Genomic DNA, 56110 nt, shown 5'->3' with positions numbered 1-56110 from the left:
CGCGGCCTTCGCCTCCGACGCCTTCCTGACCCAGCGCAACATGGTGAACATCTCCCGCCAGATGGTCACCAACGGCTTTCTCAGCCTGGGCATGCTGATGGTGATACGCACCGGTGGCATCGACCTGTCCGTCGGCTCGGTGCTGGCGCTGGCCGGCATGCTGGCGGTGGGCCTGCAGGCGCAGATGCCGTTTCCGCTGGCGATGGCGGTCGCCGTCGCGATGGGCGTGGTGGTGGGCTGGCTCAACGGCTGGCTGGTGGCGCGCTTCGACCTGCAGTCCTTCATCGTCACCCTGGCAATGATGGGCAGCCTGCGGGGCCTGACCTACGTCTATGCCGATACCCCCCGTTATCCGGAGGAGGCCGCCTTCCGCTCCCTGATCGGCGGCGCCTTCCTGGGGCCGGTGCCGGTCACCTTCATCGTCTTCGCCGCCGCGGTGCCGGTGGTCTGGTTCTACCTGAACCACACGGTGTCCGGCCGCGCCGCCTTTGCCATCGGCGTCAACAAGGAGGCGGTGCGCCTGGCCGGCGTCAATGTCCGCCGCCACCTGATCTTCGCCTATATCGCCTGTGCGGTGTTCGCGGCGATCGCCGGGGTGCTGCTCTCGTCGCGCCTGGGCATCGCGCAGCCCAGCGTGGGCATCGGCTACGAGCTCGACGCGATCGCCGCGGTGGTGATCGGCGGCGGCCTGCTGGGCGGCGGCGGCGGCACGGTGCTGGGGGTGCTGGGCGGCGTCCTGGCGCTCGCTGTCGTCGACAACGTGCTGAACCTGTTCAACGTCGATTCCTATTACCAGCAGCTCCTGAAGGGCCTGATCATCCTGGTGGCGGTGCTCGCCAGGCGGCGCAGGCTCTGACCGGAAAGGGCAGGGGCGGTTTCGCGAAGGCCGCGGGAAGAACCCGCGGCAGGACAGAAGGGAGAGGCAGAATGAGCATCGCATCCAAGGCGCGGCGCATGGCGACCGCGGCGGTCATGGCAGGCGGCATCGCCGTCGCCGGTCTGGCCATGCCGGCAGGACCGGCGGCGGCAGAAGAAGAGATCCGCATCGGCATGGTGAACCTGTCGCTGTGCTGCGCCTATTTCGTCGGCATGGACGCCGCCGTGAAGGCGGAGGCCGCGCATTATTCGAACGTCGAGATCCTGTCGACCGATGCCGGCGGCGACGTGGCGAAGCTGACGGCGGACGTGGAGGACCTGCTGAACCAGCAGGTCGACGCGATCATCGTCTCCGGCGGCTGGATCGAGGCGGCGCCGGCGGCGACCGACGCGATCACCCAGGCCGGCGTGCCGCTGGTGATGGTCGACCGGCTGCTGAAGCTGGCCGACTACACCAGCTGGGTCGGCCCCGACAACCGCGCCATCGGCGAGGGGATCGGCCGCTACATCGTCGAGCGCCTGGACGGCAAGGGCCGGGTGGCGGTGATCCGCGGCGGCCCGGCCGACAATTCCATCGGCTCCAACCGGACCGAGGGCATGACCTCGAAGCTGGAAGGCACCGGGGTCGAGGCGGTGATCGCACCGGGCTGGGCCGGCTGGAGCGCCGATGGCGGCTTCAAGCAGATGGAGGATCTGCTGGCCAAGGAGGAAAAGCTCGACGCGGTGTTCTGCGAGAACGATTCCATGTGCCTGGGCGCGCAGAAGGCGATCGCCGATGCCGGCCGTGCCGGCGAGATCTTCATCACCTCCGTCGACGGCGAGAAGGGCGCGCTGGCGGCGATCATGAAGGAGGGCGGCAATTACGGTGCCACCGGCCTGAACTCGTCGGACCAGATCGGCCGCGCCGGCTTCCACCGCACGATGGCGATCCTGGCCGGCGCGGTGCCGGAGAAGGACACCGTCCTGCCCTCGCCGATCATCACCGAAGAGAACGTGGTGAAGTTCTACGACGAGAAAAGCACGTTCTGAGCCGGGGCCGGGCGCCGCGGTCATGCCAGGCCTTGAGCCGCGGCTGTCCGGCTAAGCTTTTCGGCGGTGTGGAGCGAGCCACACCGCCGACTTCATGCATCACGCGCGGATTTGTTCCGCGCGTCCATGCTGCAGCCACTCGATGAGAGCCTGCCTTGATTGACCCTGGCGGCACCCTGGATCGCCGCGACGAGCGCGGCGGTGACGCTTGGGGGGATGTGGTCGAGACCTTGGAGCAGGGCGCGCCGCCCGCCATCCCCTAAAGCGCGATCCGCGTCTTCGTTTCCGCCACGTTCACGCCGCGGCGCCATTGCAGGATGTACTCCGTGGCCGGCCGGATGTCCGGTGCGGCGAGCCAGAGCCGCCACAGGTGGCGGCGGCGGGCCGGTTCCGGCCAGTCGGTGAAGCCGGTGCGGGTATGCAGCATCACCTCGTTGTTGAGGATCTGGATGTCGCCGGGGCGCAGCTCCATCGACAGGTGCTGCGCCTCCGCGATCTCCTCCGCCAGGCGCAGGCCCTCCGCCTGGGCCGAGGTCAGCGCCGGTGCGCCGGGCAGGGCATGGCCCTTTTCGATATGCTTTGGGCCGAAGGCAGTGCAGAGCAGCCCGTCCTTGAAGGCGAAGACCGGGCTTTCGTACCAGGGCTGCTGGGCGGGATCCGCCTCGCCATGCTTGGTCCAGCACAGCGGCTGCATCAGCGCCTCGACCAGGTCGGGGCGCAGGGAGAGCAGGGTGTTGTAGACCGCGACTGACGAGGCAACCTTCGACAGCCCGCCTTCCATCGCCGTGCGCAGGCAGAACAGGGCGACCAGCTCCGCCTGGTCGCAGTGATAGTCCATCGTCACCGCGGTCTGGTAGCCGCGCACGTTCGGGTCGTCGTAGCTCTTGCCGGTGTCGTGGACATGGCCGATCAGGTCGCCGTCCGGATTGTTGGAGATCGCCTTCCCCAGATGCCGGCCGATCCCCCAGAAGATCGCCGCGCATTCCGCCTCCGGCATGTCCTGGCCGTCAGGAGTGCCGACGGGCAGGCCGCGGATCAGGGCGAGGCCCGGCCCGTCCTTCAGCTCCCGCCGGATGCGGGCCAGCGGCAGGGCGAAGCGGCCGAGGTCGAAGCCGTCGCGGCCGATGCCGGTGAGGCGGGTGGGGTCGCCGCCCGCCACGTCGAGCGCCGCACGGCCGGCCGCGCGCAGGTCGGCGACCTCTCCGTCCGTCAGTTCGTGGATCCAGGAGCGGTCACCGCCCAGATCGGCGGCGGTCCAGTTGGCGGGATCGGCCACCGGCCGTCCCGGCCGCGCGGTCGTGCGGCTCTGCGGTGTGAACGCCATCTTCAGCCCCTTGCTCCGAGTTCGGGGGAGGATAGCAATGCGGGCCGAGGTACCGGAAGCGGGGGCGGGGAGGGGCTGGCATGCATCGCAAGCGGGACGGCGCGCCGGCCGGTCCTCCCATGCCGTCCCTCGTTCCCGCCTTGAGCGGGAAGCCGTTCCGATGGCGTGGCGGTCCGGTCAGATCGCCAGGTACTGCTGCCGCAGCTCCTCGTTGTCCAGCACCTCGCGGGCGGGGCCGTCGAAGACCACCTGGCCCATGTCCAGGATCGCCGCGCGGTCGGCCAGGTGCAGGGCGGCGATGGCGTTCTGCTCCACGATGATGGTGGTCAGGCCCAGGCCCTTGATCTCTTCCAGGATCTTCTCGATCTCCTGCACGATCACCGGGGCGAGGCCCTCATAGGGTTCGTCCAGCAGCAGCAGCTTCACCTCGCGGGCCAGCGCCCGTGCCACCGCCAGCATCTGCTGCTCGCCGCCGGAGAGGGTGACGCCTTCCTGCTTGCGGCGTTCCGCCAGGCGCGGGAAATGGTCGTAGATCCGCTCCAGTTCCCAGCCCTTGGGCTCCACGATCTGGGCGAGCTGCAGGTTCTCCTCCACCGTCAGGCCGGGGATGATGCGCCGGTCCTCCGGCACCAGGCCGACGCCGACCCGGGCGGCCTGGTAGGCCTCCATCCTGTGCAGGGCCTTGCCGTCCAGCCAGACCTCGCCATGGGTCAGGGCCGGGCTGTCGACCCGGGCGATGGCGCGCAGGGTGGAGGTCTTGCCCGCGCCGTTGCGGCCCAGCAGGGCCAGGATCTCGCCCTCGCGCACGTCGAAGCCGACCCCCTGCACGATGTAGCTCTCGCCGTAATAGGCGTGCAGGTCGCGGGCCGAGAAAAAGGCCGGGGCGGCCGCGGCGCCCGGCGCCGGCGCGGCGGCGGCACCCGCCTCGGCGGTGCGGGCAGGGCTTTCGGAACCGGGCATGTCGTCGATGGCCTTCATCATGTTCATAGATGCGCTCCGCCAAGATAGGCTTCCTGGACCCTCTCGTCGCCCTTGATCTCCGCGGGCGCGCCCTCGGCGATCACGGTGCCCTGGGCCAGGACGGAGATCCGGTGGGCGAGGGAGAACACGACATGCATGTCGTGCTCGATGACGATCTTGGTGATGCCGCGCTCGCCGATCCGCTTCAGCAGGTCGATGGTGGCGTTGGTGTCTGCGCGCGACATGCCGGCGGTGGGCTCGTCCAGCAGCAGCAGCCGCGGCTCCTGCACCAGGCACATGGCGAGCTCCAGCCGCCTTTTGTCGCCACGCGACAGGGTGCCGGCGGTCTCGTCCTTCTTCTCCGCCAGGCCGACCTCTTCCAGCAGATGCTCGGCCTTCTCCCGCACCGCGCGCTCGCCGTCGACCCGGATCCACGACTTCACCCGGAAGGCGCCGTCGCGCCGGGCGAAGGTCGGGATCATCACGTTTTCCAGCAGGGTCAGGTCGGCGAAGATCTCCGGTGTCTGGAACACCCTGGCGACGCCGGCCTGATTGATCTGGTGCGGCGCCAGGCCCAGCAGCGAGCCGCCGTCGAACATCACCGTGCCGGTGTCCGGCGTCAGGCGGCCGACGAAGCAGTTCAGCAGGGTCGATTTGCCGGCGCCGTTCGGGCCGATGATGGCGTGGACGGCACCTTCCTCCACTTCCAGGTTGACGTTGCGCAGCGCGGCCAGGCCGCCGAACTGCTTGTTGAGGTTCTGCACCTGCAGGATGCTCATCGTTCCCACCCCCTCACTGCGCGCCCTGGTGGCTGGCCGTGCCGGCCGCCTGCCGGCGCTGGCGGCGCCGGGCCGCGACCCGCCCCAGCCGCCGGAAGCCTTCCATCAGCCCGCCAGGCAGGAAGATCACGATCAGCATGAACAGCACGCCCAGGGTGAGGTGCCAGCCCTCGCCCACGAACAGGCTGAGGATGCCGACGACGACGCTCTCCACCCCGTCCGGCAGGAAGGCGAAGACCTGGTGCAGGACCTGGTCGTTGAAGGCGGAGAAGATGTTCTCGAAATACTTGATCAGCGCCGCGCCCAGCACCGGCCCCAGCAGTGTGCCGGCGCCGCCCAGGATGGTCATCAGCACCACCTCGCCCGACGCGGTCCACTGCATCCGCTCCGCGCCCGCCAGCGGGTCGGTGGCGGCCAGCATGGTGCCGGCCAGGCCGGCATACATGCCGGAGATGATGAAGGCGGTCAGGGCGTAGGGCCGGGCATGGACGCCGGTATAGTTGATCCGGTTCTGGTTCGACTTGATGCCTCGCAGCATCATGCCGAAGGGCGAGCGGGTGATCCGCAGCGCCAGGTAGAAGCCGATGATCAGGATCACGCCGCAGAAGTAGAAGCCGGGATAGCCGCTCATCTCCAGCCCGAACAGGTTGGTCGAGGGCAGGCCAACTTCCGGCACCACGCCGAACCAGCTGTCCAGGATCCGCGGATCCTGCGCGGTGAGCTGCAGCCCGGTCTCGCCGTTGGTGATCGGGGTGAGCACCGAATAGGCGAGGTTGTAGCACATCTGCGCGAAGGCCAGGGTCAGGATCGAGAAGTAGATGCCCGTCCGGCGCAGGCTGATGAAGCCGATGGCGGCGGCGAACAGGCCGGCGAACAGGATGCCGAAGGCGACCGCCGGCAGCACGTTCATGGTCAGCAGCTTGAAGCTCCAGACCGCGGTGTAGGAGCCGACGCCCAGGAAGGCGGCATGACCGAAGGAGAGGTAGCCGGTCAGGCCGAACAGGATGTTGAAGCCGATCGCGAAGATCCCGTAGATCGCGAACTTCTGCATCAGGTCCGGATAGGCGGCGCCGATCGGGTCGAGCCAGAGCGGCATCGCCAGCACCGCGACCGCGAAGCAGAGCATCAGGATCGCGTCGTTGCGGGGGCCGGGCTGCACCAGGCGGCGCGGGCCGGGGCTGGAGAGTTCCATGGAAGCGGCGCTCATCGGCTCAGCCCTCCATCACGCCGCGCCGGCCCAGCAGGCCGCGGGGGCGCACCAGCAGGATCACGACGGCGACAAGGTAGATGATGATCTGGTCGATGCCGGGGATGATCGCCTTCACCTCGTTCATCGAGGCGAAGGATTGCAGGATCCCCAGCAGGAAGCCGGCCAGCACCGCGCCGCCCAGCGAGCCCATGCCGCCGACCACGACGACGACGAAGGACAGGACCAGGAAGTCCATGCCGATATGGTAGTCGGGCGGCAGGATCGGCGTGTACATCACGCCGGCCAGGCCGGCGACCACGGCCGCCAGGCCGAAGACGATGGTGAAGCGGCGCTGGATGTTGATGCCCAGCAGGCCCACCGTCTCCCGATCGCGCATGCCGGCGCGGACCACCATGCCGAAGGTGGTGAACTGCAGGAAGGCGAAGACGCCGAACAGGACGAGGCCGGAGAACAGCAGGTAGACCAGCCGCCACCAGGGATAGATCACGTTGGCGCCCAGGCCGATCCAGCTGCCGATATCGGCGCTGCCGTCGACGATCTCCGGCGGCGGGGTCGGGATCGGGTTGGCGCCGAAGATCGCCTTGATGATCTCCTGCAGAACGATCGCCAGGCCGAAGGTGACCAGGATCTGTTCCGCATGCGGGCGGCGGTAGAAGAAGCGGATCAGGCCGCGCTCCATCGCCAGGCCGATCAGCAGCATGACCGGGATCGCCAGGATGATCGCCAGCGGCACCGAATAGTCGATGATCACCTTGCCGGTATCGCCCAGCCAGATCTCCAGGTAGGGGATCTCCTTGTAGGCGTCGAAGAAGGTGATGCTCTCGTCCTTCACCTTGGAGGAGAGGGTGAGCAGCTTCTGCATGGTGACGGCGCAGAAGGCGCCGAGCATGAACAGCGCGCCATGGGCGAAGTTGACGACGCCCAGGGTGCCGAAGATCAAGGTCAGGCCCAGGGCGATCAGCGCATAGGCGCCGCCCTTGTCCAGGCCGTTCAGCAGCTGCAGGACGAGCGCGTCCATCGGCTTTGGTCCCATTCCTTGGCAGATGCCGGTGCCGGCACCGCGGTTGCGGGCGCCGGCATGGCGGAAAAAAAAGGGGCCGGCCGCCGATCCGCCCTCTCGGGAAAGGCGGCCCGCTTGCGCGGGACCGGACGGCCGGCCAGACGTTGGCGGAGGAACGCCGACGCCCCAGACGGGCCCGGCCGAAGCCGGGCCCCGATACGCGGGTCCAGTCAGAAGACCCTGAAGCTACGCAGCCTGCCCGGTCAGCTGACGTTGTAGGGGCCGAGCGAGCCCGGGAAGGTGTCGACCGGATAGGTCACCTTGTCGCGCGGCACGATCTTCACGACCTCCAGCAGGTCGAACTGGCTGGTCGGGTTCTCCTTGCCGCGCACCACCAGCACGTCCTTGAAGCACTGATGATCCTCGGCCCGGTACAGGGTCGGGCCGTTGCCCATGCCGTCGAACTCGAAGCCTTCCAGCGCCTTGATCACCTCCGGCGGATAGAAGGTGCCGGCCTGCTCGCAGGCATTGGCGTAGAGCAGCGCCTGCACGTAGCAGGTTTGCGCCGCCTGGCTGGGCGGGAAGCCGTATTCCTGGCCGAAGGACTTCACGAAGGCCTGGCTGCCGGCATCGGTCAGCGACCAGTGCCAGTTGGTGGTGCCCAGGATGCCCTTCACGTTGTCGCCCGCGCCCTGCGCCATCAGGCGGGAATAGAGCGGCACCACGACCTCGAACTGCTTGCCGTTGACCTGCTTGTCGCGCAGCCCGAACGCCACGGCCTGGGTCAGGGAGTTGACCATGTCCTTGCCGTAGTGGTTCAGGATCAGCACGTCGGCGCCGGAATTCAGCACCGGCGTGATGTACTGCGAGAAGTCGCCGGCGCCGAGCGGCGTACGGACCGTGGCGGTGGTTTCCCAGCCGAGCGCCTCGGTGGCGTTCTTGATCGACTCCTCCTGGGTCCAGCCCCAGGTATAGTCGGCGGTCAGGTGATAGGCCTTGCGGTCCTTGCCGTATTCCTCCTGCAGCACCGGGGCGAGCGCCAGGCCCGACATATAGGCGTTGAAGAAGTGGCGGAAGCCGTAGCGGCGGCGGTCCTTGCCCGTGGTGTCGTTGGAATGGGTCAGGCCGCACATGAAGATGACGCCCATCTCCTGCGCCAGCGACTGCTGCGCGATCGCGGTGCCGGAGGACGAGCCGCCGGTGAACATGATCACGCCGTCCTTCTCGATCATCCGCTTCGCGGAGGCGCGGGCGGCGTCGGACTTGGTCTGGGTGTCGCCGGTCACGAAAGTGACCTTCTTGCCCAGCACGCCGTTCCCCTTCAGGGACTTCGGCGCCATGGTGTTGAGCATGCCGCCGTCGCCCTCGCCGTTGAGGTGCTTGACGGCCAGCTGGTAGGCGCGCAGCTCGTCCGCGCCCTCATCGGCATAGGCGCCGGTCTGCGGCACGTTGAAGCCGAACACGACATTGGCGGCATTGCCGGGATTGTTGCGGAATTCCTGCGCCCAGGCGCCGCGGTTGATCATCGGAACGGCCATCAGCCCGGCAGCTGCGGCGGCGCTCCCCTTCAGCAGGGTGCGGCGGGAAAATCCATTGCGGTTCATCTTTTTCCTCCCGGAAGTTGTCGGTCCTGCGCGCTGCGGCCGCCCCGGTTGCTCCGGATCTCCACCGGTCACACCGGCGCCGCAATTCTTACCTGACCGCCCCAGACTCGCCGCTCATGGTCAATTCAGCAATAAGATATTGAAAATAAACGGTAATTTTGTAAAAATGCGAGAATGGAGATTGAAAAACGTGTAAAATTTTGACCTTGCACCGCAACATGCATGACCGGTCGCGCCGGCGCGGCTGTCACCGGAAGGGCCGGCCGCGATGACCCGCACACCCATCGGCATGCGGGTGCGGGAGCGGCGCAAGAGCCTGCGCCTGACGCAGACGGCGCTGGCGGAACGGCTGGCGATCTCGGTCTCCTACCTGAACCTGATCGAGCACAACAAACGCAAGATCGGCGGGCGCCTGCTGCTGCGGCTCTGCGAGGAGCTGCAGGTCGATATGGAGTGGCTGGACGGCGCGGCCGAGCGCCGCCTGATCGGCGACCTGGAGGAGCTGGCGGCCGAACCGCTGCTGGCGCATCTGGCGCCGGACCCGGCCGCCGGGGCGGAACTGGTCGGCCGCTATCCGGACTGGTCGGCGGCACTGGTGGCCCTGCACCGCGCCTATCTGGAGCGCAACCAGACGGTGGCCGCCCTGTCCGACCGGCTGACCCAGGACCCGGCGCTGCGCGACGCCATGCACCGGATGCTGTCCACCATCGCCGCGATCCGCTCCTCGGCGGAGATCCTGGACAGCGTCGACGACCTGGAACCGGACCAGGCGCGCCGCTTCCACAGCATCATCGCGGAGGAAAGCGGGCGGCTTTCGGAAGTGGCCGGCGCCCTCACCCAGTTCCTGGAGCGGGCGCCGACGGAAACCCGGTCGATCACCCCGGTGGAGGAAGTCGACGACTTCATCATCCAGAACGACAATCGCTTTCCGCTGCTGGACGAAGCGGCGGAGGATCTGCGGCGCAGCCTGGGCGCGACCCTGCCGGCGATGGAGCCGGCGCTGGCGGAACGGCTGGAGGTGCGCGGCAAGGCGCGGCCGGCCCTGCCGGAGGGGGCGCCCGCCAGCGCGCGGCGCTTCGCCCTGGCGATGGCGGTGGCCGATGCCGAATGCGGCGAGGCGATCGCCGCGCAGCTGGCGGAGACCACCCTGCTGACCAGCGTGGCGGCGCGGCGGCGGGGCCTGCGGGCGCTGACCTCCTACCTGGCGGCGGCGCTGCTGTTCCCCTACGACGCCTTCCTGGAGGATGCGCAACGGCTGGCCTATGACATCGACCTGCTGCGGCGGAAGTACAATGCCTCCATCGAGCAGGTCTGCCACCGGCTGGTGACCCTGCGGCGGCCCGGCGCGGAGGGGGTGCCGTTCGGTTTCATGCGCGCCGACCCGGCGGGCTTCATCTCAAAGCGCTTCCCGCTGCCGCGCCTGCCGCTGCCGCGCTATGGCGGCGCCTGTCCGCTCTGGGCGGTCTATCGCGCCTTCCAGACGCCGGAGAGCTTCGTGCCGCAGCATGTCGCCTTTCCCGGCGGCGACCGCTTCCTGTTCGTGGCCCGTGCGGTGGCGAAGGCGGAGGGCAGCTTCGACCGGCCGCGGGGCCTGTTGTCGGTGATGCTGGCCTGCGACGCGGTCTATGCCGACCGCATCGTCTATGCGCGCGGCCTGGATATGAGCCAGCGAGCGCCAGCGCTGCCGGTCGGCACCTCCTGCCGGATCTGCACCCGGACCGACTGTGCGACCCGGCAGGAGGACCCGATCGTCAATCCGTGAGGGGCAGGTTCATCCGGAATGCCGGATCGCACCTGGCACCGGGTCGCCGGCCAGCGCAACCCTGTTGCGGCCGCCATGCTTGGCCGCGTAGAGCGCCGTGTCGGCCTGCTCCAGCGCCTCTTCCAGGGCCATGTCCGCCGGCAGCGGGCAGGCGCCGATGCTGGCGGAGACGGACATCTCGGTGCCGTCCTCCAGCAGGTAGGGGGTATCGATGACCGCCCGCCGCACCAGTTCCGCGGCTGCCATCAGGGAGCCGCCGCCGCCGAGGCTCATCAGCAGCACGAACTCGTCGCCGCCCCAGCGGGCCAGCAGGTCGCCGTCCTTCAGGCAGCCCGCCAGCCGCTGCGCGATCTCCACCAGCACCCGGTCGCCGGCCTGGTGGCCATGGCGGTCGTTCACCGGCTTGAAGAGGTCCAGGTCGACCAGGACGAGGCCCAGGTTGGCGCTTTCGGCCGCGGCCGCGGCGCGCCGCGGCGGGATCGCCTGCAGGAAGCCACGGCGGTTCTCCACCCCGGTCAGGGGATCGAGATGGGCGATCCGCTCCAGGGTCTCTGTGCGGGCGCGGACCATCGCCTCCAGGCGGTGGGTATTATCGCCAACGCTGCGCGCCATCTCGCCGAAGGCATGGGTGAGGCGGTCGATCTCGTCCTCGGCGGCCGAACTCGTCATGGGGGGGCGCATGTCGGAGAAGTCGCCGCTGCGCAGGCGCCCGGCCCAGACCTCCAGGGTGGCGAGGCGGTCGAGAACGCTGCGCTTGAACAGCAGGGTCGCCAGGACGGTGGCGGCGACCAGGATCAGCACCAGCAGGGCGGCGATCGGGCGGAACAGGCCGTCGTCGATGATCTCGTCGATGTCCATCAGGGTGATGTTGTACCAGCCGATCCGGTCCAGATAGCCGATGCCGGCCAGCACCCGGCGGCCGCCGATCTCCACGAAGCCGGCCTCCACAGTGTCGCCGTCGGCCGCCACCCGCGCCATCATCGCCGCCATGGAGTCGCGGTCCTGCGGTCTGTCCAGCAGGTTGAAGATCGTGTTCTTCGCCTCGATGTCCTTGGTCAGGCTGTGGAAATCGATCTGCGCGGCATCGCGGTGCGCCTGGATGGCGCCCGCATGGTCGACGAAGATGCTCTCGACACCCTTCTGTTCCGCGTCGACCACCTCCCGGATGAAGCTGGACAGGTCGATGCCGGTGCCCGCAATGCCCAGCGGCCGGCCGTCCGCACCCTGGATCTTGCAGTTCACCCAGACCTTCGTCACCGCCAGGTTGTCGTCATGGTCGACATTGAGCTGGCAATCCTCCGGCCCGGCGAGGGTCGTGAAGTACCAGCCGTCGCGGGGGTTCGCCGGGTCCACCGCGTAGCGGCGCTCCTGTCCGGCATAGCTCTGCGCGCTGTCGTTGAAATAGTAGTTGCCGGACGAATCGAGGATCACGAAGGCGGAGCCGTCCCGGAAGGCACGGCGGAAATGCTCCATCTCGGCCAGCCCGCGGGCGCGCACCTCGGGGTCCTCCTCGTTGCGGGCCCATTCCAGGATGGCCGGAGAGCGCGCCAGGGTCTTCGCCAGCGACGCCTCGCTGATCAGTGTCTCCAGCCCCCGGTAGCGGTCGAACAGGACCTGCTTCTCGGCGAACAGCCTGCCCAGGCGGATGGTCGTGGTATCGATGATGCGGTCGAAGGCCAGCCAGGCCGGCACCGAGATCGCCACGAAGATGGCCACCATCAGCACCGCCACCCGGGCCCGCAGACTGGTCCGGAACAGGCTGGCGAGGGCGCGCAGGCCGATCATCCCTGCCGGGTCTCCTGGTTGCGCATGCCGATGGCCATCTGTCGTCCCGGGCGGCCCGTTGCCGGCGACCGGCCCCACGCCGGGGCCCGCCAGCAACGGAGGGTTTTCGATCTGCAGAAAGTTGCTAGCAAGAAGTAGTTAGCGAAAAACTAACAAGCAAGAGCCATGCCGTGGGCGTGCCGCGGCACCCGGGCCCGACGCCAGGACGGACGTGAACCGCAGATGGATCCTCAAGCATGACAATCGCCGCCTTCGTCCTGCCGGTCTTCGGCGTGATCCTGGCGGGCTGGCTCGCAGGCGCCGTCGGCTATCTGCCACGCAGCCTGTCCGGCCCGCTGGTCCAGTTCGCCTACAATGTGGCGATGCCGGCGCTGATCTTCCTCGCCATCGCGCGGGAAAGCTTCGACCAGCTGCTCGACTGGGGCTTCATCGCCGCCTATGGCGGCGGCTCCCTGCTGGTATTCGCCGGTGTCGCGATCGCCGCCCGCCTGGTCGGCGGACGGGATGCCGGCGCGGCGGCCCTGCTCGGCGCGCTGGCGGCGATGACCAATACCGGCTTCGTGGCCCTGCCGATCCTGCAGGCGATGTACGGCGAAAAGGGCATCCTGCCGGCGGCGATCGCCAGCGTCTTCATCGCCGTGGTGCTGTTCCCGGTCTGCGTGATCCTGCTGGAGCGGGCGGCGCATGACGGGGCTGCGCGGCAACAGGGGACGGACGGGGCCGGGCTGCTGCGTCGGGTGCTGCTGAATCCGCTGATGGTCTCCACTGTCGCGGGTATCGCCTGGAGCCTGTCCGGCATCGCCCTGCCGGCCTGGCTGGCGGGCTTTACCGGGATCTTCGCCGCCGCCATGACCCCCTGTGCGCTGTTCGCCATCGGCCTCGGCCTGACCCTGGACGTCCTGCGCGGGGAATGGCGTCCGGCCGCCCTCCTGACGGTGATGAAGCTGGTGCTGACGCCGGTTCCGGTCCTGCTTCTGGCGCATCTGCTGGGGCTGGATGCCTTCCAGACCGTCGCGGCGGTGGTCTGCGCGGCGGTTCCGACGGCCAAGACGGCCTACATCCTGGCGGGGGAATACCGGCGCGAGGAGGGGCTGACCGGCGCCACCGTTTCCCTGTCCACCCTGGCGTCGGTGGGCAGCCTGCTGGCCTGGCTCTATCTTCTGACCTGAGGAATGGCGGCGGGCGGCGGTCAGGAGGTGGCGCCGACCATGCGCAGCACCATGCCGGCATAATGGTCCGCCAGGTCCTCCGGCGTCGTGCCGCCGCCGGGCCGGTACCAGCCGGCGACGGCGGTGCACATGGTGACGACGGCCAGGGTCAGTTCGGCCGCCGGCTCGGTGCTGCGGAAACGGCCCTCGCGCAGCCCGTCCTCGATCGCGGTCCGGAAGTACCGGCTGATCCGGTCCCGCATCTCGATCACCCGCGGACGGTCCTGGGGATGCAGGCTGCGCAGTTCGCTGTTGCCGACGAAGGATTCGCTCTGGGCGCGCGCATGCAGCAGCACATGGGCGCGCACCAGCGCCGCCAGCCGGGCGTCGGGCGCCGGCCCGGCTTCCGCCTCCACCACCGCGAGTTCGTCGAGCAGCACCTGGCAGATCCGGCTGACGATCAGCCACAGGATGTGGTGCTTGGAGGGGAAATAGTAGTAGCTGTGCGAGACGCTGGTTCCGGCACGCCGCGCAATGTCGCGCATCGACGTGCCGTGGAAGCCCTTCTCGACAAAGGCCTCCAGCGCGGCGTCCAGCAGCATGGTGTCGTTGACGCGCCGATCCTCCGTCGCCTCCGCCGGCATGGCGTCGGACAGATCGGCATCGCCGCCCGATGGCGCGGGCCGCGCACGGATGGTGGCCATCCCGTCTCCCTGTCTCCGCAACAGGTACATTGCCCGCTGCGGTATTCGTTGCCGTCAGGATAACCGAAACCTGTGCCGCACTGGAATGGCTTTCGGCTCCAGCGAGTGGAACAACGCGGCTTCCGCCCCTCCGGCGCAAAGTCCGGATTGCGTCCAGCCACGAAATCATGATTAGATTGAGCGTTCGTTCAAAAAATGTGGGCCGCGCTGTCGTGCGGCCCGGGCGCGGCGCCAGAACCGCAGCAACAGGGAGGGGAGATGGACGCCGACCTCGTTCTCGAGACACGGGGACTGACCAAGGAATTCCGCGGTTTCATCGCCGTTAAGGATGTCGACCTGCGGGTCCGGCGCGGCACGATCCACGCGCTGATCGGACCGAACGGCGCCGGCAAGACCACGGTCTTCAACCTGGTGACCCGGTTCCTGCCGACCTCGGGCGGGCGGATCCTCTACAAGGGCCGCGACATCACCGCGACCCGCCCGGCGGAGGTGGCGCGCCTGGGCATGGTGCGCTCCTTCCAGATCTCCGCCGTGTTTCCGCATCTGACCGTGCTGGAGAATGTGCGGATCGCCCTGCAGAACCGGCTGACCCGCGACACCTACCGCTTCTGGAAGTCGGAGCGCTGCCTGGACCGGCTGAACGACCGGGCGCTGGACCTGATCGAATCCGTGGGGCTGGGCGGCAGCGAACAGCAGAAGGCCACCGACCTGTCCTATGGCCGCAAGCGTGCGCTGGAGGTGGCCACCACCCTGGCGCTGGACCCGGAGGTGATGCTGCTGGACGAGCCGATGGCCGGGATGGGCCATGAGGATATCGGCCGGATCACCGCGCTGATCCGCAGGCTGGCGAAGGACCGCACGGTGCTGATGGTGGAGCACAACCTGTCGGTGGTCGCCGACCTGTCGGACACCATCACGGTGCTGCAGCGCGGCCAGGTACTGGCGGAGGGCAGCTATGCCGAGATCTCCCGCGATCCGCAGGTCCGGCAGGCCTATATGGGCTCCGCCGACGCGATGAGCCATTAGGGGCATGTCCGTGTCAGAGGCACAGACCCGAACGCAAACGCCGGCCCGGACGCAGCCATTCCTCGCGGTCGAAGGGCTGCAGGGCTGGTATGGCGAGAGCCATGTGCTGCACGGCGTCGACCTGCAGGTCAGGGAGGGCGAGATCGTCACCCTGCTGGGCCGCAACGGGGCCGGCAAGACCACCACCCTGAAGGCCCTGATGGGGGTCCTGGAGCGGCGCAGCGGATCGATCCGGCTGCGCGGCACGGAGGTCTCCAACTGGCCCTCCAACCGGATCGCCCGGGCCGGCATGGCCTGGTGTCCGGAAGAGCGGGGCATCTTCGCCGGCCTGTCGGTGGAGGAGAACCTGATGCTGCCGCCGGTGGTGGCGCCGGGCGGGCTGCCGGTCGCGGAGCTCTACACCCTGTTTCCGAACCTGGAGGAGCGTCGCGGCAGCCAGGGCACCCGCCTGTCCGGCGGCGAGCAGCAGATGCTGGCGATCGCCCGCATCCTGCGCACCGGTGCCCGGCTGCTGCTGCTGGACGAAGTGACCGAGGGGCTGGCGCCGGTGATCGTGGAGCAGATCGGCGTGACCGTCGGGAAGCTCCGGGAGGCCGGCTACACGATCCTGCTGGTGGAACAGAACTTCCGCTTCGCCGCCAGCCTCGCCGACCGCCACTACGTCATGGAGCATGGCCGGGTGGTGGACGAGATGGCGGCGCACGAGGTCGCCGACCGCCAGGCCAGCCTGAACAAGTATCTCGGTGTCTAGCGGGCACCGCATCCGGATGTCCGGGAAGAATGGGTCCGGCCGGCATCTGCCGGGCAGGGAGGAAACCAATACATGTTCGACCTGATCGGCATCCCGCCTCAGGTACTGCTTGGCCAGGTTTTCCTGGGGCTGATCAACGGCTCGTTCTACGCGCTGCTCAGCCTTGGCCTGGCGGTGATCTTCGGCCTGCTGAACGTCATCAACTTCACCCACGGCGCGCAGTACATGCTGGGTGCCTTCGCGGTCTGGCTGCTGCTGAACTTCCTGGACATCGGCTACTGGCCAGCGCTGATCCTGGCGCCGCTGGTCGTCGGTGCCCTCGGCATGGCGCTGGAGAAGGTGCTGCTGAAGCCGATGTACAAGCTGGACCATCTCTACGGCCTGCTGCTGACCTTCGGTCTGGCGCTGATCATCGAGGGCGTGTTCCGCGACATCTATGGCGTGTCGGGGCGGTCCTATCCGGTCCCGGAGGCGCTGCAGGGCGGCCATAACCTGGGCTTCATGTACCTGCCGACCTACAGGGGCTGGGTGGTGGTGGCCTCCCTGGTGATCTGCCTGTCGACCTGGTTCCTGATCGAGCGCACCCGCCTGGGCGCCTATCTGCGCGCGGCGACGGAGAACCCGCAGCTGGTGCAGGCCTTCGGCGTCAACGTGCCCCGCATGGTGACCCTGACCTACGGCCTCGGTGTCGGGCTCGCGGCGGTGGCGGGCGTGATGGCGGCGCCGATCTACCAGGTGAGCCCGCTGATGGGGTCCAACATCATCATCGTTGTCTTCGCCGTCGTGGTGATCGGCGGCATGGGGTCGATCGTCGGCGCGATCGTCGCGGGCTTCGGCCTGGGCATGATCGAGGGGCTGACGAAGGTCTTCTATCCCGAGGCCTCCAGCACGGTGATCTTCATCATCATGGCCATTGTGCTTCTGGTGAAGCCGGCCGGCCTGTTCGGGAGGACCGCCTGATGTCGATCAACAGCATGCCGCAGGCCGGCGGCATTCCCTCACTGGCGCGGCTGAGCGAGCGTTTCGGCCCGGCGCTGCTGCTGCTGCTGGCGCTGCTGGCGCCCTACATGCTGTACCCGGTGTTCCTGATGAAGGCGCTGTGCTTCGCGCTGTTTGCCTGCGCCTTCAACCTGATGCTGGGCTTCGGCGGGCTCTTGTCCTTCGGCCATGCCGCCTTCTTCGGCGGCGCCGCCTACATCACCGCCCATGTCGCCAAGGTCTGGGGGCTGGAGCCGTTGCTGTCGATCCTGCTGGGGACCGGCGCCGCCGCGGTGCTGGGCCTGGTGATCGGCTGGCTGGCGATCCGCCGCCAGGGAATCTACTTCGCCATGATCACCCTGGCCCTGGCGCAGATGGTCTATTTCTTCGCCCTGCAATCGCCGTTCACCGGCGGCGAGGACGGCATCCAGGCAGTGCCCCGCGGCCATCTGCTGGGCCTGATCGACCTCAATCAGCCGCTCAACATGTACTACTTCGTGCTGGCGGTGTTCCTGGCCGGCTTCGCGCTGATCTTCCGCGTCGTCCACTCGCCGTTCGGCCAGGCCCTGCGCGCGGTCCGCGACAACGAGCCCCGGGCGGTGTCGCTGGGCTATCGGGCCGAACGGCTGAAGCTGATCGCCTTCGTGCTGTCGGCCGCGCTGGCGGGGATGGCGGGGGGCACCAAGTCCCTGGTGTTCCAGCTGGCCAGCCTGACCGACGTCAACTGGCACATGTCGGGCGAGGTGGTCCTGATGACCCTGATCGGCGGGGTCGGCACCCTGCTCGGCCCGGTGGTGGGCGCCTTCGCGATGGTGATGCTGCAGAACTACCTGGCGGAGTTCGGGTCCTGGGTGACGATCGTGCAGGGGATCATCTTCGTCGCCTGCGTGCTGCTGTTCCGCCGCGGCATCGTGGGCGAGATCCAGGCCCGCTTCGGCCCGCCTGCCCGCTAGCGCCGGCAGGGGCGCCCGGACGGTTCGCCGGGTGCCCCTGCCGAATCCCCGCCGTTGCCTGGGGCCCCGCCGCCTAGCGGCAGCCGAGGACCGCCATCAGTTCCGCGCGCAGGGCGGGGTCGTCGCGGAAGGCGCCGGTCATCCGCGAGGTGATCAGCGCCACGCCCGGCTTGTGCACGCCGCGGGTGGTCATGCACTGATGCTCGGCGCGGACCAGGACCGCCACCCCGCGGGGCTGCAGCACCCGGTCGATCGCGTCGGCGATCTGCACCGTCATCCGCTCCTGGATCTGCAGCCGCCGCGCGAAGGCCTCCACCACCCGCGCAAGCTTCGAGATCCCGACCACCCGGCGCTCCGGCAGATAGGCCACATGGGCCGATCCGATGATCGGCGCCATGTGATGCTCGCAGACGCTCTCCAGCCGGATGTCGCGCAGCAGCACCATCTCGTCATAGCCGTCGACCTCCGCGAAGGTGCGGCGGAGGATCTCCTCCGGATCGTCGCGATAGCCGGCGAACCATTCCTCGTAGGCGCGCACGGCGCGCGCCGGCGTGTCGCGAAGGCCCTCGCGGTCCGGGTCGTCGCCGGCCCAGCGCAGCAGCACCCGCACGGCGGCTTCGGCTTCCGCGCGGCTGGGGCGGCCCTGCGGCGCGGCCGCCACGGACGATCCCGCCGCGGCGCTCATGCCCGGGCCGCCGCCATGGCGGAGGGTGCGGCCGCCGCCACCGCGGCGCCCTGGACCGCCCGCGCGGCGGGCGAGGCGAGGAACAGGATCAGGTCCGCGACCGCATCCGGCGCGGTCCATTCGCCGGGATCGCCGTCGGGCATGGCGGTCCGGTTCGCCGGCGTGTCCATCGTGGCCGGCAGGACGCAGTTCGCCGCGATGCGATGGGTCGCCAGTTCCGCGGCCATGCTTTCCGTCAGGCGGACCACCGCGCTCTTCGCGGCGGCGTAGGCGCCCATCTCCGCAGCACCGGCGCCGGCAGCCATGGCGGCCACATTGACGATGCGTCCGCCGCCGCCGGCGATCATGTGCGGCACCGCAGCATGGCAAGCGTTCAGCAGCGAACCGGCGTTCAGGTCGATCATGCGGCGCCAGATTTCGGCAGGGGTCTCGTGCACCGGTTCGCCCATGTGGAAGCCGCCGGCGATGTTGCACAGCACATCGATTCCGCCGAAACGGGCGATGGTGGCGGCCGCCGCCTCGACCATGGCGGCGCGGTCCATCAGGTCCGCCTGCAGCAGGGCCTGTTGCGGGCCCTCCGCGCCGCAGGCCGCGGCGAGGGCATCGGAGTCGATGTCGAGCAGCGCGAGCCGCGCGCCGGCCGCGCGGAAGGCGCCGGCGGTGGCGGCGCCCAGCGCGCCCGCCGCGCCGGTGATCAATACGGTTCGTCCATCCAGGCCAGTCATGGCGTTCCCATCGTGATTTGAGCAATTGTTCAAAAGAGATCATGCCACGAGCCCGGCGCCGGCATCAAACCGTCGCTGCAGCGCTCGGGCGGCTTCAGGCGGGGTTCAGGCGGGGCTCAGGCGGCACCGCGATAGCCGGCCATGCGCAGGGCGATGGCGGCATAGCGGTTGGCCATTACCTGTGGCGAAACCGGGCCGTCGGGCCGGTACCAGCCGGCAATCGCCGTGCACATGGTGATCACCGCCAGGGTGACCTCCACCGGTTCGGGGCAGGTGAACACCCCCTGTTCGATGCCGTCGTTGATCACGCCCTTGAAGATGGCGGAGACCCGGTCGCGCATCTCGATGAATTTCGGCCGGTCCTCCGCACGGAGGCTGCGCAGCTCGGAATTGCCGATGAAGGATTCGTCCTGGCGCTGGGTGTGCAGCAGCACATGCGCGCGGACGATGGCAGCGAGCCTTGCGGCAGGATCGGGGCCGGCCTCCCGATCGGCCTTGCCCAGGCTCTCCTGCAGCTCCTGCGTGATGCGGCTGACGATCTGCCAGAGCAGCTGCTGCTTCGACGGGAAGTAGTAGTAGCTGTGGGAGACGCTGGTGCCGGCGCGGGCGGCGATGTCCCGCATCGAGGTGCCGTGGAAGCCCTTTTCGACGAAGGCCTTGATCGCCGCCTGCATCAGCAGCTCTTCGCTGACGGCGGGCTGCGCGGCGGCGCCGGGCACGGCATGCGCCGCGATTTCCCGGCTCTTGCCATCCGCTGCGTTCCGACGTCTGCCCTGAACTGCCACTTGCCGCTCCGTTCGATCCTGCCGGGTCGCCTGCCGCCCCGGCGGTGGTCGGAAGGATAGCCAATCGGTTGTGCTACCGGCCACTTCCTCGGCGCGCGGTGCCCCGGCGCAATGGGCCTGCTAGCCGCGCGCGCGCAGCTCGCTGCGGCGGATCTTCCCGGTCATCGACATCGGCAGGCTGTCGGTCACGGCGATGTGCCGCGGATATTCGTGCGCCGCCAGCTTGCGCCGGACGAAGTCCCGGATCTCCGCCGAAAACGACTCCGACTCGGCATAGCCGGGGTTCAGGACCAGCCAGGCCTTGATCGCCTCCGTGCGTACCGGATCGGGGATGCCCACCACCGCCGCCATGGCGATCGCGGGATGGCGCATCAGGCACTGCTCGATTTCTCCGGGACCGATCCGGTAGCCGCCGCTGTTGATGATGTCGTCGCTGCGGCTCACGAACCACAGATAGCCGTCCTCGTCCTGCTGACCCAGGTCGCCGGTGTTCAGGAAGCCGCCGCAATACTTCGCTTCCGTCGCATCCGGGTTGTTCCAGTAGCGCAGCATCATCACCGGGTTGGGCGCCCGGACACCGATGAATCCGGTGGTTCCGCAGGGCAGCTCCTGGCCGGCCTCGTCGATGATGCGCACGTCATGACCCGGGACCGCCCGGCCCATCGAGCCGGGCCGGGTGGGGAACATCCGGGTATTGCTGCCGACGACGACATTGCACTCGGTCTGGCCATAGGCCTCGTGCAGGTCGGTGCCGAACGTCTCCCGCACCCAGTCCAGAAGCGCCGCGTCCAGCGCTTCGCCGCCGGTGAACATGGTGCGCAGCCGGGGCCCGCCGCCAAGTCCGGCACTGCGGATCATCTTCAGCGCGGTCGGCGGCAGGAAAGCGTTGCTGACCCGATGGCTGCGCATCAGGTGCAGGGTGTCTTCGGGGTCGAATTTCGGCGGCCGCCGCGCCAGGACCGGCACGCCGCAGTACCAGGAGGTCAGGAAGATGTCGAACAGCCCCGCGATCCAGGCCCAGTCGGCCGGCGTCCAGACCAGGTCGTCGGGCTGCGGGAGGAAGTCGAACAGGACCTCCATCGCCGGCACATGGCCCAGCAGGACCCGGTGGGCATGCAGGGCGCCCTTCGGGTCGCCGGTCGTGCCGGAGGTGTACATCAGGACGGCAGGATCCTCGGCTGCCGTGTCGACCGGCTCGAAGCTGTCGGATGCCGCCTCCAGGGCGCGGTCGAAGAGGGTATTGTCGCGGCTTCCGGCATCCTCGCCGATGACGAAGACATGGCGCAGCTCCGGCAACCTGTCGCGCACCGCCGCGATCTTTTCGGCGCCGGCAAGGTCGGTCACCAGGGCCTTGGCGCCGCTGTTGCCCAGGCGGTATTCCAGAGCATCCTCGCCGAACAGGGTGAACAGCGGGATCGACACCATGCCCGCCTTGAACGCCGCCACATGGGCGATAGCGGTTTCGGGCGATTGCGGCAGGAACACGCCGATCCGGTCGCCGCGCGACAGGCCGCCGGCCACCAGGGCGTTGGCGAAGCGGTTGGTCAGCCTGCGCATCTCGTCGAACGAATAGCTGCGCGCCGCCCCGCTGTCGGTGATGTGCAGCAGGGCGGGACGGCCGTCGCCCCGCGCGTGGCGGTCGCAGACCGCGACACCGATGTTGAACCGTTCCGGCACCGACCATGCGAAGTCCCGGCGAAGCCGGTCGTAGTCGTGTGTCCTCGGCAGCATCGGCATCCCCACCCTTGGCTTCGTTTGATTGAACGTTCGCTCAGATTTTCTAAGATGCTCCCTGGGGGCGGTCAAGCAGGCCGTTCCCAGGGAGAACAACGGAGGAAATGCCATGAAGGCACTCATTGCGGTTCTGACCGCAGGCGCGTTCGCGCTGCAGGCGGCACCGGCCGACGCCCAGGTCACCGACGACGTCGTGAAGCTCGGACTGATCACCGACATGTCGGGGCTGTACTCCGATGTCACCGGGCCGGGCAGCGTCGAAGCGATGAAGATGGCGGTGGAGGATTTCGGCGGCTCTGTCCTGGGCAATCCGATCGTGACCCTGTCCGCAGACCATCAGAACAAGGCGGACATCGCCTCCACCAAGGCGCGGGAATGGTTCGACCGCGAGCAGCTGGACGCGATCATGGATGTCGCCGGTTCCGCGGCCGCACTGGCGGTGCTCAACATCGCCAGGGACCGCAACAAGGTGGCGGTGCTCAGCGCGCCGGCGGCGGCGAGCATCGTCGGCGAGCATTGCACGCCGATCTCGGTCCAGTACGTCTACAACACCGCGGCGATGGCGCGCAGCACCGGCGGCGCGGTGGTCGGCCAGGGCGGCGACAGCTGGTTCTTCATCACCGCCGACTATGCCTTCGGCCATCAGATGGAGGAGGATACCGGGGCGCTGGTGAAGGCGAGCGGCGGCGAGGTGCTGGGCGCGGTGCGCTCGCCGCTCAACACGACCGACTTCTCGTCCTACCTGCTGCAGGCGCAGGCGTCCGGCGCGAAGGTGATCGGTCTGGCGCTGGCCGGCGGCGACCTGGTCGCCGCGATCCGACAGGCGTCGGAGTTCGGCATCACGCAGGGCGGACAGCGCCTGGCGACCCTGCTGTTCTTCGTCAACGACGTCCACAGCCTGGGGCTGGAGACGACGCAGGGACTGACCCTGACCTCCGCCTTCTACTGGGACAGCAGCGACGCGGCGCGGGAATGGTCGCAGCGCTTCTACGACCGGCTGGGCAAGATGCCGAACATGATGCATGCCGGCACCTACTCGTCGACGATGCACTACCTGAAGGCGGTGCAGGCCGCAGGGACCGACGAAACCGATGCGGTGATGGCGAAGATGCGGGAGATGCCGATCGACGACTTCTTTGCCAGCGGCGGCCGGATCCGCGCCGACGGCCTGATGGAGCACGACATGTTCCTGTTCGAGGTGAAGTCGCCGGAGGAGTCCAAGGGGCCGTGGGACTATTACCGGCAGGTCGCCAGGGTGCCCGGGAACCAGGCCTATCCGAGCCTGGCTGAGAGCGGCTGCCCGCTGGTGACGGGCCGGACGGACGGCTGACCGGGCGGACGGCTGACCGGGCGGGCCCGCGCCGTGCCCTGCAGGCGGCGGTACCGCCTGCAGGGCAGGTCTCGGGAAGGAGGGGTCAGCCGGCTGCGGCGGCGACGGCCGGCAGGAGGCTGACCACGTTCGGCGCCGGCGGCTCGGCGTAGAGCGACTCGACGGCGTCGGCGCGGCGCTGCAGCACCGCGCGCTGGTTCACATAGCCCTTGTCGGTGATCTCGTTGGCGTCGCTGGAGGCAGGTTCGGACAGGAGCATCAATCGCTGCACCCGCAGGGAGGAACCGGTCGCACCGGCGGTGAAGTCGCGCAGCCTTTCCTGCAGCCGGGCATGCAGCCGGGCATCGCCCGCCAGTTCCGCCATGCCCGCATCCGGCTTCCCGGCAATCCTGCGGCAGGCCTCCAGGTTGGGCCAGGCCAGGACCGCCACATAGGGCCGGTCATGGCCGGCGATCACCGCATCCTGCAGTTCCGGCACCTCCGACAGCAGGGCCATGCGCAGGCGGCCGACCGGGACGAAGCTGCCGGTCTGCAGCTTGAAATCCTCCACCAGCCGCCCGTCCGGCTGGATGCCCTCGGCCGGGTCGTTGGGATCGACCAGTCGGGCAGCGTCGCCGATCCGGTAGAAGCCGTCCTCGTCGAACACCGCCCGGGTCAGCTCCGGCTGCCGGTGATAGCCGGGGAAGACGATCGGCCCCTTCAGGCGCAGCTCGTGCCGGCCGTCCTGCGGCACCAGCTTCACGGTGACACCGGGCAGCGGCAGCCCGACCCGTCCCGGCCCGTCGACGGGCCAGTGCAGCAGGGTCGCGATCGGCGCGGTCTCGGTCGACCCGAAGGCGGTCATGAAGACGATGCGCTGGCCGATGGTGCGGACCGCGCAGGCCTGCAGCCGGTCCCAGACCGATTGCGGCAGCCCGGCGCCGCCGTAGAACATGTGCTGCAGGTCGCGGAAGAAGCGTTCCGCCAGCGCCGGGTTGCGCTCCAGCGCGTCCGCCAGCATGCCATAGCCGACGGGCACGTTGGCGTACTGCGTCGGCGAGACCTCGACCAGGTTCTCAAGGGTTTCCGCGAAGCGGTCGGGCAGCGGCCGGCCATCGTCGATGTGGAGCAGGCCGCCGCGGCGGACCACCGTGTTCAGGGTCAGGTTGCCGCCGAAGGTATGGTTCCAGGGCAGCCAGTCCAGCAGCACCGGCGGATGCGCGGGATCCGGCGGCAGCGCCCAGTCCAGCATCGCCTGGTTGGCGCAGAGCATGCCGTGGGTGTTGGGCACCGCCTTCGGCGTGCCGGTGGAGCCGGAGGTCAGCAGGAATTTCGCGATGGTGTCGGGGCCGACCGCGTCCCAGGCCCGGTCCAGCGCCGGCCCGGGCGCGGTCCGCAGCAGACTGTCGAAGCCGGTGGTGGCGGGAAGATCGGCCGGTGCATCCTCGACCACCACAAGTTCGGGCGGCGCATCGGGCAGCGCGGCCAGCAGATGCAGCGCGCGGGCATATTCGGTGCCGGACTGGGCGAAGACCATGCCCGGGGTCAGCAGTTTCGCCAGATGCCGGATCTTGCCGAGATCGGCGCTGAGCAGCGAATAGGCCGGCGAGACCGGCGCGACCGGAACTCCGCACATCATGCCGGCCAGGGTCAGCAGCGCCTGTTCGATGGAATTGCCGGAGAGGATGAGGACCGGCCGCTCCGGGCCCAGAACCCTGTCCAGCAGCGCCTGGGCGATCGCCTGCGCGCGCGCGAACGCCTCGCCGTAGCTGAGGCTGCGCCAGGGCCGCAGCGGCGCGCCCGGCTGCCATGCGCCGATCCGCTGGCGAAGGAAGGGCCGATCGGGGTCGCTGACGGCCCAATGGCGGAGATAGTCGCCGAAATTCGTCTGGCCCGGCGGTGCTTCGCCGAGTGATCGCAGCAGCAAGGTGCCGTCGGGACAACGGTCCCAGGCGGCGGCCCGGGCCGCCAGCCGGATCGGCCGATAGGGGACATCGGCGGCGGATGGCGGGCTCATGGGCGTGGCAGTCACTCTGTTCCTCCCGGATCCTGCGCGGGCGCTTCGACGGTGCCCTGCGCCTGGCGTCCGGGGCTGCCGCCGGCGGTGGCGGCAGCCCCGGTACGGCAGCTACTCGGCGGCGATCGCCTTGGCGATGGCCGCACCGGTGCCGTGACGGAGCAGGCGGCCGGAATAGGTCTCCGTCTGCTGGTCGTCGCGGATCGTCACCTCGCCGTTGACCAGCACGTACTTGTAGCCGCTGGCCCGCTGGATCCGCCGCCATTCGCCGGCGGGCAGGTCGTGGACGATCTCTTCCTTCAGGACCTTCAGGTTCTCGTAGTCGTAGACGACGATGTCCGCCGGCGCGCCCTTCTGCAGCACGCCGCGGCCCTGGAAGCCGGCGACCTGCGCGGGCAGGGCGGACAGCCGCCAATGCGCCTCTTCCAGGGTGATCATCTCATGCTCGCGGACCACCTTGCAGATCGTCTCGGTCGGATAGCGCCCGGCGGTCAGGAACTTGGTATGCGCACCGCCGTCGGAGACGCCGAACAGGACATAGGGATTGTCCACGATCTCCTTCAGGTACTCGATCTTGCCGTTCGGCGGCGCGGCGAAGAACTCGGTCTCCAGGTTCTCCTCCACCGCGATGTCGAGCATCACGTCGACCGGATGCTTGCCCATCTTCTCGGCGGCGAGGGCCAGGGTATGGTCCTCCCACTGCTTGTTCTTCTCCGACTTCGGGCCGACGATCACGATCTCCGGCAGCGGACCGGTGGCGGTGATCGGCATGTTGTCCCGCAGGGCCTGACGGCGCGCCGGGTCGCCGAGCTTCTGCAGCCGCTCCTCGAAGGTGCCGGTGGTGGCTTCGCGCCAGGCCTCGGCATCGTCGAACAGGTTCCAGTTCTCGAAGGTGAAGGTGAAGCCGGCGTCGGTGGTCAGCCCCTGGCCGACGACACGGATGCCGCGCGCGCGGCAATCCTCCAGCCAGGCCAGGACCCGGCGGTGGATCTCCGGCCGGTGGTCGAAGGCCTGCACGACGTTCATGATCATCGGCCGGCCCGAGATCTCCGACAGCTCCTCGTAGAACTTCTGGTCGCGGTCATTGTCGCCGGAGATCATCAGCATCTGCATGAAGCCCTCGTTGCGGGCGCGCAGCACCTTCGCCAGCTCGCGGCAGGTGTCGTCATGCATCACGTCGGTGGGCATCGGCGAACCGTCGAAGTCGCGCTGCACGGCCGCCGGCCCGTCGGGCAGCATCCGCTGCGCGGACCAGCCGCAGCCGCCGGCGTCCAGCGCCTCGTTGAACAGGCGGCAGAGCTCGGCATGCTCTTCGTCGGTCGGCTTGCGGCCGGCCTTCGCATCGTCGAAGCCCAGCACCCAGATCAGCATCGGGCCGACCGGCACGTAGGGCAGGATGTTCACCGCCTTCGGCGTGGCATCCACGCTGTCCAGGAATTCCGGGAAGGTCACCCAGTCCCAGGGCATGCCCGCCTTCATCGAGGCGAGCGGGATCGCCTCCACCCGGGTCATCGACAGCATCGAGCGCTCGCGCATCTCCGGCTTCACCGGCGCGAAGCCGAAGCCGCAATTGCCGATCACCACCGAGGTGATGCCGTGCCAGCTGGAGAGGGTGCAGTAGGGGTCCCAAAAGACCTGGGCGTCGTAGTGGGTGTGCAGGTCGATGAAGCCGGGCGCGACGATCATCCCCGCTGCATCGATAACTTCGTCGGCGTCCGCCGCATCGATATGGCCGATCTCGGCGATCAGCCCGTTCTTGATGGCGATGTCGCCGCGATACCGCGGTGCGCGACTGCCATCGATGATCATGCCGTTTTTGATAACCCGGTCGAAGCGTGCCATCAGGTTCCTCCTTGCATCCGATTTGAACGAACGTTCTAACATCGCCACGGGCCTGTCAAGACGTCGCCGCCTCCTGCGCCTTGCAGATCCGGCAAGGAAGGCATGTTGACAAGGAAGCCCAGCAATGGGATTGATAGAACGTTCGTTCAAAAGTGTCGATGCGCATTCGGCCGCAGGGCCGGGCATGCGACCAATCAAGGGAGGATGGAGATGTTGACAGGCTTGTTGCGTACGGCAGCGGCGGCGGCGCTGCTGGCGGCGGCTGGCGCCCTGCCGGCGCAGGCGGCGGACGACCCGGTGCGGATCGCCTTCATAACCGACATGTCGGGGGTCTATTCCGACCTGGACGGCCGAGGCGGCCTGGAAGCGATCACCATGGCGGTCGAGGATGCGGGCGGCGAGGTCCTCGGACGCAAGGTCGAGATCCTGTCCGCGGACCACCAGAGCAAGGCGGATATCGCCTCTGCCCAGGCGCGCGAGATGGTCGCCCGGCAGGATATCGACCTGCTTCTGGGCGGCACCAACAGCGCCGCCAACCTGGCGATGCAGAGCATCATGACCGAGGCGGGCCGGCCGTTCATCAGCATCGGCGGTACCACGCCCCGGCTGACCGGGCCGGACTGCACGCCCTGGACCATCGCCTATTTCTACGACACCACGTCGCTGGCCCGCAGCGTCGGCGCCGCGGCGACCCGCTCGGCCGGCAAGACCTGGTACTTCCTGACCGCCGACTACACCTTCGGCCATTCGCTGGAGGAGGACGCCACCGCCGTGGTGAAGCAGAACGGCGGCGAGGTGCTGGGTTCGGTGCGTCACCCGCTGGGCACGACCGACTTCTCCGCCTTCCTGCTCAGCGCGCAGGCCTCCGGCGCCGAGGTCCTGGCCCTGGCGAATGCCGGCCCCGACCTGGTGAATGCGATCAAGGGCGCCAAGGAGTTCGGCCTCACCGACAGCATGAAGCTGGCCTCCCTGCTGATGTTCATCGGCGACATCCACGCCCTTGGCCTGGAGAACACCCAGGGGCTGCTGATGACCGAGGCCTGGAACTTCAACCTGTCGCCGGAGGCCCAGTCCTTCGCCGACCGCTTCTACGAGAAGATGGGCAAGATGCCGAACGGCCTGCAGGCCGCGGAATACTCCGCCACCCGCACCTATCTGCGGGCGGTCGAGGAAGCCGGCACCACGGATCCCGACGCGGTGATGAAGAAGATGAAGTCGATGGAAATCGACGACATGTACGGCAAGGGCTACATCCGCGAGGATGGCCGCTTCGTGCATGACCTGTACCTGTTCCGCACCAAGACGCCGGAGGAATCGACCGGCGAATGGGACCTGCTGGAACTGGTGACCACCGTGCCGGGCGAGGAAGCCTTCGGCAAGGAGCCCAACGCGTCCTGCGAGTTCGCCTCAAAGCAGGGCTGACCGGCCGGCGGCCGACAGGCCGCACGGTCCCTGTCAGACTCACCTGTCAGACTCACCTGTCAGACTCACCTGGGCCCCGGCAGTGCCGGGGCCCTTCTTCATTGCCGCACCCCCTCTGCCGGGCGGCCGGTGCGCGCGGCGGCGGTCGGCGCTACACTCCACCGGAACAAGCGGACGACGAGCCGCGATGCCGCCGGCGGGACCGCCGCAGGTGGGCCATGACAGGGGAGGGCCGGCAGCGTGACAGCGCGCGTGCTGATCGCGGAAGACGAGCCGAATATCGTGGAATCGCTGAGCTTCCTGCTGAAGCGGGAGGGGCTGGACGTGACCGCGGTGCTGGACGGGGAGGAGACCCTGCGCGCCCTGCAGGCGGATGCCCCGGATGTGGTGATTCTTGACGTCATGCTGCCGTCGATGGACGGCTTCTCGATCCTGAAGCAGATCCGGGCCGATCCGCGGCTGAAGGCATTGCGGGTGATCGTCCTCACGGCGAAGGGTCAGGCGCAGGACCGCCGGACGGCGGAGGAAATCGGCGCCGACGCCTTCATCACCAAGCCGTTCTCCAACCGGGACGTCGTAGAGCGGGTGCGGCGGCTGGCCGGGTTGTGAGCGCGCCCGGACCGGAGGGGGACGGGGGCGCCGATCGCGGCACCCCGCGCGAGGTCGACCGCGAGGCCGCGGCGGAGAGCGGCGCCGCCGATCCGCCCGCAGACCAGGGGGAACCACCCGGCGTCGTCGGTCACGAAGCCTCGCCCAAGCTGCGCGACGCTGCGCTGGTGCTGCCGCTGCTGGGCGTGTTCCTGCTGCTGCCGCCATTCCCGGAGATCTTCATGGCGCCGGTGCGACTCGCCGGCGTGCCGCTGATCGTGCTCTACATCTTCGGCGTCTGGCTGGCGATGATCCTGGCCGCGCTGTGGCTGGCCCGCCGGCTGCAGGGGCGGGGAGCGACCGAGACGCGCCACCCGGGCGATTCGCGCGGGCAGGCGGAGTATCGCGGCCAGCGGGACGGTTGGCGTGCCGGCGCCGACAGGGGGAGCCGGGCGGCGCCGGCGGCGGCGCCACCCGCGGAACCGGGCGCCGGGCCGGGGAGGGGGCGCGACTGATGCTCTCGGCCAACCTGATCCTCGCGGTCTCGCTGGCCTATGTGGCGCTGCTGTTTCTGGTCGCCTTCCTGGGCGATCGCCAGGCGAGTCGCGGCCGCACCCGATGGATCCAGTCGCCGCTGATCTACACCCTGTCGATCTCCGTCTACTGCACCTCGTGGACGTTCTACGGCGCGGTCGGTTCGGCGGCCCGGAACGGGCTGGAATTCGCCACCATCTATCTGGGGCCGACCCTGGTCTTCGTCGGCTGGTGGTTCCTGCTGCGCAAGCTGGTGCGGATCGGCCGGGTGCACCGCATCACCTCGATCGCCGACCTGATCTCCTCGCGCTACGGCAAGAGCAACACCCTGGCGGTGATGGTCACCCTGATCGCGGTGATCGGCTCCACCCCTTATATCGCGCTGCAGCTGAAGGCGGTGACCACCAGCTTCCAGGTGATCGGCGGCGATGTGCTGGAGGGGCTGACCGGCCTGCCGGCCGGCGAGCCGGACTTCCGAGCGGCGTTCTGGATCGCCGCCGGCATGGCGCTGTTCACGATCCTGTTCGGCACCCGCAACATCGACGCCAACGAGCGCCATCACGGCGTGGTCGCCGCGATCGCGCTGGAGGCGCTGGTGAAGCTGGTGGCACTGGTCGCGGTCGGCATCTTCGTGGTCTTTGCGCTGGCCGACGGCCCGTCGGAGATCTTCGACCGCGCCTCGCCCCAGATCCTGCATTCGGAGGAGGTGTTCGGGCCGCGCTGGATCGCCCTGACCTTCCTGGCGGCGACCGCAGTGATCTGCCTGCCGCGGCAGTTCCAGGTGACGGTGGTGGAGAATTCCGACGAGCGCCACCTGGCCACCGCGGCCTGGATGTTCCCGCTGTACATGTTCCTGATGAGCCTGTTCATCCTGCCGATCGCCATCGGCGGTCTGCATTTCATGCCGGAAGGCGCAAATCCCGACATGTTCGTGCTGACCCTGCCGATGTCGGTGGGGCAGGATGCGCTGGCGATGCTGGCCTTCCTGGGCGGCTTCTCCTCCGCCACGTCGATGGTGATCGTCGCCTGCATCGCGCTGTCGACGATGGTGTCGAACCATATCGTCATGCCGGTGGCGCTGCGGCTGCCGGGCCTGGGCATGCATGGCCAGTCCGGCGATGTGCGGCAGCTGCTGCTGACCAGCCGCCGGATCAGCATCTGCCTGATCCTGGCCCTGGGCTTCCTGTACTTCCGGCTCAGCGGCAAGTCCGACGCCCTGGCGGCGATCGGCCTGATCTCCTTCGCCGGTGTGGCGCAGTTCCTGCCCTCCATCATCGGCGGGCTGTACTGGCGGCAGGCCAGTGCCGGCGGCGCGGTGGCCGGCCTGGCGGCGGGCTTCGCGCTCTGGGCCTATACCCTGTTCCTGCCGAGCTTCGAGGGCGACTTCCTGCTGTCGCAGTCGGTAATCGCGAACGGCCCGTGGGGCATCGCGGGGCTGCGGCCGCAATCGCTGTTCGGCATCCACGACGACGCGCTGGTCAACGCGCTGTTCTGGAGCCTGGGCGTCAACACCATCGTCTTCGTGCTGGGCTCGCTGTTCCGCGACCTGCGGCCGCTGGAGCAACTGCAGAGCGCGCTGTTCGTCGATGTCTTCCGTTCGCCGCTGGAGGACGAGCATCGCTTCATCCGGCGCTTTGCGACGGCGGAGGACCTGTTCGTCCTGGCGCAGCGCATCCTGGGGCCGGAAAAGGCGCACCGCATCTTCCGCGACTTCGCCCGGCGTCAGGGGCGGGAACGCGAGCTGCCGGAGCCGAGCGGCGCCTTCATCGCCTATCTGGAGCGGCAGCTGGCGGGCTCGGTCGGCGCCGCCTCGGCGCGGGCGATGGTCAGCCAGGTCGCCAGCGGCGAGACCATCAGCCTGAACGAACTGATGACCATCGCCAACGAGACCGCGCGGCTGATGGAGTATAGCCGCCAGGTGGAGCAGAAGTCGCAGGAACTGGAAGCGGCCGCGGCGCAGCTGCGCGCCGCGAACGAACGGCTGCAGCGGCTGGACGCGGAGAAGGACGATTTCCTGAGCCAGGTCAGCCACGAGGTCCGCACACCGATGACCTCGATCCGCTCCTTCTCGGAAATCCTGCTGGAGAGCCGCGACCTGTCCAGCGACCAGGCGCAGCGCTTCATCGGCATCATCCACGAGGAGAGCCTGCGCCTGACCCGCCTGCTGGACGAGATCCTGGACCTGAACCTGCTGGAGCGTGGCGAGGCGAGCTGGCAGCTGGCCCGGATCGACGCGCAGGAGGCGGTGGGCCGGGCGATCGACACCTGCCAGGGCCTGGCCCGGTCCGCCGGCGTCGCCCTGGAACGCATCGGACCGCTGCCCGCCCTGCCGGTGCAGGCCGATGCCGACCGGCTGCGGCAGGTCTTCATCAACCTGCTGACCAATGCGGTGATCTACAACACCGCGCCCGCGCCGCGGGTCCTGGTGGAATGCCGGATGGAGGGCGGCCGCGCGGTGGTGGAGGTGTCGGACAACGGGACCGGCATCGATGCCGAGCAGCGGCGGACCCTGTTCACCAAGTTCTCCCGCAACTGGGCGCGGGCGAAGCCCGGCGGCGCGGGGCTGGGGCTGGCGATCTCATGGCAGATCATGCACCGGCTGGGCGGTGCGCTGGACCTGCTGCCGGCGCGGCCGGGAGAGGGTGCCCGCTTCCGGGTCAGCCTGCCGCTGGCGGCAGCGGAAACGGCGGCCGCCCCGCAGGTGCGGGGCTGAACGCCGGCGCCTGCCGGCACGCTAGAATGCATCGCATTCATGCATCCGGATCAGAAACATTCATTTGATGGATGTGGGGGCTGCCGATAGCGTCCCCTGCGCAGTGCGGCCATGCGCCGCGCCGGACGGACGGACAAACGGACGGACAGGCGGGAGGACAGGATGGCAGGCAGGGCGGATGACGCGACGGCGGTGCCGGCGGGGTTCGAGCGACACGATCGCCGCTCCGCCGTCACCGATCCCTGGGAACCGCTCTATCGCCGGGTCGCGGATGGCAGCTACCGCATCGGCTTCCGCATCGGGCCGGCGCATTGCAACGCCCGGGGCTTCCTGCACGGGGGCGTCATCGCGGCGATCGCCGACAATGCCATGGGGCATACCTATGGCCTGGGCCTGGACGCCCTGGCCCCGGAAGCGCGGGGCAGCATCGTCACCCTCGGCCTGGCGGTGGACTATGTCGCGACGGCGGCGAACGGCAGCTGGTTCGAAGTGCAGCCCCGCCTGGTGAAGGGCGGGCGTGCGACCGGCTTCGTGGATGCGCTGGTGCTGGCGGACGACGCGGTGGTTGCCCGCGCCAATGCCACGTTCCGCAACCTCGTGCGGGGCTGAACAGGCCAGCCATCGCGCGGACGGCCCGTGCCGGGCGGCACCGCTGCGACGGCCCGGCCGGGCTCAGCTGTTGTCGCTGTCCTCGGTGGCGCGCTCTTCCTTGCGCTCGTCGGACTTTTCCTGTTTCGCGCGCTGGCGCTCGGCCTTCTTCTCGGCCTTGGCCTTTTCGCGTTCGCGGCGCTCGAAATCGTAATTGGGCTTGCGGGGCATGAAACTCCGTTCGGCTGCGACGCGGCCGCGGAATGCGGCCGCCTTCACCAAAGATGGGGGAGGAGGGCCCCGAAGGGCAAGATCGGCCGCAGATGCAGGCCGGTCGATCGGCCCGAAGGGCCGAAAAACAAGAAGGCCCGCATTTCTGCGGGCCTTCCCGAAAAGCCTGTGCGGCCGGTCAGTCGACGGCGCGGAGATTCTCCGCGGACGACTTACCGTTCTTGCCCGGCTGAAGGTCGTAGCTGACGCGCTGGCCTTCCTGCAGGGACGACATGCCCGCACGCTCGACGGCGGAGATGTGGACGAAGGCATCGGAGCCGCCCTGGTCAGGCGTGATGAAGCCATAGCCCTTGGTCGGATTGAACCACTTCACGGTTCCTGTGGTCATCGGTCTTTCCTCAAAACAGGTCTTGAACACCCGCGCACAGCGCGAATGGGTCTCAGCTCACCGGATTGCGTGGAGTGGTCGTGCCTGTCGGCGAGACAGGGGCAGGAGACGCCAGAGGCATAGCGGTCTGATCGGTTAACGAATAGCGCCTGTCATTGCCAAAATCAAGCCCCACCTGCAGAGACCCGCATTCCCGCGGGGCGGAACCCCCTACTGCCGGTCCTCGCGGGCATAGTCCCGGCCCAGCGCATCCGGCGCCTGGGCCGCGGTGCGCCCGCGCAGGGCCACCAGCAGCAGCACCAGCAGGGTCGCCAGATAGGGCAGCATCATCAGCAGGAAGGTCGGCACGCTGACCCCGGTGGCCTGGATGCGGGGGATCAGCGCGACGATGCCGCCGAACAGCAGGGCGCCCAGCACGGCCCGCCAGGGCCGCCAGGCGGCGAAGATCACCAGCGCGATGGCGATCCAGCCGCGGCCGCCGGTCATGCCCTCGACCCAGACCTGGCTCGCCGCGAGCGACAGATAGCCGCCGGCCAGGCCGCAGAACATGCCGCCCGCCACCACCGCCGCCAGCCGCATCGCCTGCACGTCGACGCCGGCGGCATCGGCGGTTTCCGGGCTCTCGCCGCAGGCGCGCAGGCGCAGGCCCAGCCGGGTCCGGAACAGGACCCAGCCGGTCGCCGCCACCAGCAGCAGCGACAGGTAGAGCAGTGGGTCCTGGTTGAACAGGATGCGGCCGAGCCACGGAAGCTCCGTCAACGGGCCCAGGTCGAGCCGCTCGAAGGCGGCGATCGGCTTCTGGCTGTAGGGCGGGCCGATCAGGCCCGCCAGGCCGGCCCCGAGCGCCACGGTGATCAGCCCGGCGACAACCTGGTTGGCCCGGAATACCACCACCGCCGCGGCGAAGACGGCGGCCAGCGCGCCCCCGGCCAGTGCGGCGCAGAGGATGCCGAGCCAGGGCTGCGCGGTGTGGAAGGAGAGGATCACGCCGGTCAGCGCGCCGACCATCATCATCCCCTCGGCGCCCAGGTTCAGCACGCCGGCGCGCTCGTTGATGATCAGGCCGACGGCGGCCAGCATCAGCGGCGTAGCGAAAACCGGCGTGAACGCCAGCCAGTTGAGCAGAAGGGTCTCGATCACGGCACGGCCGTCCCGCCGCCGGACTGTGCGGCCGTGCCGGGCGCCGGCCGTCGCACCGGGCGGGACAGGGTCAGGCGATAGCGCGCGAAGAAGTCGGCGGTGACGACCGACAGCAGGATCACCGCCTGGATCAGTTCGATCACCGCGCGCGGCAGCTGGTAGAAGACCTGCAATGTGTCGCCCGCGACATAGAGGGTGCCGACCAGCGCCGCGGCAACCACTACGGCGGCCGGCCGGAAGCGGGCCAGGAAGGCGATCACGATGCCGGCGAAGCCATAGCCGGTGCCCAGATGCTGGGTCAGCCGGTATTCCTGGCCGGAGGCGACCAGCCAGCCGGCCAGGCCGGCGGCGGCGCCGGACAGCCCCACCGCCAGCAGGATCGTCGCCAGCACCGGCAGGCCGGTGCCGGCGGCGACACTTGGGCTGGCGCCGATCGCCTGCATGTAGAGCCCGGCGCGGGACCGCTCCATCACCACCCACAGGACCAGCGCGACCGCCAGCGCGACGATCAGCCCGGCATGGACATTGCCCCAGCCCAGCTGAACCAGTCGCTCCACCCCTGGCTGGAAGCTCTCAGAATTCGGGAAGTTCGCTGTCGGATCCTTCCAGGGGCCGAACACCAGGTGCTGCACCAGCAGATGGGCGACATAGTTCAGCAGCAGGGTGGTGATGATCTCGTTGATCCCCAGCCGCAGCTTCATCAAGGCCGGGATCGCCACCCAGAGGGCGCCGAACAGGGCGCCGGCGCCGGCCATGAAGACCAGCCGCAGGCTGTCCGGCCCGATATCGGCCACGGCGATCCAGGTGGCGCCGATCGCGCCCAGCCAGACCTGTCCCTCGATGCCGATGTTCCAGAAGCGCACCCGCAGGGCGACCGCGCCGGCCAGGCCGACCAGGATCAGCGGCGTGGCGGAGGTGGCGACCAGCGACAAACCATCCAGGTCCAGCAGGGTGTAGACGACGAATTCCTGCCAGATATCGCCCAGGCCGACGCCGGCGGAGACCAGGATGGCGATCGTGACCAGCAGGCCGGCGGCCACCCCGCCGGCCAGCGCGGCGGCGGACCGCCAGAGCGGCACGTCCTGCCGCGGCGTGATCGCGATCATCGGGCGGCTCCGGTGCGGTTCGGCATGCCACCTGCCTCAAGCGGCACCGTCGCCCTCGGGTTCGACCCTGCGGCAATCACAGATCTCACCGGCCAACCCGGATAAGTCCTCGCCGTCCTGCCCTGTCGCCGTCGTCCTCGGCCCCCGAGCCGAGGACCATGGCAGGACGGCGACGTCACGCAGCGTCTTTGTATCGTCGCGGCCCTCGGCTCGGGGGCCGAGGGCGACGGCATCCGGGCAGATGCGTCGAAGGGAGCTGGATATGTCGAAAAGTTCGACCCGAGGTGGCCGGGGACAACGGACATGGGGAAGGGGCGGCAGGGCCGTCGGCCAGCCGACATCGCTGCCGCCGCGGCATGCCTTCCGCCGCTATGCATGGCCCACCATCAGGCGGCCGATCTCCGCCCGGGGGAACCGTTCGCCGCCATCGCCGGCCGCGGCGAATTCGCCGACGATGCGGCCGCGGGTCAGCACGCCGATCCGGTCGGACAGGGCCATGACCTCGTCCAGGTCCTCGCTGATCACCAGGATCGCCGCGCCGGCATCGCGCGCCTCGCGCAGGCGCTCATGCACCGCCGCGGCGGCACGGACATCGAGGCCGCGCGATGGCGAATGAGCGAGCAGGGCCCGCATGCCCGGGCCCAGCTCGCGGGCCAGGACCAGCTTCTGCGCATTGCCGCCGGAGAGCAGGCGGGTCCGCGTGTCGGGGCGGGCGCCGCGCACGTCATGGGCGTCGATCGCCGCCGCCGCGGCATCGCGCATGCGGCCGCGCCGCAGCCAGGCGGCAGGACCATAGGCGCCGCCGCGCAGGGCCGTCATGGCGAAGTTCTCGAACACACGCAGGTCGCCGGCCAGTGCGCGGCCGTAGCGGTCGGCGGGCACCACGCGCAGGCCCAGGCGCCGCCGCGCCGCCGTCGACAGGCCGTCGATGCGCCGGTCGTCCAGCACGATCTGGCCGGCGGCGGCCCTGCGCAGGCCGGCCAGCAGGTCCACCAGTTCCGTCTGCCCGTTGCCGCCGACGCCGGCGATGCCGTAGATCTCGCCGCCGCGAATGGCGAGCTGCAGGTCCTGCAGGGCGACCCCGCCATCGCCCGGCGACAGGGCCAGGTCGTTCAGCTGCAGCAGGGGCCGGCCCGGATGGCCGCCGCGCCAGGCATCGGCGGGTGGCGAGACGCCGACCATCAGTTCCGCCATGCGGTCGACATCGAGCCCGGCGGTCGGCTGTCCGGCGACCACGGTGCGCCCGCCGCGCATCACCGTCACCCGGTCGGCATGGCGGGCCACCTCGCGCAGCTTGTGGCTGATCAGCACCACTGCGGTGCCCGTGTCGGCAAGGCGTCGCACGGCTGCCAATAGCAGCGCGCCCTCCTCATCGGTCAGCACCGCGGTCGGTTCGTCAAGGATCAGGATGCGGGCGCCGCCCAGCAGGGTTTTCACGATCTCCACCCGCTGCCGCTCGGCGATCGACAGGCTGTCGATCAGCGCCGCCGGCCGCAGGGTGAAGCCCAGCCCCTGCGCGCATGCCGCGATGGCATCGGCGAGCCCGGCCGGCTTCAGGGCCGGGCAGGCCAGGGCGACGTTCTCCGCGACGGTGAAGCGGCGCACCAGCTTGAAATGCTGGTGCACCATGCCGATGCCCTGCGCCCGGGCGGCGGTCGGGCCGTCGATCTCGACCGGCCGCCCGTGCAGCTCGATGCGGCCGGCATCCGGCCGGTAGAGGCCGGCGGCGACGGTCATCAGGGTCGACTTGCCGGCGCCGTTCTCGCCCAGCAGGCCGTGCACCTCTCCCGCCGCCAGCGTGAAATGCGCATCCGCCAGGGCGGGATTGCCGTCGAACGACTTGTCGATGCCCTGCAGCCGCAGGACGGCAGGGAGGGAAGGTGCGTTCACGAACGGGATCCGGACCTGAAAGGGCCGGCGCGAAGGGCCTCGATCCTCCGCACCGGCCAGCAATCGACGGCGGCCTATTCCAGGCTGCCCACCGTGCCCTTCACCAGGAAGTCCATGCCGAACAGCTTGTCCATCGGATAGCCCTCGCCGTCGGGCACGACGATGGTGCCGTCCTGCTTCGCGATCGGCCCGGAGAAGACGTAGAAGTCGCCGTTGGCGATCTTCTCAGCGGTCGCCATGATCTCCTTCTTCGCCGCCTCCGGCACCGCGTCGGAGGTGAAGTCGGAGATGCCGACCACGCCGGTATCCATCCCCTCGAAGGCGAAGCCGCCCTCGAAGCTGCCGTCCTGTGCGCGCTTCACCGCGGGCAGGACGAACTTGCCCCAGTCGAAGACGGAGGCCACCAGGTGCGCGTTCGGCGCGCTGGAGGACATGTCGGCGTTGTAACCGACGGAATGGATGCCGGCGCGCTCCGCGGCGATCTGCGGGCCCGGCGTGTCCTGGTGCTGGGCGATCACGTCGACGCCCTGCTCGATCAGCGCCTGGGCGGCGGCCTCTTCCTTCACCGGGTCGTACCAGGTGTTGGTGAAGGAGACGATGACCTCGGCATCCGGGTTCATCTTCTGCGCGCCCAGCGCGAAGGCGTTGATGTTCCAGTTCACCAGGCCCAGCGGATAGGCGGCGACGAAGCCCAGCTTGCCGGTCTTGCTGACCGCCCCGGCCGCCATGCCCGCCAGGTACATGCCTTCGTAGGAACGGCCGTAATAGCTGGTCAGGTTGGGCGCGCTGGTATAGCCGGCGGCGTTCAGGAAGACGACCTCCGGATATTCCTTCGCCGCCTCGGCAAAGGCATCGGAATAGCCGTAGGCGGTGCCGACGATCACGTTGTAGCCGCGCTTCACGTAGCGGTCGATCACCTGGCGGACCCGCTCGGTCACTTCCGGGATGTTCTCGGTGAAGGCGACCTCGCTGCCCAGCTCCGCCTCCAGCGCCTTGCGCGACTGGTCGTGCATGAAGGTCCAGCCGCCATCGCCGACCGGAGCGATATAGAGGAAGGCGACCTTCGGGTCGCCGTCCAGGCCCATGGCCGCATGCGCGTCGCGGCTGGCGACCGGCGCGGTGGCCGCCGCCGACAGCAGGGCGATGCCCGCGGCTGCCAGGACGGATCGCAGGTGACGTCGGAACATCTCGCCTTCACTCCTTGTTCGGGATGGGCCTTTTCGGGGGACGGGTCAGTCTTCGAGCATCCTGTTGATCCGGAAGACATTGCCTTCCGGGTCGAGCAGGACGGCCTGGTACCAGTTGTAGTAGGTCTTGTAGGGTGCCTTGATCAGGGTCGCGCCATGCGCCACCGCGACCGGCACCATCCGGTCGACCTCCTCAGCGCTGTCCACGTCGATGTTCAGCAGGAACTTCACCCCGCCCTGGTGGCGGTGGTCGTCGAGCTGCAGCAGCTCGTAGGCATCCAGCGCGTTGAAGCCGATGGCGGAGCGGCCGGTGTCGATGCCGCGGAAGATCGGCGAGCGGATCGCCTCGATCTCGGTGAAGCCGAACACGGTCATGTAGAAGCCGGACAGCGCCTCGATATCCTCGGCGAAGACGTTGACGTAGGACAGGTGCGCCATCGGCTCAGCCCGCGCCGCCGAAGGTGGTCTGCTTGACGAACTTGTTGCGCAGATGGTCGCCGGAGGAGATCGGCGCGTATTTCGGCGGATTGTCGGGCGAGGCGCAGTGCGGCAGGCACTCGATCATCGCGTCGTAGTTGGGCTGGTGGAAGAAGACGATCGACTGGCGCCGGCTGCCCAGGGCCGCGTCGCGCGGCGGATTGACCACCCGGTGCAGGGTGGAGATCCACCTGTCGTTGGTCCATTCCATCATCAGGTCGCCGATGTTGAGGACGAAGGCGCCTTCCACCGGCGGCACCGGCACCCATTCGCCGGCCTTGTTGCGCACCTGCAGCCCGCCGGGCGCCTGTTCCTGCACCAGCAGGGTCAGGCTGCCATAGTCGGAATGGGCGCCGGCGCGCAGCTGGCCCGGTTCGGGGGGCTGTGGCTGGTCGGGATAGTTCAGCACCCGCAGCATGCTGATATGGCGGTCGATGGTGGGGGTGAAGAACTCCTCCTCCAGCCCCAGGCCGAGGGCGAACATCCGCATCACGTCGGCGGAGAACCGCTCCATCTGGCGGAAATACTCCGTCCAGGATTCTGCCAGGTCGGGGACCTGGGCCGGCCAGATGTTCGGCGCGAAATGCGGGCCGGCGGCCGGGCCGTGGTAGTAGGGATCGCCGGCCGGCACATCGACCGGGCCGACGGAGAGGCTCTCCTTCAGGTCGCCGGGCGCCACCTCGTCCAGGGAATAGGACAGGCCCTCGTCGCCGATGGCGGAATAGCCCCGGACCTGGTCGGGAGAGGGGCGCACGACCTCCGCCTTCGCCGCATCCGGCAGGTCGAAGAAGGCGCGCGCACTGTCATAGACCCGGCGGATCAGGTCCTGCGGCACCGGATGCCCGACCAACTGCAGGAAGCCGATATCGGTGCAGGCCCGGTCGATCGCCTCCGCCACCGCGCGCTTGCCCGCGGGGCCGCCGGAGTAGAACGGAGAGACGTCGATGACGGGGACGTCCATTATGGTCATGCAGCCCTCCCTGACTGACGCGCCGTCCGGCGATCCGAAGGCGCCGGGCGGGACAGGGTCTGACCAACCGGTCAGGATCCTGCGCGTCGAAAGGCAAGAGCTGTGCCACGGGATGAGGTGGGGAGCGGCGCGGTTTCCCGTCGTGCCGCGACCCCGAACAGGGCCGGTGGGGGGGCGACTGCCTAAGAGACAGACGTGAGGCTGCCCAATCCGCGGGCAGTTGCCCCGGATCGGCCGCCGTCCCTCATGATACGGCCCCGCCGGGCGCCGCCTGCCCCTCGCCGGGCGGCAGGTCGATCGCACAGGCGATGTAGCCGACCCCGTCGCCGTTGCCGGACACCGGTGTCACCAGGGCCCGCACCGGCTGCCAGGCGCGATCCCTGTAGAACAGGTTGGCAGCGACCAGCAGGGCCGTTCCGCTGTCCGCGACATGGTCCAGCAGCTGCAGGTAATAGGGGTTTGCGCCGCGCTGTTCCTCGGCCAGCTCGTCAAAGTAGCGGCCGGTATTGTCCCGTCCCGAGCTCCGGACGAGTTCGGTGCCCACGAGCCGGATGAGATAGCGCCGGGGCGGCCCGGTGACCTGGAGCAGGAGCACCTTGGGCAGGGCGCCGGGGCCGATCCGGCGCGGCGTGATCTCCGACCGGCGCGGCAGGCCGCCGCGATCCGCAGCGGTGGCAAGCAATGCCGCGAGCCAGCCGAGGGCGGGATCCGAGGCCATCGCCGGATCGGCGTGGAACGGCGTCGCGACAAAGGCGTCCAGTGCGCCTTCGGCCGCCGGCTGGCGCCGGCGTGCGAGGCCGCGCCGGCGCAGCGTCCCGTCGCCCGGCCCGGGCTGCCACAGGGTGGCACGGGGCATCGTCAAATCAGGCTGCGCCGCGCGCGCAGCTGCTTCGGCGCCTCGACGGCGCAGGCGATGCGCTCGATATCGCCCTGCGGTCCGGCAAGCGGTGCCCAGATCGACCGGAAATGCTGCCAGTCGTTCCGACGGTAGTAGAGGTCCGCGGTCACCACGACGCAGTCGCCGCTGTCGGCGATATGGTCCATCTGGCGCAGGTAGAAGGCGTTGGCCGCGCCCTGCCGGTCCGACAGTTCGTCGAACAGCCGTCCGGTGGAATCGCGGCCGGCCATGCGGGACAGGTCGGTGCCGACCAGGCGGATGCGGAAGCGGCGCGGCGGCCCCTCGACATCCAGGATCATGACGGTGGGCAGCGCCGCGGGGCCGATGAGCCGGGGCGAGACCTCCTCGACCCTGGGCAGCCGCCCCTGCGCGCGGGCGCGGACGACCAGGCCCGCCAGCCAGCCCAGTTTCGGGCTTGCAGTCAGATCCGGATCCGCTGCGAAGGAGCATCCTTCCAGCCGCGCCACCGGCATGTGCGCCGCATCCCGCCATTCCGCCATCGGCCATCTCTCCGGCGCATCCTTCGCGCCAGTTCCAGGGACAAGATCCGACCATCGATAGCGATAATTGGTGAAGGAAACCTTTTCCTGGCGCAGCAAAGTCTCAGCCGGGGCGCGGCATCGCCCGCGGGGTCAGGGCAGCAGGCTGCTGCGCATCGGCTCCAGCAGGCGCTCGCCCTCCTCCGGCAGGGTCAGCCGGGTCTGCCGCGGCGCCGTCTCGGCGATCACCCGGCCGGCGCGCAGCACCATCAGGCGGGTGGCCTTCAGCCGGATTGCCTCCGCCGGGTCGGCGGCCTGCAGGACCACCAGGTCGGCGCGGGCGCCCGGCGCCAGGCCGTAGCCGTCGAGATGCAGCAGCCGCGCCGGTGCCTCGGTCACTGCGCGGAAGCAGGCGGCCATCTGTTCGGTCCCGGTCATCTGCGCGACGTGGAGCGCCATGCTGGCGACCTCCAGCATGTCGCCGCTGCCCAGCGGGTACCAGGGGTCCATCACGCAGTCATGGCCGAAGCCGACAGTGATTCCGGCCGCCATCAGCTCCGGCACCCGGGTCATGCCGCGCCGTTTCGGATAGCTGTCGTGGCGGCCCTGCAGGGTGATGTTGATCAGCGGGTTGGCGATCGCGCCCAGCTGTGCCTCCGCCATCAGCGGCAGCAGCTTGGAGACGTAGTAGTTGTCCATCGAATGCATGGAGGCGAGGTGCGAGCCCACGGCGCGGCCGTGCAGGCCGGTGCGGTGCACCTCCGCCGCCAGGGTCTCCACATGGCGGGACCAGGGATCGTCGCTCTCGTCGCAATGCATGTCGACCAGCAGGCCGCGATCGGCCGCGATCTCGCACAACGCGCGGATCGAGGCGGCGCCGTCGGCCATGGTGCGCTCGAAATGCGGGATGCCGCCGACCACGTTGACGCCGCGGTCCAGTGCCCGCTTCAGGTTGTCCGCCGCGGACGCGCTGCGCAGATAGCCGTCCTGGGGGAAGGCGACCAGCTGCAGGTCGAGCCAGGGCCTGACCCGGCGCTGCACCTCCAGCAGGGCGTCGACCGCCAGCAGCCGGTCGTCGCAGACATCGACATGCGACCGGATCGCGCCGATCCCCTGCGCCGCGGCCAGCCGGCAATAGGCCAGGGCGCGCTCGACGATCGCATCCTGGGTCAGGTGCGGCTTCAGTTCGCCCCAGATCGCAATCCCTTCCAGCAGGGTGCCGGAGGTGTTGAGCCGCGGATTGCCGAGCGACAGGGTGGAATCCATGTGGAAATGGCAGTCGACGAAGGGTGGGCTGATCAGCAGGCCGGTGACGTCCAGGACCCGCCCAGCCTCTGCCTTCAGGCCGGTTTCCACGGCGGCGATGCGGCCGTCCGCGATGCCGATGTCGATGCCGGTGCGGCCGTCGGGCAGGGTGGCGCCGCGCAGCAGCAGGTCGAAGGCCATCTCAACGTTCTCCCTTGCGGTAGGGGACCATCAGCGCCTGGGGATAGGCCGCGCGCCGCGACATCACCACCAGCGCCAGGATCGACAGGATGTAGGGCAGCATCAGGAAAACCTGGTAGGGGATCACCCCGCCCAGGTTCTGCTGCAGGCGCACCTGGAAGGCGTCGAAGGCGCCGAACAGCAGCGCGCCCAGCAGGGCCTTGCCCGGCCGCCAGGAGGCGAAGACCACCAGGGCGATGCAGATCCAGCCGCGGCCGTTCACCATTTCGAAGAAGAAGGCGTTGAACGCCGACATGGTGAGGAAGGCGCCGCCGATCGCCATCAACGCGCTGCCGGCCATCACCGCGCCGATCCGCAGGCCGCTGACCGACAGGCCCTGCGCCTCGGCCGCGGCGGGGTTCTCCCCCACCGTGCGGATCGCCAGGCCCAGCGGCGTGCGGTACAGGATCCAGGCCACCACCGGCACCGCCAGGAAGGCGAGGTAGGTCAGCGCGGTCTGCTGGAACAGCGCCGGGCCGAGCAGCGGCAGGTCGGCCAGCAGCGGGATCGGCAAGGGCTGGAAGGCCTCGATCCGCGGCGGGCTGTCCACGTCGGGCAGCACCATGCGGTAGACGAAATAGGACAGGCTGGTGGCCAGCAGGGTGACGCCGATGCCGGTGACATGCTGCGACAGGCCCAGCGGCACGGTGAACAGCGCCAGCAGCAGGCCGAAGGCCATGCCGACCAGGGCGGCGACCAGCACCCCGGTCCACAGGTCGGCGCCGAAATGCACCGCCATCCAGCCGGACATCGCGCCGGCGGTGAAGATCCCCTCGATGCCCAGGTTCAGCACCCCGGCACGCTCGCAGATCAGCTCCCCCAGGGTGCCGAAGATGAACGGCGTGGCGATGCGCACCGCGGCCACCCAGAAGCTGGCGGTCAGCAGGATTTCGATCACGCCGTCCATCGCGCCGCCCTCCTAGCCGCGCCGGATGCGGTAGCGGCTGACCAGCACCGCCACCAGCATGGTCAGCAGCGAGGTCGCCACGATCAGGTCCGCCAGGTAGCTGGAGACGCCGAGGCTGCGGCTCATGCTGTCGGCGCCCACGAACACCGCGGCGATGAACAGGGCGGCCGGCACCACGCCGACGGGGCTGAGCTGCGCCAGCATGGCGACGACGATGCCGCTATAGCCGTAGCCCGGCGACAGGTCCTGGGTGACATAGCCCTTCAGCCCGGCGACCTCGCCCACCCCGGCCAGACCGGCCAGCGCGCCGGAGATCGCCGCCGTGGCCAGCACGGTACGGCCGACCGGCAGGCCGGCGAAGCGGGCCGCGCCGGCATTGGCACCGGTGGCGCGGATGGCGAAGCCCAGGGTGGTGCGGGCCATCAGGAACCAGACCAGGACGGCCGCGACCAGCGCCATCAGCAGCCCGGCATGCAGGCGGGTCTTCTCCAGCAGCGGCGGCAGCACGGCAGAATCGGCGATCGGCTCCGACTGCGGCCAGCCCAGGCTCATAGGGTCCTGCATCGGCCCTTCCAGCATCATGCCGACGAACAGCAGCATGATGAAGTTCAGCAGCAGGGTGGTCACCACCTCGTCGACCCCCAGCCGCAGCTTCAGCAAAGCGGGGCCGATCAGCAGCACCGCGCCGGCGGCGGCACCGGCCAGCAGCATCAGCGGCACGATCAGCCAGGCGCTGTCGACGACCGGCTGCGAAGCCACGGCGACGGCTGCCAGCGCGCCGGCATAGAGCTGGCCCTCCGCGCCGATGTTCCAGAGCTTCGCGCGGAACGCCACGGCCACGGCCAGGCCGGTCAGGATCAGGGGCGCGGCGCGGGCCAGGGTCTCCGCGATCGCGAAGCGCGAGCCCAGCGCGCCCTCCAGCATCAGGCCGTAGGCGCGCGCCACCGAGGCATCGGCCCAGAGCAGCAGCAGCGAGCAGAGCGCCAGGGCGGCGATGGCGGCGCCGACCGGCGCGGCGACCGCCAAAGCGAGCGGCACATGGGCGCGCTGTTCAAGGCGCATGACGCGGCTCCGGTGCAGCATGGTCCGGCCGCTGCCCCGCCATCATCAGCCCCAGGGTGCGGACATCCAGCCCGTCGGCGGGCAGGGCCTCCGACAGGCGGCCGTGATAGAGCACTGCGATGCGGTCGGCGAGGGCCAGCAGCTCGTCCAGGTCCTCGGAAATCAAGAGGATGCCGGCGCCGCCGGCCCGGGCCTCCAGCAGCCGGCGGTGGACTTCCGTGACGGCGCCGATGTCCAGGCCGCGGGTCGGCTGGTTGGCGACGATCAGGCGCGGCTGCCGTTCCAGCACCCGGCCCAGGATCAGCTTCTGCATGTTGCCGCCTGACAGCAGCCGGATCGGCGCGTCCGGCCCGGGACAGCGCACGTTGTAGCGCGCGATCAGGTCGATCGCGTGGCGGCGGCCGGCGGCGCGGTCGAGCAGGCCGTGCCGGCCGACCGGCGGCTGGCGCACCGTCTCCAGCGCGGCATTCTCCCACACCGCCATGTCGCCGACGGTGCCGTCGTGGTGGCGGTCTTCGGGGATGCGGCCGACCCCGGCGGCGACCATCGCCGCCGGATCGCTCAGCGGTGCCGGGCGATCGAACAGGGCAACGGTGCCGGCGGTCGGTCGGGCCAGCCCGCAGAGCAGGTCGGAGAGGGCGCCCTGGCCGTTGCCGGAGACGCCGGCAATGCCGACGATCTCGCGGCCGCGGATCTCCAGGTCGGCGCCGTCCAGGCCGGGCCGGCCATGGCGGCCCGGGACATCGGCACCTGCGATGCGCAACAGGACCTGCCCCGGTTCCAGGGGCGGCCGTTCCACCGCCTGGACCGGCCGGCCGACCATGCATTCGGCCAGCGCCTCGCGGCTGGTCTCCGCCGTGCGGAAGCTGGCCACCGCACGCCCGCCGCGCAGCACCACGACCCGTTCGGTTAGCGCCATCACCTCCGCCAGCTTGTGGGAGATGAAGACGATCGCCAGGCCGGCGGCCGCGAGCTGGCGCAGGGTGTCGAACAGGCGGTCGGCTTCGCCCGGGGTCAGCACCGCGGTGGGTTCGTCCAGGATCAGGATCCGGGCGTCCCGGTACAGCGCCTTCAGGATTTCCACCCGCTGGCGCTCGCCCACCGACAGGCTGCCGACATTGGCGTCCAGCGGCACCTGCAGCCCGGCGCGGGCCATCAGGTCCCGCAGCTTCGCCTGCGCCGCGCGGCGGCGCTGGAATGGCAGCCACAGGCGCTCCGTGCCCAGGACGATATTGTCGAGGACGGTCAGGTTGTCGGCCAGGGTGAAGTGCTGGTGGACCATGCCGATGCCGGCGGCCAGCGCCGCCTCCGGCGCGCCGGGGCGCAGCGGCTGCAGCCCGCCGTCCGGTCCGGCGACCTCCACACTGCCTTCGTCGGCGGCGTAGTGGCCGAACAGGATGTTCATCAGGGTGGTCTTGCCGGCGCCGTTCTCGCCCAGCAGGGCCAGGATGCGGCCGGCATGCAGGTCCAGGTCGATGCCGTCATTGGCGGTGACGGCGCCGAACCGCTTGGTGATGCCCCGCAGCCGCAGCACCGGCTGCGGGGCATCGCTCTCTTCGGTCAGGCCCTGCACGAGGGTCGCGGGTCGCGAATCGATCGGACGGTGGGCGCGAGGAGGCGCCCCCTCACATCGTCGACTTCGGCTCGCTGTCGTTGACGTTGACCCGGAACAGGCCGTCCAGGATCTCCTGGCGCTTGGCCTGCACCTTCTCCTGCACCGCCTGCGGTACCAGCTTGTCGTCCATCGGCGCCAGCGAGCCGCCGCCATGGGCCATGAAGCTGTAGGGGCCGTAATCCTCCGGCTCGAATGCGCCGGCCTTCACCTTGGCGATGGCGCGGTCGATGGTCGGCTCCATGTGCCACAGGGCGCTGGCGACCACGGTGCCCGGATAGTCGGCCTGGGTGTCGATGACATTGCCGATCGCCAGCACGCCGCGCTCCTTGGCGGCGTCGGAGACGCCGAACCGCTCCGCGTACATCACGTCGGCGCCGGCATCGATCATTGCGAAGGCGGCTTCCTTCGCCTTCGGCGGGTCGTACCAGGAGCCGATGAAGCTGACCAGGAACTTCACCTCCGGATTGACCTCCTGCGCGCCGGCCATGAAGGCGTGCATCAGGCGGTTCACTTCCGGGATCGGATAGCCGCCGACCATGCCGATCAGGTTCGACTTGGTCAGCTCGCCGGCCACCATGCCGGTCAGGTAGGAGGGTTCGTGGATCCAGTTGTCGAAGACGGAGAAGTTCTTGCCCGCCGGGCCGAAGCTGGAGCCCATCAGGAAGGCGGTCTCCGGATAGTCGCCTGCGACCTTGCGTGCGGCACGCTCGACGCCGAACACCTCGCCCACGATCAGGTCGTTGCCGGCCTCGGCATATTCGCGCATCACCCGCTCATAGTCGGTGTTGGCGACATTCTCCGAATAGGTATAGGCGATCTCGCCGCGCTCCTGCGCCGCATTCAGCGCCTTGTGGATGCGGCTGACCCACTGCTGCTCCACCGGCACGGTGTAGATCGCGGCGACCTTCATCTTGTCCTGCGCCGCGGCCGGGCCCATGCCGGCCAGCGGGCCCGCCAGCTGGACGCCGACGAAAGCCGTCAGGGCGAGGGCCAGCGCTGCCCTGCGGTTGAGCAGGCCACCGGCCAGCTGCCTGCAAATGCGCCACACCATGTCAAAGCCTCCTTGTTGTCTGCCGGGTCGAAGCGCCCGGTTCATGCGAAGCGCCATCTGTCGCAAGTGGCGCGCCACCCGGGCCGCCGGCCCGTCGGCCGCACGATGGCATGGAGCCGGGAGTGGAAAAAGGGGCGGCCGTGATCCCGGCTGCCCCCCGGCCGTTCCTGCCGTCGTTCCGGGTGATCAGACGCTGCCCCACACCGCCTGCGCGACCTCGACGCAGCGGTCGAGCTTGCGCCACTGGTCGTCGTCGGACAGTTCGTTGCCATGCGCGGTGGAGGAAAAGCCGCACTGGTGGCTCAGCGCGCACTGCTCCAGGGGGACATAGGCCGCGGCCTCGTCGATGCGCTTGCGGATCGTGTCGGCCGGCTCGACATCGGCCTTCTTGGAGCTCATCAGGCCCAGCACCACGGTCTTGCCCTTCGGCATGTGGCGCAACGGCGCGAAATCGCCGGACCGCTCGTCATCATATTCCAGGAAGAAGGCGTCGATCGCCATCTCGTTGAACAGGATCTCCGCCACCGGCTCGTAGCCGCCCTGGGCGACCCAGGCGCTCTTGAAATTGCCGCGGCACAGATGCACGCCGACCACCATGTCGTCGGGCCGGTCCCTGATCGCATCGTTGACCATCCGGCAGTAGAGCCGGGTCAGGTCGTCCGGGTCGTCGCCGCGGTCGGCGGTACGCTGGCGGATCTCCGGGTCGCAGAGATAGGCGAGGTTGGTGTCGTCCATCTGCAGGTAGCGGCAGCCGCGCCCCGCCAGGTCGGCGATCTCGTCGCGATAGGCGGCTGCCAGGTCGTCGTAGAAGGCTTCCAGGTCCGGATAGACATCCTCGGAGATGCCCTTGCGGCCGCCGCGGAAGTGCAGCATCGACGGTGCGGGGATGCAGACCTTCGGCGTGTGGCTGACGACGGACTTCAGGAAGTCGAAATCGGCGCCCTGGATCGGCTGCGCATGGCCGATGCGGGAATCGACATGCATGGTCGGCGGCGCGAAGCCGACTTCGGAGCCGTCGTCCTTGCGGAAATGGGAGGAGAACTCGCCATAGGTGACGTTGACACCGTCCAGCTTCTCCAGGAAGTCGACATGGAAGAAGGTGCGCCGGAACTCGCCGTCGGTGATGCCGTGCAGGCCATGCTCCTCCTGCTTCTTCACCACCTCGCGGATGCACTCGTCCTCGACCGCGCGCAGTTCTGCGGCGTCGATCTTGCCCTCCTGCGCCTTCGCGCGCGCCTCGCTCAGACGCTTGGGGCGCAGGAAACTGCCGACATGGTCGGCACGGAACGGCGCTTTCTCTCCCATTGAACCTGTCCTTTCGTGTTGGGCTGACGGCCGGCGGGCAGGGCGCTTGCCCCTGCCCTGGAATGTATACAGGATTGGCGGCGATACTGATTTGCAGTGGATGCCCGGTCAACCCGGGATCCGGAGGGCAGGCATGATGGTCCCGGAAATTTGCGGGCCCTGCACATATGAATGCAGGCGGTGGGCGCATCCGGCGCGATGCCCGACCTGCGACAATGTATACAAGGCTTCGCTGCACTCCGGCGGGAGGGGCGGATGACCGCCCGGTCGGGGGAGAGCCGGCAGCGGGGAAGCCTGGCCTCGCAGTCGCTGAAGGCGCTGCTGGGCGTGCGGGAGCTGATCTACAGCGGCGAGGTCCGGCCCGGCGAGCGGATGTCGGAGCTGGCGCTGGTCGACCGGCTGGGCCTGTCGCGGACCCCGGTGCGCGCGGCGCTGGCGCGCCTGGCGCAGGAGGGCCTGCTGGAGGCGCTGCCCGGAGGCGGCCATGCGGTCCGCGCCTTCAGCGACAGCGATGTCGTCGATGCGATCGAGCTGCGCGGCGTGCTGGAAGGGACGGCGGCGCGGCTGGCGGCGGAGCGCGGCGCCGCGCCGGAGGCGATGACGGCGCTGCGCGTGGTGCTGGAGGATCTCGACGGGATCGTCGGCGCGACCCCGGAGCGCATGGACTTCGAGGCCTATGTCGCATGCAACGAGCGATTCCACGACCTGCTGTCCGGCCTCGCCGGCAGCGACCTGCTGCGGCGGGAGATCGAGCGGGTGGTGACCCTGCCCTTCGCCTCCCCCAGCGCCTTTGTCGAGGCGCAGGCCGCCCTGCCGGTGTTCCGGGACGTGATGCGCCAGGCCCAGGCGCAGCACTGGGCGATCGCGGAGGCGATCGAGGGGCGGGAAGGCGCGCGGGCGGAAGCGCTGGCCCGCGAGCATGCGAGGCTTGCGCGGCGCAACCTGCACGCCGTGCTGCGCAACGAGCGACTGGTGCGGCGGGTGCCGGGCCTTTCCCTGATTGCCCGCTGACGCCGTTACCGCGCCGACTGCCTTGACAATCCGGCGGTGGAGCAGGTCAGCTTCCGCTTGTCGTTGCCGGGATCGCCAGCATAGGCTGCATGCAGGGCGATAGTGCAACCGGCTGTCGGGTCCCGGCCGAAGGCGATACGCCCGGCCGCTCCGGCGGCCGTCCGCCCCCCCCAGCGACCCATCGTACCCCGGAGGCCAGCAATATGAGGGCCGACCGCATCGGGGGCCAACCGCATCGGGACGACATGCAACGGGACAAGCCCAACCGGGACAGAGCGCAGCACGACAGGACGCAGCGGGAGAAGGTCCAGGAACCGCTGGCGCGGTCGCGCCGGCCTTCCGCGATCGAGGTGGCGCGGCTGGCCGGCGTGTCGCAATCGGCTGTCTCCCGCGCCTTCACCCCCGGTGCCAGCATCAGCCCGGCGACCCGCGCCAAGGTGATGTCGGCTGCCGAGCAGATCGGCTACATGCCGAACGCCATCGCCCGCAGCATGATCACCCGGCGGACCAACATCATCGGTGTGGTGCTGGGCAACCTGGAATACCAGTTCTACCAGCAGGCCCTGCGCGTCCTTTCCCTGCGCCTGCAGGAGGCGGGCCGGCAGGTGCTGCTGTTCACTGTGCCGCCCGGCGGCGACCTGGACGCGCTTCTGCCCCAGGTCCTGCAGTATCAGGTCGACGGCGTGATCATCGGCGCCGCCACCTTGAGTTCCGACATGGCCGCGGAGTGCGAACGGCGCGGCACCCCGGTGGTGCTGTTCAACCGCACCGTGCCCGGCGTGCCGGCGCACAGCGTGACCAGCGACAATTACGGCGGCGCGCGGCTGGTGGCGACCCTGCTGGTGCGCGCCGGCCATCGCCGCTTCGGCTTCATCGCCGGGCATCGCGACACCTCCACCGGCATCAACCGGGAGCGCGGCTTCTACGAGGGCCTTGCCGCTCTGGGTATCGACACCGCGGCGCAGGTGGTCCGGATGGAGGCCAACTACAGCTATGAGGGCGCGCGGCAGGCGGTGCTGTCGCTGCTGGCAGAAGGGCCGCGCCCGGACGCGATCTTCGGCGCCAACGACATGATGGCGATGGGGGCGATCGATGCCGCGCGGGAAGCGGGCCTGAGGGTGCCCGACGACCTGTCGGTGATCGGTTTCGACGACACCCCGCAATCGGCCTGGACAGCCTATGCCCTGACCACCCTGCGGCAGCCGATCGAGGAGCTGGTCGAGGCGAGTGTCGACCTGATCCTGGGCCTGCACGACCAGCCGTCGAACCGCCGCACCATCGTCGAGGTGCCGGTGCTGTTCGTGGAGCGCGGCTCCGCCCGCCTGCCGCGGCCGGAGGAGGCGGTGGCGATCACCGGCGGACAGCGGAGCGATACGGTGCCGGAGCCGGCTGCCAAGCCGGCGCGCAAGACGGAGCGACGGCGCAGCAGGGGGCGCAAGGTCGCCTGAACATCGCCTGTCGCCGCGGCAGCGATCAGCTGTCGGCCATCATCTCCTGCAGGCACTGGCGTGCCTTGTCCTCCGACCAGGCATGCCTGATCTGCGCGTCCAGGCCGACGGCCTGCGCCGCCTCCTGCGCCAGGGCCGCCATGTGCGGCCGGTTGGCATCCGAATCGATCACCACGGTCCGATAGCGGCGGATGCCGGCGTCCCGCAGGCGCTGGAAGAAGTCGATATAGAAGTCGAGGTCGGCGACCGATTCCGCGCCGCGCCTGTCCAGGATCGTGTTGAGGATGCCGTCTTCCGCCTGCCCGGCCATCTCCCGGTACAGGCGGGCGATCGCCACGGCATCGGGCCGGCCGCCCAGGCAGACCTTGAAGGCCAGGTCCGGGCCCAGGCTGAGGGGCGCATAGCTGAGGATGTTCGCTGTCATGCGTGGACCTCGATGGGCACCCGAGACGGGCCCGGACGGACAACCGGGGCGGCGAAGCCCGACCGGTCTCCGTCGGGACCGATCCTGCCATCTTCACGCACGGGCGGCGGGCGACAACCGTTCGGATGGCGTGGGCCGGCCGCCGGCTTCCCGTCCTACGGCCCCGCGGTCATCATCTCCCGCAGGTGGCGCAGCGCCTCCGCCTCTGTCCAGGCATGGCGGATGACGGCGTCCAGGCCGGCGGCGATGGCGGCCTCCTGGACCAGCGCGCCCATATGCGGGCGCAGGGCGTCGGTGTCGAGGACGACGCTGCGGTAGCGGGTGATGCCCGCCTCATGCAGCTGCCGGAAGAAGGCGATGTACCAGCGGGCATTGGCGAAGGGCTCCATGCCGCGGCGGTCGATCAGGAGGTAGAGGCTGCCGGTCCCGGCGCGCCGCGCGGCATCGAGGAAGGTGGCGGTGATCCGCTCCGGCTCCAGCCGGCCGGACATGCGGATCCTGAAGGCGGGCTCCGGCAGGCCCGCCAGCGGTTCTTTGAACAGGATCGCTTGCGACATGCGCCGCCTCCAGGCGAACCGGGCGATGGATCACCCGGCGACCAGCCCCTCCAGATTGCCGACGATATCGCCGCGGCGGATCGGCACGCAGTCCGGCGGATGGTCCTGGCGGAAGCTGTGGTCGGCATCGGCCAGCCGGTCGAGGAAGGCGTCCAGGTGGCGCATCGCCGGCGGCACGGCATCGTGCAGCACGATCAGCTGGTGGCTGCGCCCCGCCGCCTCCGCTGCCGCGATCTGCGCCATCGCGCGATCGGGCCAGCCGTCATGGTCGTCGAAATCGCCCGGGACATGGGTCCAGAGCACACAGGTATAGCCGCCGCGGCAGAGGTGATCGACGGCGGCCTGCGAGAGCAGGCGGGGCCCCAGCTCGCCCTTGGCGAACGGCCGGAACAGCTTTTCCGGATGGGCCAGCGCGCCCAGCTTCGCCTGCGCCACCGCGATCTCCCGCTGCGGCGCCTCCGGGTCGGGGTCGATGCCCAGGGGCACGTCGTGGGTCATCGTATGGTTGCCGATCCAGTGGCCGGCCGCATGGGCGGCCTCCGCCGCGGCCAGTGCGGCAGGGTCGTCCAGGTTGCGGCAGACCAGGAAGAAGGTGGCCAGGATGCCGCGCCGCGCCAGGCTGTCGAGGACGCGCGGCGTCGCCTCCGGGTTCGGGCCGTTGTCGAAGCTGAGGCTGATCTCCGCCATCGCGGGACCGGGCTCCCGTCGGCCGCTATTGCGGCTTGTGCAGGATGGTGACCGCGCAGCAGGCCTCGTCGAAGCCGATCACCCCGCCGCCATTCTCCGCCAGCGCCCATTCGGCATCCGGCACCTGGCGGTCGCCCGCCTCGCCGCGCAGCTGGGTGGACAGTTCGTAGACCATCGACAGGCCGGTGGCGCCGACCGGATGGCCCTTGGAGACCAGGCCGCCGGAGGTGTTGATCGGCAGCCGCCCGCCGGGGCCGGTGGCGCCGCTCTCCACGAAGCGGCCGCCTTCGCCGTCGTCGCAGAAGCCCATCATCTCGGCCTGGTAGATCTCGCAGAACGAGGTGGCGTCGTGCACCTCCGCCACCCGGATCTTCTCCGGCCCGATGCCTGCCTGCCTGTACGCCTTCTTCGCGGCGACCCGGCTCAGCCCCTCCTCGTCCAGGCTGCGATACTTGCCGCCGGAGAGCGCGGAGGCAGCGATCCGCACGGCGCGGTCGCGTACCGCCTGCGGCAGGTTGCTCAGGAAGTCTTCCGAACAGACCAGGGCGGCGGCCGCGCCGTCGCCGATCGGCGAGCACATCGACCGGGTCAGCGGGAAGCTGACCGCGCGGTCCTTCATCACGTCCTCGACGCTCATCTCGAAGCGGTACTGCGCCTTATCGTTCAGGGCGCCGTAATTGTGGTTCTTTGCCGCGCCGGCGGCGATCTGCGCCTGCGTCGTGCCATGCTTCTTCATGTGGTAGCAGGCCTGCATCGCGTAGGTGTCCATGAACACCGTGCGGTCGGGGCCGGGCTCGAACGGCTTGCCCGCCTTCTCGCCCGCGGCGGCGTAGTAGTCGTGCCATTCCTGCGGGTCCTGCTGGTCGATGCCGGCGTTGAACTTCGACATCGTGCGCTCCGGATGGTCGGGGTCGTAGAGCTTCTCCACCGCGATGGCGAGCGCCAGGTCGGCGGTGCCCGACAGGATGTCCTTCCAGGCGCCGTTCAGGGCGACGGAGCCGGTGGCGCAGGCATCCTCGACATTGACCAGCGGCACCCGCTCCGGGAACAGGCCGTCGCGCACCAGCGGCGTCATGCAGACCTGGCCGCGGATTGAGCCCTGGGCATCCGCCCACATGCCGCAATTGCCGAACCAGGCATTCTCGATCTGATCGCCGTTTTCCAGCCCGGCATCGGCCAGGGCGCCCAGATAGGCGTCCCGGGTCAGGTCCTTGTAGCTCTTGTCCGGCCAGCGGCGGAACGCGGTCGAATAGGTGCCGATGATGTAGACGTCGCGCATCTTGTCTCTCCTCGTCGTCGGGCGACCGCCTCAGGCGTCGCGCCAATAGGGTTCGCGCAGCTCGCGCTTCAGGACCTTGCCGAGCGCGTTGCGGGGGAAGTCGTCGCGGAAGGCGATGGCGGAGACCCGCTGGTGCCGGCCCAGCCGCTCGTTCGCCCAGGCCAGGATCTCCGCCTCGTCGGCCGCCGCGCCCGTCTCCCGGATCACCAGGGCCAGCGGCGTCTCGCCCCATTTCTCGTGCGGCACGCCGATCACCGTGACGTCCATCACCGCCGGATGGCCGCCGATCACCTGTTCCAGATCGGCGGGGAAGATGTTGAAGCCGCCGGAGATGATCATGTCCTTCTTGCGGTCCAGGATGTACAGGTAGCCGTCCTCGTCCATCCGGCCGATATCGCCCGTGCGCAGATAGGTGCGGCCGCGGGCATCGCGCCAGACGATCTCCGCCGTCGCGTCGGGCCGGCGGTTGTAGCGCTTCATCATGCCGGCGCCGTAGCCGACGATCTCGCCCACCTCGCCATGCGGCAGGGGCGCATCGTCCGGGCCGATGATCGCGACGTGATAGCCGACCACCGGGGTGCCGACCGAGCCCGGCTTTCGCATCACCATGTCGGGCCGGATGATCGTCGCCACCCCTTCGGAGATGCCGTAGATCTCGTACAGGTTCGGGGTCATCCGCTCGATCACCGCCTTCTTGGTGTCCAGGCGCAGCGGCGAGCCGGCCGACAGCACCGCCTCCAGGCTGGACAGGTCGTACTGGTCGAAACCGGGATGGGCCAGGGTGACGATGAACTGGGTCGGCACCATGAAGCTATGCGTCACCTTCTCCCGCGCCACGGTCTGCAGGAAGGCCAGCGGGTCGAAGGCCGGCATCGCGACCAGGGTGCCGCCGACGAACAGGGTCGGCAGCATGGTCAGGAAGGTGCCGTTGGAATAGAGCGGCGTCGTCGCCAGAGCCACCGTGTTGCGGTGGTAGCGCATCTCCAGCGCGTTCGACCAGGCGAAATGCTGCCGCGCCCGGTGGGTCTGCACGATGCCCTTGGGCAGGCCGGTGGTGCCGCTGGAATAGATGATGTTGAACTCATCCTCCATGTCGTAGCGCACCGCCGGCTCATGCTCGGGCGCGCCGTCCAGCCAGGGCGCCAGCGCCTGCCAGCCGGGCGCCGTGGCGCCATGCAGGAACCACAGCCCGGCATCGATGCCGGACAGCCGGTCGCGATGCGGCTCCAGGCTCTCGTGCAGGCCGGCGCTGGCGAACAGCGCACGGGCGCCGGCATCGGCGGCCAGCGCGGCGATCTGCTCGCCGGTCAGCATGGCCGACAGCGGCACCACGCAGGCACCGGCCTTCACCACGCCGAACATCACCTCCAGCATCGTCACCGAGTTCGCCATCACCACGGCGACCCGGTCGCCGCGGCCGATGCCGGCCGCATTGAGCCGGTTGGCCACCCGGTTCATGCCGGCATTGAAGCCCGCCCAGTCGCGCCGCACCCCGTCGCAGACCAGGGCCGTCTTGCGCGGCTGGAACTCGGCGAACCCGGCCCAGAGTTCCGGCAGGAAGACATGCGCGTCCTCGATGGCGGCGGGCGCGGCGGCTTCCGGTCCGTCCTGCGGCGCGGCGGCCGAGGTGGCGGGCGGGGTGGCGTCCATGTTTCCTCCGGTTGGTTGGCGTCGGCCGCCGT

General features: G+C 69.4%; 51 protein-coding genes (1 of these 51 running past the window's edge). 16 read left to right on the top strand and 35 right to left on the bottom strand.

Translation table 11 applies throughout. The annotated features are described in order from the left end of the window. Positions 1–856, top strand: the 3' portion of a protein-coding gene (locus ACFOGJ_RS29680) for an ABC transporter permease (protein WP_379906935.1). The gene continues 89 nt to the left of window position 1, outside the view; the window shows 856 of its 945 coding nt (coding positions 90–945); its start codon lies off the left edge, out of view; its stop codon occupies positions 854–856. A 71-nt stretch (positions 857–927) separates the two neighbouring features. After that, positions 928–1905, top strand: coding sequence for a substrate-binding domain-containing protein (locus ACFOGJ_RS29675; protein ID WP_379906934.1), 978 nt, complete (start codon positions 928–930; stop codon positions 1903–1905). A 259-nt stretch (positions 1906–2164) separates the two neighbouring features. On the opposite strand, the gene ACFOGJ_RS29670 is transcribed toward ACFOGJ_RS29675, so the two are convergent. The 6 genes from ACFOGJ_RS29670 to ACFOGJ_RS29645 all read right to left on the bottom strand — a co-directional run bounded on the left by ACFOGJ_RS29670 (position 2165) and on the right by ACFOGJ_RS29645 (position 8782). Next, on the bottom strand, positions 2165–3229 hold the full coding sequence (locus tag ACFOGJ_RS29670; RefSeq protein ID WP_379906932.1) for a TauD/TfdA family dioxygenase: 1065 nt from the start codon (positions 3227–3229) through the stop codon (positions 2165–2167). 177 nt (positions 3230–3406) lie between these two features. Next, positions 3407–4216: an ABC transporter ATP-binding protein gene (locus ACFOGJ_RS29665; RefSeq protein WP_379906931.1), complete on the bottom strand. Its 810-nt coding sequence runs from the start codon at positions 4214–4216 to the stop codon at positions 3407–3409. Continuing rightward, positions 4213–4968: an ABC transporter ATP-binding protein gene (locus tag ACFOGJ_RS29660; protein WP_379906929.1), complete on the bottom strand. Its 756-nt coding sequence runs from the start codon at positions 4966–4968 to the stop codon at positions 4213–4215. The genes ACFOGJ_RS29665 and ACFOGJ_RS29660 overlap by 4 nt, the downstream gene beginning before the upstream one ends. Before the next feature lie 13 nt (positions 4969–4981). Further along, positions 4982–6175, bottom strand: a complete 1194-nt coding sequence (locus tag ACFOGJ_RS29655) for a branched-chain amino acid ABC transporter permease (protein ID WP_379906928.1) — start codon at positions 6173–6175, stop codon at positions 4982–4984. 4 nt (positions 6176–6179) lie between these two features. After that, positions 6180–7196, bottom strand: coding sequence for a branched-chain amino acid ABC transporter permease (locus ACFOGJ_RS29650; RefSeq protein ID WP_379906927.1), 1017 nt, complete (start codon positions 7194–7196; stop codon positions 6180–6182). Between the two features lie 245 nt (positions 7197–7441). Continuing rightward, positions 7442–8782 (bottom strand): substrate-binding protein, encoded by a 1341-nt coding sequence (locus tag ACFOGJ_RS29645; RefSeq protein WP_379906925.1) that lies wholly within the window; start codon positions 8780–8782, stop codon positions 7442–7444. 268 nt (positions 8783–9050) lie between these two features. Here ACFOGJ_RS29645 and ACFOGJ_RS29640 point away from each other — a divergent pair, with 268 nt between their 5' ends. After that, positions 9051–10544 (top strand): helix-turn-helix domain-containing protein, encoded by a 1494-nt coding sequence (locus ACFOGJ_RS29640; RefSeq protein ID WP_379906924.1) that lies wholly within the window; start codon positions 9051–9053, stop codon positions 10542–10544. A gap of 9 nt (positions 10545–10553) precedes the next feature. On the opposite strand, the gene ACFOGJ_RS29635 is transcribed toward ACFOGJ_RS29640, so the two are convergent. Next, on the bottom strand, positions 10554–12329 hold the full coding sequence (locus ACFOGJ_RS29635; RefSeq protein WP_379906923.1) for a sensor domain-containing diguanylate cyclase: 1776 nt from the start codon (positions 12327–12329) through the stop codon (positions 10554–10556). A 236-nt stretch (positions 12330–12565) separates the two neighbouring features. Between ACFOGJ_RS29635 and ACFOGJ_RS29630 the strand changes: the two genes are divergently transcribed. Next, positions 12566–13498 (top strand): AEC family transporter, encoded by a 933-nt coding sequence (locus ACFOGJ_RS29630; RefSeq protein WP_379906922.1) that lies wholly within the window; start codon positions 12566–12568, stop codon positions 13496–13498. A 20-nt stretch (positions 13499–13518) separates the two neighbouring features. Here ACFOGJ_RS29630 and ACFOGJ_RS29625 read toward each other — a convergent pair whose 3' ends face one another. Further along, a complete protein-coding gene (locus tag ACFOGJ_RS29625; RefSeq protein ID WP_379906921.1) occupies positions 13519–14181 on the bottom strand; it encodes a TetR/AcrR family transcriptional regulator in 663 nt (220 codons plus the stop codon). A gap of 258 nt (positions 14182–14439) precedes the next feature. Between ACFOGJ_RS29625 and ACFOGJ_RS29620 the strand changes: the two genes are divergently transcribed. From ACFOGJ_RS29620 to ACFOGJ_RS29605, 4 genes are all read left to right on the top strand, one after another. Continuing rightward, positions 14440–15207 carry an ABC transporter ATP-binding protein gene (locus tag ACFOGJ_RS29620; RefSeq protein ID WP_379906920.1) on the top strand — a complete coding sequence of 256 codons (768 nt, stop codon included), beginning with the start codon at positions 14440–14442 and terminating at the stop codon, positions 15205–15207. A 10-nt stretch (positions 15208–15217) separates the two neighbouring features. After that, entirely contained in the window at positions 15218–15958 is a 741-nt protein-coding gene (locus ACFOGJ_RS29615) for an ABC transporter ATP-binding protein (RefSeq protein WP_379906919.1), read from the top strand. 72 nt (positions 15959–16030) lie between these two features. Then, positions 16031–16918: a branched-chain amino acid ABC transporter permease gene (locus ACFOGJ_RS29610; protein ID WP_379906918.1), complete on the top strand. Its 888-nt coding sequence runs from the start codon at positions 16031–16033 to the stop codon at positions 16916–16918. Between the two features lie 107 nt (positions 16919–17025). Beyond that, positions 17026–17889 (top strand): branched-chain amino acid ABC transporter permease, encoded by an 864-nt coding sequence (locus tag ACFOGJ_RS29605; RefSeq protein ID WP_379907088.1) that lies wholly within the window; start codon positions 17026–17028, stop codon positions 17887–17889. Between the two features lie 73 nt (positions 17890–17962). On the opposite strand, the gene folE is transcribed toward ACFOGJ_RS29605, so the two are convergent. The 4 genes from folE to ACFOGJ_RS29585 all read right to left on the bottom strand — a co-directional run bounded on the left by folE (position 17963) and on the right by ACFOGJ_RS29585 (position 21815). Further along, positions 17963–18574: a GTP cyclohydrolase I FolE gene (gene folE / locus ACFOGJ_RS29600; protein ID WP_379906917.1), complete on the bottom strand. Its 612-nt coding sequence runs from the start codon at positions 18572–18574 to the stop codon at positions 17963–17965. Further along, on the bottom strand, positions 18571–19299 hold the full coding sequence (locus ACFOGJ_RS29595; protein ID WP_379906916.1) for an SDR family NAD(P)-dependent oxidoreductase: 729 nt from the start codon (positions 19297–19299) through the stop codon (positions 18571–18573). The genes folE and ACFOGJ_RS29595 overlap by 4 nt, the downstream gene beginning before the upstream one ends. A gap of 116 nt (positions 19300–19415) precedes the next feature. Then, positions 19416–20084, bottom strand: coding sequence for a TetR family transcriptional regulator (locus ACFOGJ_RS29590; protein ID WP_379906915.1), 669 nt, complete (start codon positions 20082–20084; stop codon positions 19416–19418). 120 nt (positions 20085–20204) lie between these two features. Then, on the bottom strand, positions 20205–21815 hold the full coding sequence (locus ACFOGJ_RS29585; RefSeq protein ID WP_379906914.1) for an AMP-binding protein: 1611 nt from the start codon (positions 21813–21815) through the stop codon (positions 20205–20207). A gap of 112 nt (positions 21816–21927) precedes the next feature. Between ACFOGJ_RS29585 and ACFOGJ_RS29580 the strand changes: the two genes are divergently transcribed. Then, positions 21928–23148, top strand: coding sequence for an ABC transporter substrate-binding protein (locus ACFOGJ_RS29580; RefSeq protein ID WP_379906913.1), 1221 nt, complete (start codon positions 21928–21930; stop codon positions 23146–23148). An 85-nt stretch (positions 23149–23233) separates the two neighbouring features. Here ACFOGJ_RS29580 and ACFOGJ_RS29575 read toward each other — a convergent pair whose 3' ends face one another. Both ACFOGJ_RS29575 and ACFOGJ_RS29570 read right to left on the bottom strand, forming a co-directional pair. Next, positions 23234–25159, bottom strand: coding sequence for a feruloyl-CoA synthase (locus ACFOGJ_RS29575; RefSeq protein WP_379906912.1), 1926 nt, complete (start codon positions 25157–25159; stop codon positions 23234–23236). Positions 25160–25255: 96 nt separating this feature from the next. Further along, positions 25256–26986, bottom strand: a complete 1731-nt coding sequence (locus ACFOGJ_RS29570) for an N-acyl-D-amino-acid deacylase family protein (protein ID WP_379906911.1) — start codon at positions 26984–26986, stop codon at positions 25256–25258. A 210-nt stretch (positions 26987–27196) separates the two neighbouring features. Between ACFOGJ_RS29570 and ACFOGJ_RS29565 the strand changes: the two genes are divergently transcribed. The 5 genes from ACFOGJ_RS29565 (at position 27197) to ACFOGJ_RS29545 (ending at position 32852) form a co-directional block, all read left to right on the top strand. Continuing rightward, entirely contained in the window at positions 27197–28408 is a 1212-nt protein-coding gene (locus ACFOGJ_RS29565) for an ABC transporter substrate-binding protein (RefSeq protein ID WP_379906910.1), read from the top strand. A 240-nt stretch (positions 28409–28648) separates the two neighbouring features. Continuing rightward, positions 28649–29017 carry a response regulator transcription factor gene (locus ACFOGJ_RS29560; RefSeq protein WP_379906909.1) on the top strand — a complete coding sequence of 123 codons (369 nt, stop codon included), beginning with the start codon at positions 28649–28651 and terminating at the stop codon, positions 29015–29017. Further along, positions 29014–29511, top strand: coding sequence for a hypothetical protein (locus ACFOGJ_RS29555; protein ID WP_379906908.1), 498 nt, complete (start codon positions 29014–29016; stop codon positions 29509–29511). The genes ACFOGJ_RS29560 and ACFOGJ_RS29555 overlap by 4 nt, the downstream gene beginning before the upstream one ends. Further along, positions 29511–32243, top strand: coding sequence for an ATP-binding protein (locus tag ACFOGJ_RS29550; protein ID WP_379906907.1), 2733 nt, complete (start codon positions 29511–29513; stop codon positions 32241–32243). The genes ACFOGJ_RS29555 and ACFOGJ_RS29550 overlap by 1 nt, the downstream gene beginning before the upstream one ends. 162 nt (positions 32244–32405) lie before the next feature. Further along, a complete protein-coding gene (locus ACFOGJ_RS29545) occupies positions 32406–32852 on the top strand; it encodes a PaaI family thioesterase (protein WP_379906906.1) in 447 nt (148 codons plus the stop codon). Positions 32853–32915: 63 nt separating this feature from the next. Here the strand turns inward: ACFOGJ_RS29545 and ACFOGJ_RS29540 are convergent, their stop codons facing one another. From ACFOGJ_RS29540 to ACFOGJ_RS29465, 16 genes are all read right to left on the bottom strand, one after another. Next, a complete protein-coding gene (locus ACFOGJ_RS29540; RefSeq protein WP_379906905.1) occupies positions 32916–33062 on the bottom strand; it encodes a hypothetical protein in 147 nt (48 codons plus the stop codon). A gap of 178 nt (positions 33063–33240) precedes the next feature. Further along, positions 33241–33450, bottom strand: a complete 210-nt coding sequence (locus tag ACFOGJ_RS29535) for a cold-shock protein (RefSeq protein ID WP_379906904.1) — start codon at positions 33448–33450, stop codon at positions 33241–33243. Between the two features lie 210 nt (positions 33451–33660). Next, the gene (locus ACFOGJ_RS29530; protein WP_379906903.1) at positions 33661–34590 is read right to left on the bottom strand and encodes an ABC transporter permease; all 930 of its coding nucleotides are present in this window, start codon (positions 34588–34590) and stop codon (positions 33661–33663) included. Then, a complete protein-coding gene (locus tag ACFOGJ_RS29525) occupies positions 34587–35696 on the bottom strand; it encodes an ABC transporter permease (RefSeq protein ID WP_379906902.1) in 1110 nt (369 codons plus the stop codon). The genes ACFOGJ_RS29530 and ACFOGJ_RS29525 overlap by 4 nt, the downstream gene beginning before the upstream one ends. Before the next feature lie 369 nt (positions 35697–36065). Next, a complete protein-coding gene (locus tag ACFOGJ_RS29520) occupies positions 36066–37586 on the bottom strand; it encodes an ABC transporter ATP-binding protein (protein WP_379906901.1) in 1521 nt (506 codons plus the stop codon). Between the two features lie 74 nt (positions 37587–37660). Then, on the bottom strand, positions 37661–38773 hold the full coding sequence (locus ACFOGJ_RS29515; RefSeq protein WP_379906900.1) for a BMP family ABC transporter substrate-binding protein: 1113 nt from the start codon (positions 38771–38773) through the stop codon (positions 37661–37663). A gap of 45 nt (positions 38774–38818) precedes the next feature. Beyond that, positions 38819–39211 (bottom strand): VOC family protein, encoded by a 393-nt coding sequence (locus tag ACFOGJ_RS29510; protein WP_379906899.1) that lies wholly within the window; start codon positions 39209–39211, stop codon positions 38819–38821. A 4-nt stretch (positions 39212–39215) separates the two neighbouring features. After that, positions 39216–40220, bottom strand: coding sequence for an isopenicillin N synthase family dioxygenase (locus ACFOGJ_RS29505; RefSeq protein ID WP_379906898.1), 1005 nt, complete (start codon positions 40218–40220; stop codon positions 39216–39218). Between the two features lie 244 nt (positions 40221–40464). Beyond that, complete coding sequence (locus ACFOGJ_RS29500) at positions 40465–41076, bottom strand: PAS domain-containing protein (RefSeq protein WP_379906897.1); 612 nt, start codon at positions 41074–41076, stop codon at positions 40465–40467. A 2-nt stretch (positions 41077–41078) separates the two neighbouring features. Then, positions 41079–41618, bottom strand: coding sequence for a PAS domain-containing protein (locus ACFOGJ_RS29495; RefSeq protein ID WP_379906896.1), 540 nt, complete (start codon positions 41616–41618; stop codon positions 41079–41081). A gap of 132 nt (positions 41619–41750) precedes the next feature. Then, complete coding sequence (locus ACFOGJ_RS29490) at positions 41751–43043, bottom strand: amidohydrolase family protein (RefSeq protein WP_379906894.1); 1293 nt, start codon at positions 43041–43043, stop codon at positions 41751–41753. 1 nt (position 43044) lies between these two features. Continuing rightward, complete coding sequence (locus ACFOGJ_RS29485; protein WP_379906892.1) at positions 43045–43989, bottom strand: ABC transporter permease; 945 nt, start codon at positions 43987–43989, stop codon at positions 43045–43047. Between the two features lie 12 nt (positions 43990–44001). Continuing rightward, on the bottom strand, positions 44002–45051 hold the full coding sequence (locus ACFOGJ_RS29480) for an ABC transporter permease (RefSeq protein ID WP_379906891.1): 1050 nt from the start codon (positions 45049–45051) through the stop codon (positions 44002–44004). Continuing rightward, on the bottom strand, positions 45041–46624 hold the full coding sequence (locus ACFOGJ_RS29475; protein WP_379906890.1) for an ABC transporter ATP-binding protein: 1584 nt from the start codon (positions 46622–46624) through the stop codon (positions 45041–45043). Before ACFOGJ_RS29475 ends, ACFOGJ_RS29480 begins: the two co-directional genes overlap by 11 nt. Before the next feature lie 52 nt (positions 46625–46676). Next, the gene (locus ACFOGJ_RS29470; protein WP_379906889.1) at positions 46677–47717 is read right to left on the bottom strand and encodes a BMP family protein; all 1041 of its coding nucleotides are present in this window, start codon (positions 47715–47717) and stop codon (positions 46677–46679) included. A gap of 186 nt (positions 47718–47903) precedes the next feature. After that, a complete protein-coding gene (locus ACFOGJ_RS29465; RefSeq protein WP_379906888.1) occupies positions 47904–49022 on the bottom strand; it encodes a 5-methyltetrahydropteroyltriglutamate--homocysteine S-methyltransferase in 1119 nt (372 codons plus the stop codon). Between the two features lie 255 nt (positions 49023–49277). Between ACFOGJ_RS29465 and ACFOGJ_RS29460 the strand changes: the two genes are divergently transcribed. Further along, positions 49278–50033, top strand: coding sequence for a GntR family transcriptional regulator (locus ACFOGJ_RS29460; RefSeq protein ID WP_379906886.1), 756 nt, complete (start codon positions 49278–49280; stop codon positions 50031–50033). Between the two features lie 245 nt (positions 50034–50278). Further along, positions 50279–51481 carry a LacI family DNA-binding transcriptional regulator gene (locus ACFOGJ_RS29455; protein ID WP_379906885.1) on the top strand — a complete coding sequence of 401 codons (1203 nt, stop codon included), beginning with the start codon at positions 50279–50281 and terminating at the stop codon, positions 51479–51481. Positions 51482–51506: 25 nt separating this feature from the next. Here the strand turns inward: ACFOGJ_RS29455 and ACFOGJ_RS29450 are convergent, their stop codons facing one another. The 5 genes from ACFOGJ_RS29450 to ACFOGJ_RS29430 form a co-directional block, all read right to left on the bottom strand. Continuing rightward, positions 51507–51905: a hypothetical protein gene (locus tag ACFOGJ_RS29450; protein WP_379906884.1), complete on the bottom strand. Its 399-nt coding sequence runs from the start codon at positions 51903–51905 to the stop codon at positions 51507–51509. A gap of 155 nt (positions 51906–52060) precedes the next feature. Beyond that, complete coding sequence (locus ACFOGJ_RS29445) at positions 52061–52462, bottom strand: hypothetical protein (protein WP_379906882.1); 402 nt, start codon at positions 52460–52462, stop codon at positions 52061–52063. 30 nt (positions 52463–52492) lie between these two features. Continuing rightward, positions 52493–53149, bottom strand: coding sequence for a polysaccharide deacetylase family protein (locus ACFOGJ_RS29440; protein WP_379906880.1), 657 nt, complete (start codon positions 53147–53149; stop codon positions 52493–52495). Between the two features lie 25 nt (positions 53150–53174). Continuing rightward, the gene (locus ACFOGJ_RS29435) at positions 53175–54428 is read right to left on the bottom strand and encodes a thiolase family protein (RefSeq protein WP_379906879.1); all 1254 of its coding nucleotides are present in this window, start codon (positions 54426–54428) and stop codon (positions 53175–53177) included. 30 nt (positions 54429–54458) lie between these two features. Next, positions 54459–56078 carry a class I adenylate-forming enzyme family protein gene (locus ACFOGJ_RS29430; protein ID WP_379906878.1) on the bottom strand — a complete coding sequence of 540 codons (1620 nt, stop codon included), beginning with the start codon at positions 56076–56078 and terminating at the stop codon, positions 54459–54461. Positions 56079–56110: the final 32 nt, after the last annotated feature.

Source organism: Marinibaculum pumilum (assembly GCF_042646425.1).
Classification (GTDB): Bacteria; Pseudomonadota; Alphaproteobacteria; order Ferrovibrionales; family Ferrovibrionaceae; genus Marinibaculum; species Marinibaculum pumilum.
The sequence above is the reverse complement of the archived record's forward strand: the minus strand, read 5'-3'. Positions and strand labels throughout refer to the sequence as shown.

Excerpts from the sequence above, each read along its gene's own strand:
- ACFOGJ_RS29675 (WP_379906934.1), top strand. The coding sequence starts at position 928 with ATGAGCATCGCATCCAAGGCGCGGCGCATGGCGACCGCGGCGGTCATG.
- ACFOGJ_RS29670 (WP_379906932.1), bottom strand. The coding sequence starts at position 3,229 with ATGGCGTTCACACCGCAGAGCCGCACGACCGCGCGGCCGGGACGGCCG.
- ACFOGJ_RS29665 (WP_379906931.1), bottom strand. The coding sequence starts at position 4,216 with ATGAACATGATGAAGGCCATCGACGACATGCCCGGTTCCGAAAGCCCT.
- ACFOGJ_RS29660 (WP_379906929.1), bottom strand. The coding sequence starts at position 4,968 with ATGAGCATCCTGCAGGTGCAGAACCTCAACAAGCAGTTCGGCGGCCTG.
- ACFOGJ_RS29655 (WP_379906928.1), bottom strand. The coding sequence starts at position 6,175 with ATGAGCGCCGCTTCCATGGAACTCTCCAGCCCCGGCCCGCGCCGCCTG.
- ACFOGJ_RS29650 (WP_379906927.1), bottom strand. The coding sequence starts at position 7,196 with ATGGACGCGCTCGTCCTGCAGCTGCTGAACGGCCTGGACAAGGGCGGC.
- ACFOGJ_RS29645 (WP_379906925.1), bottom strand. The coding sequence starts at position 8,782 with ATGAACCGCAATGGATTTTCCCGCCGCACCCTGCTGAAGGGGAGCGCC.
- ACFOGJ_RS29640 (WP_379906924.1), top strand. The coding sequence starts at position 9,051 with ATGACCCGCACACCCATCGGCATGCGGGTGCGGGAGCGGCGCAAGAGC.
- ACFOGJ_RS29635 (WP_379906923.1), bottom strand. The coding sequence starts at position 12,329 with ATGATCGGCCTGCGCGCCCTCGCCAGCCTGTTCCGGACCAGTCTGCGG.
- ACFOGJ_RS29630 (WP_379906922.1), top strand. The coding sequence starts at position 12,566 with ATGACAATCGCCGCCTTCGTCCTGCCGGTCTTCGGCGTGATCCTGGCG.
- ACFOGJ_RS29625 (WP_379906921.1), bottom strand. The coding sequence starts at position 14,181 with ATGGCCACCATCCGTGCGCGGCCCGCGCCATCGGGCGGCGATGCCGAT.
- ACFOGJ_RS29620 (WP_379906920.1), top strand. The coding sequence starts at position 14,440 with ATGGACGCCGACCTCGTTCTCGAGACACGGGGACTGACCAAGGAATTC.
- ACFOGJ_RS29610 (WP_379906918.1), top strand. The coding sequence starts at position 16,031 with ATGTTCGACCTGATCGGCATCCCGCCTCAGGTACTGCTTGGCCAGGTT.
- ACFOGJ_RS29605 (WP_379907088.1), top strand. The coding sequence starts at position 17,026 with ATGCTGTACCCGGTGTTCCTGATGAAGGCGCTGTGCTTCGCGCTGTTT.
- folE (WP_379906917.1), bottom strand. The coding sequence starts at position 18,574 with ATGAGCGCCGCGGCGGGATCGTCCGTGGCGGCCGCGCCGCAGGGCCGC.
- ACFOGJ_RS29595 (WP_379906916.1), bottom strand. The coding sequence starts at position 19,299 with ATGACTGGCCTGGATGGACGAACCGTATTGATCACCGGCGCGGCGGGC.
- ACFOGJ_RS29585 (WP_379906914.1), bottom strand. The coding sequence starts at position 21,815 with ATGCTGCCGAGGACACACGACTACGACCGGCTTCGCCGGGACTTCGCA.
- ACFOGJ_RS29580 (WP_379906913.1), top strand. The coding sequence starts at position 21,928 with ATGAAGGCACTCATTGCGGTTCTGACCGCAGGCGCGTTCGCGCTGCAG.
- ACFOGJ_RS29570 (WP_379906911.1), bottom strand. The coding sequence starts at position 26,986 with ATGGCACGCTTCGACCGGGTTATCAAAAACGGCATGATCATCGATGGC.
- ACFOGJ_RS29565 (WP_379906910.1), top strand. The coding sequence starts at position 27,197 with ATGTTGACAGGCTTGTTGCGTACGGCAGCGGCGGCGGCGCTGCTGGCG.
- ACFOGJ_RS29550 (WP_379906907.1), top strand. The coding sequence starts at position 29,511 with ATGCTCTCGGCCAACCTGATCCTCGCGGTCTCGCTGGCCTATGTGGCG.
- ACFOGJ_RS29545 (WP_379906906.1), top strand. The coding sequence starts at position 32,406 with ATGGCAGGCAGGGCGGATGACGCGACGGCGGTGCCGGCGGGGTTCGAG.
- ACFOGJ_RS29540 (WP_379906905.1), bottom strand. The coding sequence starts at position 33,062 with ATGCCCCGCAAGCCCAATTACGATTTCGAGCGCCGCGAACGCGAAAAG.
- ACFOGJ_RS29535 (WP_379906904.1), bottom strand. The coding sequence starts at position 33,450 with ATGACCACAGGAACCGTGAAGTGGTTCAATCCGACCAAGGGCTATGGC.
- ACFOGJ_RS29525 (WP_379906902.1), bottom strand. The coding sequence starts at position 35,696 with ATGATCGCGATCACGCCGCGGCAGGACGTGCCGCTCTGGCGGTCCGCC.
- ACFOGJ_RS29515 (WP_379906900.1), bottom strand. The coding sequence starts at position 38,773 with ATGTTCCGACGTCACCTGCGATCCGTCCTGGCAGCCGCGGGCATCGCC.
- ACFOGJ_RS29510 (WP_379906899.1), bottom strand. The coding sequence starts at position 39,211 with ATGGCGCACCTGTCCTACGTCAACGTCTTCGCCGAGGATATCGAGGCG.
- ACFOGJ_RS29505 (WP_379906898.1), bottom strand. The coding sequence starts at position 40,220 with ATGACCATAATGGACGTCCCCGTCATCGACGTCTCTCCGTTCTACTCC.
- ACFOGJ_RS29500 (WP_379906897.1), bottom strand. The coding sequence starts at position 41,076 with ATGCCCCGTGCCACCCTGTGGCAGCCCGGGCCGGGCGACGGGACGCTG.
- ACFOGJ_RS29495 (WP_379906896.1), bottom strand. The coding sequence starts at position 41,618 with ATGGCGGAATGGCGGGATGCGGCGCACATGCCGGTGGCGCGGCTGGAA.
- ACFOGJ_RS29490 (WP_379906894.1), bottom strand. The coding sequence starts at position 43,043 with ATGGCCTTCGACCTGCTGCTGCGCGGCGCCACCCTGCCCGACGGCCGC.
- ACFOGJ_RS29485 (WP_379906892.1), bottom strand. The coding sequence starts at position 43,989 with ATGGACGGCGTGATCGAAATCCTGCTGACCGCCAGCTTCTGGGTGGCC.
- ACFOGJ_RS29480 (WP_379906891.1), bottom strand. The coding sequence starts at position 45,051 with ATGCGCCTTGAACAGCGCGCCCATGTGCCGCTCGCTTTGGCGGTCGCC.
- ACFOGJ_RS29470 (WP_379906889.1), bottom strand. The coding sequence starts at position 47,717 with ATGGTGTGGCGCATTTGCAGGCAGCTGGCCGGTGGCCTGCTCAACCGC.
- ACFOGJ_RS29465 (WP_379906888.1), bottom strand. The coding sequence starts at position 49,022 with ATGGGAGAGAAAGCGCCGTTCCGTGCCGACCATGTCGGCAGTTTCCTG.
- ACFOGJ_RS29460 (WP_379906886.1), top strand. The coding sequence starts at position 49,278 with ATGACCGCCCGGTCGGGGGAGAGCCGGCAGCGGGGAAGCCTGGCCTCG.
- ACFOGJ_RS29455 (WP_379906885.1), top strand. The coding sequence starts at position 50,279 with ATGCAACGGGACAAGCCCAACCGGGACAGAGCGCAGCACGACAGGACG.
- ACFOGJ_RS29450 (WP_379906884.1), bottom strand. The coding sequence starts at position 51,905 with ATGACAGCGAACATCCTCAGCTATGCGCCCCTCAGCCTGGGCCCGGAC.
- ACFOGJ_RS29445 (WP_379906882.1), bottom strand. The coding sequence starts at position 52,462 with ATGTCGCAAGCGATCCTGTTCAAAGAACCGCTGGCGGGCCTGCCGGAG.
- ACFOGJ_RS29440 (WP_379906880.1), bottom strand. The coding sequence starts at position 53,149 with ATGGCGGAGATCAGCCTCAGCTTCGACAACGGCCCGAACCCGGAGGCG.
- ACFOGJ_RS29435 (WP_379906879.1), bottom strand. The coding sequence starts at position 54,428 with ATGCGCGACGTCTACATCATCGGCACCTATTCGACCGCGTTCCGCCGC.
- ACFOGJ_RS29430 (WP_379906878.1), bottom strand. The coding sequence starts at position 56,078 with ATGGACGCCACCCCGCCCGCCACCTCGGCCGCCGCGCCGCAGGACGGA.